The organism is Halovivax asiaticus JCM 14624, from assembly GCF_000337515.1.
Taxonomy (GTDB): domain Archaea; phylum Halobacteriota; class Halobacteria; order Halobacteriales; family Natrialbaceae; genus Halovivax; species Halovivax asiaticus.
Genome location: NZ_AOIQ01000021.1, coordinates 1 through 57,008 on the forward strand (window position 1 = coordinate 1; position 57,008 = coordinate 57,008).

The window sequence follows — 57,008 nt, forward strand, 5'->3', positions numbered from 1 at the left end:
AGCCCGCTCAGAGATGTGTATAAGAGACAGGGCCGGCAGTGCTGCGTCGACGGCGACCGTGATGGCACCCACGGCCAGGATCGAGAACACGAACGGACTACCGAGCGAGCGCGGCGTGGCATTCTGCGTGAACTGGGATCCGAACCCGTCGTGGCTCGCCGTCCCGAGGCCGGCGACGGTGGCCATGCCGAGTTTGGCACCGATCTCGGCCGTGATCGCGACCGTGACAGCGAGCCCGATCGGGAGGGCCGTCAGTGCGAGGCCAGCGAGGGCGAGTCCGGCGACGACGAGACAGACGGCGAGGATGGCCCCGACGCCGGTCGTCGTATCTTTCAGGACCTCGCGGCGACGCCCTCGATCGCCGTGGACGACCGCGGCGTCACCGAGGTCGGCGACGCCGTCCAGGTGATTGATTCCCGTCACCAGGTAGATTGCGAGGAGGTAACCCAGCACGACGGTCGGCGCCGGGGCGCGGTCGATAGCGAGCAGCGGGAGCGCGGCGAGCACGCCGATACAGACGCCGACGACCGGAAACGCGGCGGGCGTTCGCGCGAACGTATCCCAGTCCGAAGCCGTGCTTCCGCCGGTCGGAATTCGCGTCAGGAAGGCGACCCCGGCCCGCAGCGCACGAACCCACGTCCAGTTCACGGTGGTCCCTCCGGGGTGAGCGAATGCTGCTGGTCCGTGATCGCCGCGACGTCTGCGACACCCGGGACGCCCGTAGCACCAACGACGCCCGCGTCGAGCGCGATCGTCGCGACGACGAGTACCAAGAGCGCGACGATCGCTCCGACGCCGACCAGCCTGACAGCTCGGTCGCCGTCGGTGCCTGTCGGTTCCCGTCCGGCCGGATTCAGCGCGTACACGTCCGGCTTTTCGAGGCGAACGGACAGGACGACGGCTGCCACGGCCATCGGCCAGCCCGAGTTCGGCGACGGCGGCGTTCGAACCCACTGACGGGCAGTGGCGAGCGCTCGCGGTCGTCCGGCGGCGAGTGCGAGGGAGCCGGCGGTCAGGCGCGCAGGGAGCCACATAACGACGTCGTCGAGTCTGGCGCTCGCGGTGCCGATGGGCTTGTCGGGATAGCCGAGCATCGAGTCGAGCGTGTTCACGGCCTTGACCCAGGTCGCGGCGGCGGCCGCGGCTGGGAGCGAGACCGGGGCCAGGAGGACGAACGGGGCGAGCGTCGCGACGAACCCGTCAGCCAGGTTCTCAGCGGCGCTCTCGATCGCGGCGCTGCGAAGCTGTGCCGGCGAGAGCGAACTCGCGTCGCGGCCGGCGAGCCCGCGGACGGTCTGCCGGGCCGTTTCCGGGTCCGATTTGCTCTCCTCGACGACGGCTTCGGTCAGTTCCAGCAGGGACCGAAGACTCGTCGTCAGGAAGAGGACGACGCCGGCGAGCAGCGCCGCGACGGTGGGGTGAACGAAGCCGGCGAGGCCGACCAGTCCACCGACGAGCCCCGCTGCGGCCGCCGGGAACACGAGAGCGACCACCAGTCCGAGCCAGCGCTCGTTACCCGTGTCGAGATCCCAGTCTCGATCGACGAGGCCGACGATCGTGCCGAACCAGGCAACCGGGTGCCAGCGCGTGCGTGGCTCGCCGACGAGCAGATCGAAGCTGACGGCGAACGCGACGAGGGCGACGGTGGTCGTGGTCACGGACACCACCGGTGTAGCGGCTGCAGGCGAGTACTCACGCGTCCACCTCGTCGAGTCGATCCGGAACGGCCGAGAGCGGCGTCTCCCCCAACAGGATGGCCGTGCCACCGACGTCGGTGACGCCACCGTCGGTCGCCGGATCGTCGCCGACGTGAACCAGTGTGGCCGCGTCGACGGCCAGCGCGTCGGCCGTCGCCGTGAATATCTCCGGTGCCGGCTTGCGAAAGCCACAGCCGGTGCTGGTCACGATCGCGTCGAAGACCGATCGATCGATCTCGGAGCGCAGCAGCGTCTTCGAGACGAGTTCCGGGACGGCGCAGTTCGAGCAGATCGCGACCGGGCCGCGCTCGGCGGCAGCGTCGACCGCTTCGACGGCACCGCGTCTCGTCTCGACGGTGGGGTCGAACGCGGCGACGACGGCCCGCCTGACGGCGTTTCCGTCCCACTCGACGTCGCGACTCGCCAGTGCGGCCCCGACGTGGGCCGGGAGGGGGACTTCTGCGTGTTCGGGTGCCGGAACGTGGTGCTCGCGGTAGGCCTCCGCCCAGTCGGTCGGAACGGCCACTCCTCTCGCCGCGAGCTCGGTCGCGACGGCTGCGGCCGGGTCGGTCGGCCGGTCGGCGGTCACGAGTGTGCCGAAGCAGTCGAAGGAGACTGCCATGTCAGTGTGGGTAATCCAAATTCACTTGAATCGATCGGTCCGGTTGCCGGGAAGTGCTGCCGGGATCGCCTGGTGTTCACCGTCAGCGAGTCGCCGGTCGGTGACCAGAAGTCGGGCCCTGTCACCTCACGCGATCGGAATGACGTTCCCCTCGAGGTCGCGGGGGAAGTAGGTGAGCCACTCGATGCCGTCTTCGGTGATGGCGATGGTGTCCGAGTGGCGGTAGCCGTACTCGTCGGTGTAGAGACCGGGTTCGATCGTCCAGACGTGGCCAGGTTGCATGATGGCGTCTTCGTCGTCGTAACTCGTGGCGTCGGTCTCGCAGTGATCGCCCCACCCCTGATCGACGTACGGCGGCTCGTGGCCGCCCATGCCGATGTTGTGGCCGACGTGGTGCTGGTACAGGTCGGCGACGCCCTGTTCGTCGACGTAGTCGCGGACCGCCTCGTCGACGTCGGCGATGGGGACGCCCGGACCGAGCGCGTCGATCGCGACGTCCTGCATCTCGACCATGAGTTCGAAGTAGTGGCGCTGCTCGTCGGTGGGTTCACCGAGGAACATCGTTCGCTCGAGTTCGGAGTGGTAACCGTCGACGTTCGCCGCCGCGCCGGTGACGAGCACGTCGCCCGCCTGCAGTCGACGGTTGGCAGTGTGGCCGTGGGGCAATCGGGTCTGCGGGCCGGTGATGTAGCCCGCGAAGGCCGGACCGGAGCCGCGCGTCCGGGCGACGTACTCGTCGCCGAGGGTGTCGAGCATCGCTCGCGAGGCCTCCATCGAGGCGCGCTGGCTCACGGTGACCGGGTGGACGCCGACCTCCGTGTAGTCGGCGAGGTAGCGGTGGGCCAGGTTCCCCCAGCGAGCCGACTCGCGGATCAGGTCGAGTTCGGCGTCGGACTTCTCCCAGCGCATGCGGGACACCCACGCCTGGTCGTCGACCTCGACGAACGCTGAGAGGGCGGGCCCCTCATAGCCCATCGTCCCGGGTGCGCCGTCGCTATCTGCCACGACGGTCTCGACCCCGAGTCCGGCGAGCATCTCCGCCGCGATGGCGATCGGGCGACCGCCCGGGTAGTCGTGGTAGTGGTGGACGGCGTCGATCCGGGGGTTGGGTTCGACGCGTTCGACCTCCAGCCGCGGGACGGTGATCTCGGCGGTCTCGGGCGTGACGGCGAGACAGACGGGACGTTCGGTCTGGATGTGGTCGAAGCCGGTTAGGTACTCGATGCTCGTCGCGCCGAACCAGACGCCGGCATCGGTGTGTGACGCCGCAATCCGGTCGCGAACCCGTGCGAGCCGGTCGTCGTACTCGACCTCCGGGAGACGTGTTGCCATGTGTGGGCAGATAGCGTAGACGGGCAAAAGGGTTCAGGAGGCGGCGATCCACGAATCCGACGACTGGACCCGGCCGACCGTTCAGCGCTCGTCGATCGGCGTCCACGTTCGGTCGTACTCGCCGATGTAGGCGGAGCGGGGGCGGACGATACGGTTGTCGGCCAGCTGTTCGAGTGCGTGGGCGGTCCAGCCGCCGACACGGGCGACGGCGAACGTCGCGCTAAAGAGCGGCTGCGGGATGCCGACGCCGCGCAGGATGATCGCGGTGTAGAACTCGACGTTCGTCTCCAGATCGAGGTCGGGCCGGCGGTCGGCGAGCAGGTCGCGCGCGACGCTTTCGGTCTCGACGGCCGACTCGTAGAACGCCTCGTCGCCGCCATCCTCGGCCCGGTAGAACGCTTCGGCGCCCTCCGAGAGCACCGCCGCACGCGGATCGCGGACGTTGTACACCCGGTGACCGAAGCCCATCAGCCGCTCGCCGTCGTCGAGTTTAGTTGCCAATACGGAGCGGACGTCGTCGGCCGCGTGGGTCTCCTCCAGCATGTCGAGGACGGGTCCGGGCGCGCCGCCGTGGAGCGGCCCCTTCAGCGCGCCGACGGCACCGGTAACCGCCGAGATTACGTCCGATTCGGTGGACGCGATCGTGCGTCCCGTGAACGTCGAGGCGTTGAACCCGTGGTCGACGACCGCGTTGAGGTAGGTCTCCAGTCCCCGGACCTCGCTGTCGGTCGGTTCCTCGCCGGTGAGCATGTAGAGGTAGTTGCCCGCGTGCGAGAGGTCGTCGCTGGGATCGATGAGCTCCTCGTCCTCACGTGCGCGCCAGTAGGTAGCGACGATCGTCGGCAACTGTGCAACGGCGATCAGCGCGTCTCGATCCGAGTCTTCCGCCGCCGTTTCGCCGTTCACGTCGTCTGCCGCCGACGCTGGCCGGGCGAGCGACGCGCTCGCGAGTCCCATCCGGGCAGCGTCCATGGCGGACTGGCCGCGCTCGGCCGCCGCCTCGACGACCGATCTCGTCGCCGGGGCGAGCGCCCGATACTCGGCGAGTTCGGCGCTGAAATTCTCGAGTTCGTCAGCCGTCGGAAGTCGATCCTCGTACAGCACAAAGAGGGTCTCCTCGAACGTGGCGTTGCCCGCTAGTTCGTCGAGGGCGAAGCCGCCGATCGTCAGCTGACCGGCGTCACCGTCGATCGCGCTCAGTCGCGTCTCGTCTGCGACCACGCCGTCGAGGCCCGTGCGCACTGTCTCGTCCATGAGCTAGCCAACGCGGGAGGTGCCCTTGATAGTGCTGATTCAGGAAACCCGGACGGTCGGAACTGGTTGTCGTTCGTCGAAAAGTCTACGCCCGTTTCCCGGGGGAACTGGACGCGCGTTCAGGCCTTCCGGGAGAAGGCGAGGTTGCCCGAGATGTTCTCGATGTAGATCTCGACGACGTCGCCCTCGTCGGCGCCGGGGACGAAGATCGTGTAGTTGCCCTTCTCGGCCACACCGTCGCCCTTTCGGCCGGTGCCGGTGATCTCGACGGTGTAGGTCTGGCCCTCTTCGACCTCGTCGCGATCTTGCTGCTGGGACTGGCTCTGGGAGCGTTTGGTGACCGGTCGGAAGGCCCCACAGGCGTCACAGCGAAGCATGGGTGTGCGATCCTCGCGAACCAGGCGGGTGTCGGGCAGGCCACACTCCGAACAGAGGACGTACTCGTCGACGTAGGCGTCGACGACCGCGTCCAGGTCCGTCTGCGAGAAGTTACCGTTGTACCGGCCGCGGCCGTCTTCAAACTTGCCGCTGGTTCCGAGTTCGCGCTGGATGAACCGGTGGAGGTGCTCCGGTTCCCGGCTGAGCACGTCGGCGATCTCGCTCATGTTCGTAAACCGCGTGAATGCACCGTCCTTCTGGGGCTCGGCGTCCGGAATGTCGAGACGTTCGTCGTCGCCGCCGATGTCGGGAACGTTCTCCATCGCACGGTCGAGACTCGATTCGTAATCCATGGGCGAAACGAGTAGACCGCGACGTAAAGCCGTTCTGCTATCACTCCTGCCGGTTCCGGCGCCTCGGCCGTCCACGCCGATAGCCTCCTCGTCGGCCGGCCGGACACCCACGACTGTGCCGGCCGTCGCCGTCCGATCCCCGGCACCGACGCTGACACTTAAGGGGTCTCCGTTCGAGTGTGAGGTGTGAGCGAAAACACCACACGACGGGCGCTGCTCGCGACCGTGCTCGGGGCCGGCACGGTGGGCCTGGCAGCCTCGGACGTGGGGTCACTACTCGAGAAGTTTGCCCCACTGTCGGGCGACACCTGGGACGCCGTCGATCGCGACGTCTCGGGCGAGGCCACGAACCCGTACGGATCGGCGACGATCAAACGAGACGACGTTGGGATTCCCCACGTCGAGGCCGAAGACGAACGGGCGGCCTACTTCGCGGTCGGCTACGTCCAGGGGTTCGACCGGCTCTTCCAGCTCGACATCCAGCGACGCCAGCTGCGCGGCCAGCTCTCCGAAATCGCCGGCGAGGCGACCGTCGAGAGCGACGAGTTCCACGTCAAGATGGACTTCGTCGGTGCGGCCGAGGCGACCTGGGACCGCATGGCGGAGACGAGCCACGCACCACTCGTCCGGGCGTTCGCCGACGGGGTGAACGCCGCAATCGAGAACGAGGAACTCCTGATCGAGTTCCAGGTGCTCGGTCACGAGCCGGCCCCCTGGACGCCGGTGGACACGATCCTCCTGGAGAAGCAGATCGCCTGGACCCTGACGGGGAACTTCGACGCGCTCCGGCGCGAGCGCCTCACCGACGCCCTCGGCGCGGAGATCGTGAGCGACCTCTTCCCGACCACGTACGACCACGACGTCCCCGTGCTCCGTCCCGGAGACGACGCCCTCGGTGACGTCGGTGGGGTTGGTGGCACCACTGCGAGACAGTCCGAACCGGCCTCGCGTCGACTCCGGACGGGCTCTGCAGCCCAGCCGAACGCCGATCAGACGAGCGGGACGGGCCCGTCGGATGGCGACAGTTCGACGGGCGAGACGGGCCAGTCTGATCGTCCCGGTTCGACGAGCGAGACGAGTTCCTCGGCCAGCGACGATTCGACGAACGGGTCGGACGAACTCGTCGACTGGCTCGCACAGTTCGAATCGCCGCCCGGCGTGGGATCGAACAGCTGGGTCGTCTCCGGTGAGTACACCGACTCCGGGACGCCCATCGTCGCCAACGATCCGCACCTCTCGCTGATGACGCCGCCGATCTGGTACGAACAGCACGTCGTCACGTCGGAGACGAACGTCCGCGGCGTGACGTTCCCGGGCGTCCCGTTCGTGATCATCGGCGCGAACGAGGACGGTGCCTGGGGGTTCACCAACGTCGGCGCGGACGTCCTCGACTGCTACCGGTACGAACTCGACGAGGACGGCAGTCGCTACCGCTATCAGGGCGAGTGGCGCGAGTTCGATACCGAAGAACACGAGATCGCCGTCGCGGACGGCGAGAATCGCACCGTCACCGTCCGCAAGACCGTCCACGGTCCCTTCCTCGAACGCGAGGGCGAACACGTCGGCGTCGCCTGGACCGGCCTCACCGCCACCCGAACCTCCCAGTCGATCTACGAAATCGGCCGGAGCGAGGGTCTCGACGACGTCCTCGACTCACTCGAGACGTTCGACGAGCCGACGCAGAACGTCGTCTACGCGGACGCCGACGGGCGGACCTGCTACTACACGACCGGGCAACTGCCCCAGCGAACGATCGACGGCGAACCCGTCCGCGGCGACCGAATCTTCGACGGCTCGGCGGGCGAAGCGGAGTGGGCGGGCTACGAACCCTACGGCGAGGCGACCTGGGAGGGGTTCGTCCCGTTCGACGAGAAGCCACACGCGATCGATCCCGACCGTCTCGCCACGGCGAACCAGCGCGTCGCCGACGATCCGACCCACTACGTCGGCACGGCCTACGCCGCACCCTACCGCGGCGGCCGTATCTACGACCGCCTCGACGAGCTGACGGCGGAGGGTGCGACGACGCTCGACGATCACGCGGCCGTCCAGACCGATCGCGTCGATCCCCGCGCCGCCCAGCTGGTTCCAGCACTCGTTGCCGCCGTCGATCGAGTCGCGGAGGAGGGCGATCGACGTATCGTCGAGGCGAGCGACCTGCTCGACGACTGGGACTACGAGATGGCTCCGGACTCGGAGGCGGCACTCGTCTTCGCCCGATGGGTCGACAACCTCGTCGAGACCGTCTGCGAACCGCGCTTCGAAGACGCCGGACTCGACGACTCCGACTACCCGTCGGACTGGGCCGTCGCCACGCTGCCGGCCGACAGCCAGTTGTTCGAGTCGATGTCACGGACAGCCACACTGATCGGAGCGCTGGAGGCGACGCTCTCGGAACTCGACGGGGCCGAGTGGGAGACCTACGGCGACTACAACACCACGGCCCCGATCGAACACCCGTTCGGCGGCCAGGCGGCGTTTCTGAACTACGACGTGCACCCGATCGGCGGCTCGCGCGCGACGATTAACAACTATCGAGTGGACTCTGCCGTCGGATCGAGTACACGTCTCCTGGCACACCCCGGCGGCGAGGCCCGGACGATCTTGCCGGGGGGCAATTCGGGCGATTACTCCTCCGACCACTACGACGACCAGTTTGAGGAGTGGATCGCTGGCGAGTACCGGCTGCTCACGCTCGACATCGTGGGTGAGACGATCGTGTCCTTCGAGGGTGAGTCCTCATGACGAGCGAGGAACTCGGCCCCACCAATTCGTCGGAGAACGACGGTGATCGGCGCCCGGACGACGAATTCGAGTCCCGGGCGGGTGGCGAATCGCCCGCTGACCGGCGTGACGCTGTCGACCAGGTTCGTGGTGCTGTCTCTCGCATCCGGACCCAGCCCGGCCCACATCGCGTCGCTGTCGTCGTCGCGGTCGTCGTCGGCCTCGGCCTGGCCTGGTTTCACTGGCTCGGATTGCTTCTCGGCGGTATGCTGGTCGGATTCGTCGCTCGAACGCTCCGTCGGGCCCTCCTCGCGGGCCTCGGTTTCGGTGTCGTCCTCCTCGCCGTCTTCGCCGTGACGGTCGCCGGGTCGCTCGGCCAGACACTCGCGATGACGCCGCCGATCTACCTCACGATTGGTGCGGCGCTCGGGCTGCCCACGTTCGGCGCACTCGTCAGGGGCGTGGTCTGACGGAGAGCGCGGGCACCGGGCGAAGTGACAACAGGGTGGTAGCCGTACGTCGTGTATGGTCGTCGCCACGCCGATCGGCAGTGATCTCGCCGTCGTCGCCACGTCGATCGCTTCCGAACCTGTCCTCATCTCCCTGTTCGTCCTGTTCGTGATGCTGGCACATCTGCTTCCCCACCGGTTACCCGCGGCGATCGAGCGACGGCGACACGGCCTCCTCTCGCTGGCTGGTGGCGTCTCGATCGTCTACGCGTTCGTTCACCTCTTTCCCGAGATCGATCACCGACGGGAGACGATCGAGGGACTCGATCTGCTGGGGGTCACGCTCGTCTCGGAGCACATCTACCTGGTCGCGTTCGTCGGCCTCACGCTCTTCTACGGGCTGGAACGACTCGCGTCGACGGCCGGGGCTACCTCGCGTGACCGTGACGATTCACCGTCGGGGACGGCCGTCTTCGCCGCTCACGTCGGCGGCTTCTCGCTCTACAACGCGGTCATCGGCTACGCCATCGTCCGCGGGGAAACCGGTGCGGAGAGCGTGTTCCTCTTTACGATCGCGATGGCGTTGCACCTCTTCGGCAACGACCAGGCCATGCACGAACATCACCCGCACCTGTACGCCCGCTACGGCCGATTCGTCCTGGCGGCCGCCGTCGCGCTGGGCGCGCTGGTCGGGGCAGTGGTCGCCTTCGATCCTGGCGTCTATACGGTCGCGCTCTCGTTGTTGACGGGCGGGATCGTCTTCAACGCGATCAAGAATGAACTGCCGCAGACGCGAGACGGCCGGTTCTGGGCGTTCGCCGTCGGCGCCGGGATATACGGCACTCTCCTCGTGAGTCTCTGATCGGCCGCGACTCAGCGCTGATCAGTCCCCTCGGTGACCGACCCGCCTGCCTGTTCGTCGAGTCGCTCGAGATCACGCCCGGCGTTCGCCTCGTCGCGATTTCCCGCGTCGCCCGTTATCTCCCCGTAGATCGCTTCACGAGCTTCGCCGGCGGACGAGAACTCCTCGTTCACCAGCCTGTCGAGCGCGCTCCCGAGCGACTCGGTCTCGTTCGGTAGATCCATCTCGCCCAGCGCGTACTCCTGTGAGAGTTCTTCACCCGTGACCGGGTACTCGACCTCTCCTAGCCGTCGTTCGACGTCCGCGAGGATCGATTCCGTCGTCTCGGCCCGCTCCGCTTTCCGTTCGCTGATCCGGTCCTGTGCTCGGTCGACGTCGGGCTCTTCCGGCGCCATGGTCCGACTCCGTCGGTCCGACGGGAAGGACGTGGGCTTGCACCGGCCGGGATCGTCGCTGCCCGTCGGGTGGGTGCCGGTACCACACCACTCGCTAACGATCGGATCGGAACTACGAAACCCTCGGAGACGAAACGGCTACTCAATGTCCGCAAATGTTGCCGAGGAGGCGGGCGACGCTTCCGACAAAGACGAGCCGGAATCGGCTCTCGAGAACGCGAAACACCAGCTCGCTCGCGCGACGAAACACGTCGACATCGACCCGAACGTCGTCGAGCGCCTCAAGCGGCCGCGCAAGATCCACGAGGTCTCGCTCCCGCTGCGGCGCGACGACGGCAGCGTCGAGGTTCTGACCGGCTTCCGCGCCCAGCACGACAGCGTCCGCGGGCCGTACAAGGGCGGCCTGCGCTACCACCCGGAGGTCAGCCGCGACGAGTGTGCCGGCCTCGCGATGTGGATGACCTGGAAGTGCGCCGTCATGGACCTGCCCTTCGGCGGCGCCAAAGGCGGCGTCGTCGTCGATCCCAAGGACCTGAGTAGCAAGGAGAAGGAACGTCTGACCCGCCGGTTCACCCAGGAAATCCGCTCGGCGATCGGCCCGACGAAGGACATCCCGGCGCCCGACATGGGCACCGACCCGCAGACGATGGCCTGGCTGATGGACGCCTACAGCATGCAGGAAGACGAGACGATCCCGGGTGTCGTCACCGGCAAGCCGCCCGCGATCGGCGGCAGCGAGGGCCGCGAGGAGGCACCCGGCCGCAGCGTCGCCATCATCACCCGCGAGGCCTGCGAGTACTACGACTACGATCTCTCCGAGACGACCGTCGCTGTGCAAGGGTTCGGCAGCGTCGGCGCGAACGCCGCCCGCCTACTCTACGAGTGGGACGCCAACATCGTCGCCGTCAGCGACGTCAACGGCGCCCGCTACGACGCCGACGGTATCGACGTCGACAAGATCCCCTCTCACGACGAAGAGCCAGAGGCCGTCACCGCCGCGACCGGCGTCGGCGAGAAGATCCCGAACGAGGAACTGCTCGAACTCGACGTCGACGTTCTCATCCCCGCCGCCATCGGCAACGTCCTCACCGAGGAGAACGCGGACGACGTCAGCGCGGACATGATCGTCGAAGGCGCGAACGGTCCGACCACATTCGCGGCCGGCGCCATCTTCGACGACCGCGACATCCCCGTCATCCCCGACATCCTCGCAAACGCCGGCGGCGTCACCGTCAGCTACTTCGAGTGGCTCCAGGACATCAACCGCCGCGCCTGGTCGCTCGAACGCGTCAACGAAGAACTCGAAACCGAGATGCTCTCGGCCTGGGCCGACGTCAAAGACGAGGTCGAGGACAAGGACCTCACCTGGCGCGACGCCGCCTACGTCGTCGCGCTCAAGCGCATCGCCGCTGCCCACGAGTTCCGCGGCGTGTGGCCCTAAAACCGAACTTTTTCTTCGTCGGGGTCGCCGAAGGCGACCCGCTCCTCGAAAAACTTCGATGAAAAAGGCCGGCGGCTCCGCCGCCGGTTAACCGCGCTCACTACGTTCGCTCGGATGCTGTTCGTCCGTGACCGCCTTCGCAGTTACCGCAGGTTGGTGGCTCCTTTACCGACGTCGAAAAATATAGAATCTCTGTCCGCTGGGCCCGATATTCCGTCTACTGCTCCAGATACGCCATCGCCTCCTCGTCGCTCACCTGGCCGAACTGCCGGTAGAACTGGCCGACGGCGCGGAACGTGGCGGGCGTCTGCAGGGCGATCACCTCGCCGGCCTCGGCGCGAAGGTCGGCGGCGGAATCCGGTGAGGAGACGGGGACGGCGAGGGTGAGGGAGGCGGGATCGTTTTCGCGGACCTGTCTGAGGCAGGCGCGGGCGGTCGCACCCGTCGCGACGCCGTCGTCGACGACCACGACGCGTTTACCCTCGATTTCGGGGAGCTCGCTCGTGCCGCGGTAGCGTTCGAGTTTGGTGCGGGCAGCTTCGATCTCGCGGTCGCGTTCGCGCTCGATGTGGTCCTGTGGGACGCCGATCCGGTCGATGAGCCCTTCGTTGCGCCAGACGGCGCCGTCGCTCGCCGCGGCGCCGATGGCCAGTTCCGGATTTCCGGGTGCCCCGATCTTCGAGGCGACGACGACGTCCAGGTCCGCGTCGAGTGCGTCGGCGACCGGGCGGGCGACGGGAAGCGCTCCACGGGGGATGCCGAGGACGAGGTCGGCCTCGACGTCGCGGCGGTCGAGTTCGGCCGCGAGGAGCTCACCCGCATCCCTGCGATCGTCGAACATGGCTAGGCGACTTTTCGTCATCGTTCACCTTGGCCCTTGGCCCGTCGCTCGACGAACCCCGCCACCGGGGACCACCCCAACACACTCGGGGCGGGACCGCGTAACGACACGGGATGGCCAGCGACCGCACCGAGACGGACGAACTGGATCACCCGCTTTTCTCGCGGCTCTACCGGGTGTTCGATCCGATCGACCGACGGACGCTCGGCGCCCAGCGCCGAGAGCTCGCCCGGGAACTCATGGGCCGGGTCGTCGACGTCGGGGCGGGTGACGGCGCGATGTTTCCCTTCGTGGTCGAGGCGGTCGGTGCGGGGCAGGCGGGACCCGCACGGGAATCCGTCACCGGGGCGGACGCTCCCGCCGCCCCGGTCGAGTATCACGCGGTCGAACCCGATCGGACGATGCGCCGTCGCGCTCGCTCGCGCGCTACGGAGCTGGGGCTTCCCGTCGAGTTCCACGACGCCAGGGCCGAGACGCTTCCCTTCGCGGACGATAGCGTGGACGTCGTCATCTCGTCGCTCGTGTTCTGTTCGATCGCCGAGCCGGGTGTGGCGCTCGACGAGGTCGCCCGCGTCCTCCGGCCGGACGGCGAGTTCCGGTTTCTGGAACACGTCGGCGGGACGGGGTACTATCGGCGTCTTCAGGAGGTCCTGACGCCGGTGTGGAAACGCGTCGCCGGCGGTTGTCACCTCGATCGTGACACGGTCGATCGGTTCGACGCCGACGATCGCTTCGAACTGACCGAGTTCGTCCGGACGGACGCTCGGCTCTATCCGGCCGCGCCGATCGTTCGAGGGACGTTGCGCCGCGTCGACGGCGGGTGACCGGGAAGCGACGCGACCGCTTCCGCATCCCGAACCCTTTTCTCCCGACGTTGCGCCGTGATGATCATGGTCCGCGACGTGGCGGTGGTGAAATACTACTTCTACAAAGCGACCGAGGCGGTCGAGTTCTATCGGCCGATCATGTACCTGTACTTCCTCTCGCTGGGGCTCTCGTTCACTCACATCGTGATCTTCGAGGCGTTGTACAACGTGGCGACGGTGGTCGGGGAAATTCCGACGGGGTACGTCGGCGATCGGATCGGCCGGCGAAACAGTTTGCTGGTCGGGAGCGCAACGATCACCGCGACGCTGGTCGCCATCGCGCTCGCGAGTTCGGCTATCGCCTTCGCCGTCCTCTTTATCGTCTGGTCGACGGGCTACAACTTCCGGTCGGGGACGGAGGACGCGTGGGTCTACGAAACGCTGGCCGATAGCGACGACACCGACGCGTTCACGCGCGTCCGCGGCCGCGGTCAGTCGATCGCGCTGGCCGCGGGCGTCGGTGCGTCGCTGGTCGGCGGCTATCTCGGCGGGATCGACCTCGCGTACCCGTTCCTCGCTGCAGCCCTGTTCACCGGCATCGGCACGCTCGTCATCCTTACGTTAGACGAACCGGAGACCTACGAGGAGAGCGGGTCGAGCGAGCTCGGGTTTCGAGAGGCCTGGGACGTCGTCCGCGAGGCGCTCGGGCAACGCCGACTGCGGTCGTTCATCGTCTACTACTACGTGCTCTTCTCGGCTGTCACGTACCTCGTGTTCATCTTCCTCCAGCCGGCGTTCGAATCGACCATGGCCGATCTCGGAATCGACGTCGTCCTGTCGGTCCCAATCCCCGGATCCGGAGCGTACGAGCTCGCCGTCGCGCCCGACAACGTCGAGACGCTGCTCGGCGGGTTCTACGCCGCGATGAACCTCGCCTCGGCGGCCGTGAGCTACCGGATCGGATTTCTCCGGGAACGCATCGGCCTGCACCGCTGGTTCGTCGGGGCCCCGCTGGTGGTGGGGACGCTCCTCGTTGCGATGGCGTTCGTCCCGGCGCTCGCGTTCGTCGCCCTGTTCGTCGGCTGGGGAATCGTCGAACCGACGCGCGTCCTCGCCGGGCAGTACGTCAACGACCGAGTCGAGACGCTCGGTCGAGCGACCGTCCTGAGCGCGATGGCGATGGTCAGCGCGCTCACGGTGATTCCGTTCCAGCTCGGCAGCGGCGTCCTCTCTGACAGCGTTTCGCCCGTCTACGCCCTCTCGCTCGCCGGGGGTGTGCTCGTCGTCGGCTCGCTGGCGATCTTGCTCTGGGAGTCGCCTGTCGAGAACGCGATGGTCGGCGCGGGTGCCGAGTGAGCCGGCTGGCCGCGGTGAGAATAGCGGTCCGCGGTGACGGTTACTCGCGCTCGGTCGGATCGTCGATCCAGTTGTAACAGCGGTAGGTCCGCGGCCCCCGGTCCTCGACCAGCATGTCGAGCGGGATGAAACCCTCGCCGCCACGCGATCCAGCGACGCGGACGTCGGAATCGTCCGAACACGTCATCAGCTTCGCGTCGATGGAGAAGGTAAACTCGAGGCGGCCGCGGTGGGACTCGTCCGGGTCGAACGAGACGGAGACGTCGCCGCCGCCGACGCCGAAGATCGCCCGCCCCTCCGAAGCCGAGACGCCGATGTCGTGGCTGGCGAGTCCACCTCGGAGCTCCGCGAGCCACTCGCGCATCTCTTCGCGGTCGAGCGCGGTTTCCAGGTCGAAGTGGCCGTCAGCATCGACGGCTCCGTCCTCGAACGTGAAGTCGGGATAGGCGAGCTTCTCGTCGGGGAGGACGTGCGACGTCTCGGCCGGGTCCGGCGGCTCGTCTGGAACGTCGAGTTCGTCGCTGACGGCGGACCGATCTGGCGTCGACTGGTCGGGATCTGACGGTTCGTCGGCGGTCATCGGTTCTCCTCGTCACCGCTCGGTCGGAGAGGCCTTTCGGATTCGATCGGCGAGTCACTGCCACGCATCGGTGACCTCCTCGTCGTCCGCGACCGATTCGGCGAAGTGACACCGCGACCACCCGTCCCCGACCTCGATCTGGTCGGGGACGGTCGTGCGACACGTTTCTTCCGCCATCGGACAGCGGGTGTGGAAGACACAGCCCGACGGCGGGTCGACCGGGCTCGGGACCTCGCCCTCGAGGACGAACGTCTCCTCGATGGTCGAGGACGGATCCACGTTCGGAATCGCCGCGAGCAAGGCCTCCGTGTAGGGGTGAGCGGGTCGGTCGAACAGCTCCTCGGCCGGCCCGACCTCCATCAACTCGCCGACGTACATGACGGCGATGCGGTCGGCGACGTGCTTGACGGCGCTCAGGTCGTGACTGATGAGGAGGTAGGTGAGGTCGAGTTCGTCCTGGATCCGCATGAGGAGGTTGAGGATGCTCCCCTTGACGGAGACGTCCAGCGCGGAGACCGGCTCGTCGAGGACGAGGACGCTCGGCTCGGTGGCGATCGCCCGTGCGATGGAGACGCGCTGGGCCTGGCCACCCGAGAGCTCGTGCGTGTATCGATCGAGATGGTGCTCGGAGAGTTCGACGAGCTCTAGCAGTTCGGCGATTCGCTCCTCGCAGTCGTCGGCCGACCACCCCTGCGTGATGAGCGGTTCGGCGATGGCGTCGCCGACCGTCATTCGGGGATTGATGCTCGAACTCGCGTTCTGGAAGACGACGCCCACGTCAGCGAGCAGGTCTGCTGGGCGGTCGGTCGCCCCGCCGACGGGGGTCCCGTCGAGCGAGATGACGCCCTCGGTCGGCGTGTACAGTCCGGTGACGAGGTTCGCGAGCGTCGACTTGCCGCTGCCGCTCTCGCCGACGACGCCCAGCGTCTCGCCGCGATGAACCGAGAGCGAGACGTTCGAGACGGCGTCGAGGCTGGTCGTGTTGCCGAGCAGTCGGTCGAGCAGCGAGTCGTTCATCGCGAACGATTTCGAGACGTTATCGAGTTCGATGACGGCTTCCCGGGTGGCCGAACCGGCATCGTTCAGTTGTGCGTCGGTCGCGTCTCCAGCTTCGGCGCCACCGCCACTAGCCGTTGCGTTTTCGGAGCGATCGACGCTCATCGCGATCCCTCCACGCCGACCGCTTCCCGGGTCGGGTCCGGAACGCGGTCGAGTGCGCAGCACGCCGCCTCTTGCCCGTCGCCGCAGTCACAGACCGGCATCGAGGCCGACGTGCACGCGGCGTCGGCGTACGCACAGCGCGAGGCGAAAGGACAGCCCTCGATATCGCCGAGCTGATTCGGCACCTGTCCCTCGATCGTCGCCAACTGCTCCTTGCGTTCCGTTTGTTGGGGCATACAATCGAGCAGCGCCTGCGTGTACGGATGGCGGGGCTGGGTCAGGATCTGCTCGGTCGTCCCGGTCTCCATCACCTGGCCGCCGTACATCACGATGACGCGGTCGCAGACTTCGGAGACGACGCCGATGTCGTGCGTGATCAACATCACGGACATGTCACGGCTGGCGCGGAGGTCGGACAGGATCTGCAGGATCTGGGCCTGAATCGTGACGTCGAGGGCGGTCGTCGGTTCGTCGGCGATCAGGAGGTCCGGCTCGCTTGCCAGTGCGATGGCGAGCATGGCTCGCTGTCGCATGCCGCCGGAGAACTCGTGTGGGTACGCGTCGAGTCGTTCTTCGGGATTCGGGATGCCCACCTCTGACATGAGTTCGACGACTCGGTCGCGTTTTTCCGCCCAGTCGGTGCGATCGTGGAGAAACGGGATTCGTAGGTACTCGCGCAACGGCTGATGATCGGGATTGTCGTGGACCTTCAGCGACTCGACGATCTGTTCGCTGACGGTGAAGACCGGGTTGAGCGTCGTCATCGGGTCCTGAAAGACCATGGACATATCCTGGCCTCGCAGGCGACGGATCGTCTCGTCTGTCGCTTCGGTCAACGCTTCGCCACGATACCGGATCGAGCCGTCCACGATCTTCCCTGGCTCTTCGAGTCGCATGATCGAACGGGCAGTGACGGACTTGCCACTCCCGCTCTCGCCGACGATGCCGACGACTTCCCCCGGCTCGATGTCGAACGAGACGCCGTTGACGGCGTGGACGGTTCGGTCGTGGGTCTCGAAGTGCGTGTGTAAGTTCTCGACGGAGAGTAGTGGTTCGGTCATGGTTAGAGTCCCTTGTTCTGGACGGATTCTTCCTCGCGCGGGTCGAGCACGTCTCGCAGGCCGTCACCGAGCAGGTTGAACCCGAGGACGGCGAACATGATGGCGAGCCCGGGGAAGTTGACGACCCACCAGGCAGACCGGAGGTAGTAGCGTCCCTCGGAGATCATCGTCCCCCACTCGGGGGTCGGCGGTTGTGCGCCGAGTCCCAGGAACGAGAGGCCGGCAGTCGAGAGGATGACTGTGGCCATATCCAGCGTCGCGAGGACGACGACCGGTCCCATCACGTTCGGGAGGACGTGACGACCCACGATCCGGAGTCGGCCCGTCCCCATGAGCTGGCTCGCTTTCACGTACTCCTCTTCTTTGACGGACAACACGCTGCCGCGGACGACGCGCGCGTAACTCGTCCAGCCGACGATCGCCAGCGCGATCATGATGTTCGTCAGACTCGGCCCCAGTATCCCCGCGATGACGAGCGCGAGGAGGAGGCCGGGAAACGCCAGTAAGACGTCGACCAGGCGCATGAGCCCTTCGTCGACGTACCCGCCGGCGTACCCCGCAGTCACCCCGACAGCCGTCCCGATGGCGAGCGAGATCCCGACGACGGCCACGCCGATCTTCAGGGAGACGCGTGCGCCGAAGATGAGTCGCGAGAGGACGTCCTGGCCGAGCTGGTCGGTGCCGAGCGGATGCTCTGCGGACGGCCCTTCCAGTCGATCCCGGAGGTGTTGTTCCTCGGGATCGTGTGGAGCGAGCATCGGCGCGAAGATCGCGGTCAGGATCAGCGTCAGTACGATCACCAGGCCGATCACGTTGAGCGTGTTCGACCGGAACTGTCGGACTGGACGCGAGTGGTAGGCGGCGACGAGTCGTGACCGGGCCTCTCCAAGTTTCGATCTGGCCTGAACGCCGACGGATCGGAGCCGGTCGCCGATCGATTTGAGCCGATCGCTGACGGTGGGTTCGTCGGTCATTCACCGCCACCTCCGAGCGAGATGCGCGGATCGACGTATCGGTAGGTGATGTCGACGAGCAGGTTCGTCACGACGAAGACGACGGCGACGATCAGGACGAGACCCTGGACGACGGGGTAGTTCCTGGCGAAGATGGCGTCGATCAGGAGACTCCCCAGCCCCGGTCGCTGAAAGACCATCTCGATGATCACGGCGCCGTTCAGCAGGTAGCCGAATTGGAGCCCGACGATCGTGATGACCGGGATCAGCGCGTTTCTGAGCGTGTGCTTGTAGACGACGATGCGCTCTTTGAGCCCCTTCGACCGCGCGGTCTGGATGTACTCCTCGTCTAACACCTCCAGCATCGACGAGCGAAGCAGTCTGGTGATGACGGCGGCCATCCCCGTTCCGAGGGTGACGGCCGGCAGGACCAGGTGACCGAACGTTCCGAACCCGTGGGTCGGCAGGACGCCCAGCTGAACCGCGAAGACGAGCATGAGCAGGTAGCCCAACCAGAAGTTCGGCATCGAGAGGCCGAGGAGGGCGAGCACCTGACTCCCGTAGTCGAGGCGACCGCCCTTGTGAACGGCGCTGATGACGCCGGTCGGGATCGCCACGACGAGCGCGACGGCTAATCCCGCGACGGCGAGTTCGACCGTCGGCATGAGGTTTTGCCCGATCAACGTCGTCACGGCCGTCTCCGAGTGGTACGACGCGCCGAGATCCCCCTGCATCACGTCGGTAACCCAGTTTACGTACTGTACGGGGATCGAGTCGTTCAGTCCGTTCGCTTCTCTGAACCGCTCGATCGCCGCCTGCGATGGCGATCGGCCGCCCATCTGTTTGCGCAGGATCGTCCGCGCCGGATCGCCCGGCGTGAAGAAGGTTAGCGAAAACGTCAGGACCGAGACGCCGAGCAGGACGGCCAGTCCCGAAATAATCCGTCGAACGATGTATTTCCACATAGATTGTGTGCGGTGTCGAATCGGTCGTGGTCACTTTTCCAGCGACGTCCAGCTCGTAAACTCCGGAATCGGGGAGAACGAGACGCCTTCGAGCCCTGACTGGTACGCCGCGACGAACTCGTCGTAGTAGACCGGTAGGGTCACGGCCTGTGCTTTCATCCGTTCTTGGGCCTGGACGTACTTCTCTTCCTTTACCGCGCTTTCCGTGGCTTGCAGGCCGTCTTCGATCAGCGTGTCCACCTCGCCGCCGAGGTTCTGGACGCCGGTCTCCTCGTTCCGGTACCGGCGCTGGTTGACGTCGCCGTCGGAGTGGAACGAGTCGTAGATGACGTAGTCGGCAGCCCCGGAGTTCGACCCGCTGGTATCGAGGAACAGGTGGCCGTTGCCGTTTCGCACCAGGTCGGAGTACTGGGCCCGTTCGGCCATCTGAATCTCCGCTTCGACGCCGACGCTCGTGAAGTCGTCCAGCAAGACCTGGGCGATGTCACGACCGTTGACGAGGTCGTTGGGGACGACGATGGTGATCATTTCGCCGCCGTAGGCCGATTCTTCGACGAGCGAACTCGCCGTGTCCTCGTCGTACTCGTAGGGATCGACCTGGTCGTGAGCCGACCAGTAGATGGTTGGCGAGATCGGGACGCGAGCGGGAGACCCGACGTTTTCCAGGATCGTGTCGACGATCAGCTGCTGGTCGACGGCGTGGTTCAACGCCCGACGGAGCACCGGATCGTCGGTCGGGGCGTCGTAGAGATTGAACCCGCCGTAACAGGACCCGGCCGTCTCCTGTCGAGCGACCTCGACGCCGTCGTTACTCTCGAGCGAGTCGATCTGGCTTCGCGGCGGCGACATGCCGATGTCGATCTCGTCGTTCTCGAGCGAGAGCGATCGCGTGTTGGGGTCTTCGATGACCTCGAAGACCAGTTCGTCGACCTGCCCGGCGTCGTTCCAGTAGTCGTCGAACGACGACGTGACGACTTCCTGTTGTACGACGACTTCGTCGACCTGATACGGTCCAGTACCGATAACCCGGTTTTCGTCGGGATTTCGATCCGGATGCTGGATGCACACCATGTTGTGGGCGATGTTTCCGGGGAACACCGAGAACGGCTCGGTGGTGGTGAACTCGACCGTGTACTCGTCGAGAGCGACGATGCTCTCTGGCCCTTCTAGACGGAGCCAGCCGGGTGCGTAGGCGAGCTCCGACAGTAACGTCTCGAACGAGTACACGACGTGGTCGGCGGTCAACTTGTCGCCATTGTGGAACGAGACGCCTTCGCGGATGGCAAACTCCCACGTCGTTTCGCTCGTCTGTTCCCAGTCCGTCGCGAGCCACGGCTCGGTGTCCATCTCCTGGTTCACCCAGACCAGCGGCTCCATGACGTTCGTCCAGTAGGGCGTGATACCGCCGTGGGTGTTCCAGACTTCGGCGGTCGGATCGGTGTTGAGAGCGATCCTCACGCCCGAACTGTTCCCGCTCGTGTTTTCGGCACAGCCGGCGATCGACAGTGCGCCGACGGCTGCGGCCGACTTCAACACAGTGCGACGGTTTAGTTTGTTACCTGCCATCAGGGATCACTTTGGTGATGAAGGTCCGTATCGAGCAACCCTTCATAAACGTTACCCTGTTTTTATAATGTGCGGTTAAGATTCCCAAGTCACCGTTCGGCACGTACACGGCGAGTACCGACCGAGACGTTCTCGGATCCCGCCTGGTGTGTGGTAATCTGGCATGTTCCTCCACAGTGTCGAAACGAGACGGGTACGAATGCATTCGATAACAAGGGCTGTGTTCCCGACGTCGATTAATACGGGAATGAATTGTCGGAAACAGGCGCCTAGCGCCCGTGTGACTGAGTAACTTATCACTGATCCCGTTCGCATCGATGAATCGATGATAGATTCTGATTTTCGAGTATAAATTTTATAAATATCCAAAAACCGTTCAATACAATAGGCGATTGATGCCACGGCGTCAGTGCTGGGGCGCTCGCCGGCTCGTCGAATCAGTCCCCCATTCGAACGGAAACGAGGATCCATCGAACCGTCACCCCGTCCGAACGGGAAACACGTATACTCCGTCAGTTACTCTGTGGCGGTATGTTCGAGAAGTCGTCGTGGATCCGCCTGCCGCGTAACGTCGTGGTGGGCCACGGAGTGCTCGACGAGGTCGTCCCCGTCGTCGCTGATCTCCACCTCGACGGGACGCCGTTGCTGATTACGAGTCCGACGCCGCGCGAAGTCGCGGCCGATCCGATCGTCGCCGACTTCCGGGATTCTGGCGTCGAGCCCGCGATGGTGACCGTCGACACGGCTTCGTTCGACGCGGTCGAGCGGGTGATCGACGCCGTCGAAGCCGAGGAAGCGGACTACCTGATCGGCGTCGGCGGCGGGAAGGCCATCGACATCGCGAAGATGGCGAGTCACCACTGCCAGATCGGGTTTGTATCGGTGCCGACCGCGGCGAGTCACGACGGGATCGTCTCCAATCGTGGTTCGGTTCCCGACGGTGACACCCGCCACAGCGTCGCCGCGGAGCCGCCGCTGGCCGTCGTCGCCGACACGGCGATCTTGGCGGAGGCGCCGTGGCGACTCACGACCGCCGGCTGTGCCGACATCATCTCGAACTACACCGCGGTGATGGACTGGCGCCTGGCCCACCGATTGAAGAACGTCGAGTACTCGGGCTTCGCCGGCGCACTCTCGGAGATGACCGCCGAAATTCTCGTCGAGAACGCCGACTCCGTTCGACCCGGTCTCGAGGAGGCGTCCTGGATCGTCACGAAAGCGCTCGTCTCCTCCGGCGTCGCGATGTCCATCGCCGACTCCTCGCGTCCCGCGAGCGGTGCCGAGCACCTCTTCTCCCATCAGCTCGACCGCCTGGCGCCCGGCGCGGCGCTGCACGGGCACCAGGTCGGCGTCGGTTCGATCATGACCGCCTACCTTCACGGCGGCGAGAAGGGCTTCTGGCTCGACATCCGGAACGCTCTAGAGAGCATCGACGCGCCCACCACCGCCGACGAACTGGGCGTCGACGACGAGACGGTCATCGAGTCGCTCACGACGTGCCACGAGATTCGCGATCGCTACACCATCCTCGGCGACGGGATGGACGAGGGTGCCGCCCGAGAGGTCGCCAAAGAGACCGGCGTCATCGGGTAGCGTTTCGAATCGAGAACCGGCCAGTTTGGTTACCCCAGATCTGCCCGTTCGAAGCGCCAGACGCCCAGCGCCAGCGGGACGACCGTCCAGGCGAGCAGGATGACGAGGGCGGCTTCGGGTTCGACGTACCACGCGGTAGCCGTCGTCTGACCGCCGAGCATGGCTTCCTCGAAGCCGTCGGGGAAGGCGAGTAGGGTCGTGTTGAGGTACGTGTGGGTCGGGCTGACGAGCATGCCGACCAGCTGGATCGGATCGTCGCCCACGCCGAGTCCGAGGAGTTCGTTCAACACGTACTCAAGGGCGCCGAGGATCGAGAGCTGACCGAACAGTATCAACAGGTTCGTCACGAAGTAAAAGCCGAGTACGCCGCCCATCGCCCGCGAGCGGGTCGCCGTCGCCGCAGATATGGTGATCGCGACTGCGACGTAGGCGAGCGCGAAGGCGATCGTGAGCAGTGCGAGACCGACAAAGACGCCGGCCGGGAACTCGCTGAACCAGACCAGCGAGAGGATGGCGGCGACGACGAACGCGACGACGAGCGAAGCGGCGACGACTGTGGCGCGCGAGACATATTTCCCGAGGACGACATCGCGCCGCTGGATCGGCGTCGAGAGGAGATACTTGATACTGCCCGACTCGCGCTCGCCCGCGATGGCGAGGTAGGCGCCGACGAGAGCGATGGCGGGAACGAACATCGCCCCGACGAACACGAAGTTCCACAGCGCCATGTAGACGCCCGACCAGCCCTCGGGCGGCCGGGCTTGCGTCCCCCAGTAGACGAAGACCGCGGTAACGAGCGTGTAGAGGCCGGCGACGGCCCAGATGATCTTCGCCCGGCGGACGTCGAGGATGTCCTTGGACACGACGTCGGCGACGCTCATCGGCCCACCTCCGCCGCCGTCTCGGCAGTCTCGTCGCCAGCGAATCCGGCCGCCGACGGCTCCGGTTCCCCCTCACCGTTGCCGGTGTAGGTGTTGAACAGCTGTTCGAGTGAGGTGTCCGTCGAGCGGACGTCGAGGACGGTGGCACGCTCGTCGACGCGGCGAATCGCGTCGATCTTTCGCGTCGGATTGGCGACCGAGATCGTGAGCGTCGTCCCGTCGGTTTCGACTGCGTGGACACCCTCGTTCGATTCGATGTCGGCCGCGAGGCCGTCCGGGACCGCATCGACCTCGATCGAGACCGAGGCGTCGAGGTCGAGTTCGTCGCGCAGGGCGTCGATCGTCCCCGTCGTCACGAGACGGCCCTCGTTCATGATCCCGAGCCGGTCGCAGACGGACTCGACCTCGCCGAGGATGTGACTCGAGAAGAAGACGGTCGCACCGCGGTCGGCTTCCTCGCGGATGATCGTCCGCATCTCCTGCATGCCGGTCGGATCGAGCCCGGAGGATGGTTCGTCGAGGAGCAGCAGGTCCGGCTCGCCGAGGATCGCCATCCCGAACGCGAGTCGCTGGGCCATTCCCTTCGAGTAGCCGCCGACCGGACGGGCGGCTTCTTCGGCGGTGAGCCCGACCCGGTCGAGCGTCGCCTCGTAGTCGACCGACTCCTGGAGGTCGTTCGTTCGGGCGATCCACTCCAGGTGCTCTCGGCCGGTCAGCCGATCGTACAACTCGCCACCTTCGGGGAGGACGCCGATCCGCTCGCGAATCGCGGCGGCGTCAGCCTGCGCGTCCAGTCCGAGGACCCGAGCGCTACCCGCCGTCGGGCGCACGAAGTCCAGCAGGACGTTGATGGTCGTCGACTTCCCGGCCCCGTTCGGTCCCAGAAAGCCGAAGACTTCGCCCTCTTCGACGGTGAGGTCGAGGTCGTCGACGGCGAGGACGTCCGCACCGAATCGCTTGGTGAGTCCGTCCGTTTCGATCGCTGGCATGCTCGTGACTACGACGAGCCCAATCATTAAAACCCAAACATTTAGTCGCGGTCCGAACCGACTGTCGTCCGAATCCAGCTGTTTGCGCTCGCTACACGTGCTCGTCGAGGAACGCGGCGATCTCGGCGTAGGCTTCGATGCGGTTTTCGAGTTTGCTGAAGCCGTGGCCCTCGTCGGGGAAGATCAGTTTGCGCGTGGGCACGCCGTGGTCGCGGGCCTCGTCGACGATCTGTTCGGCCTCGCCGACGGGGACGCGCGGGTCGTTCTCGCCGTGGAGGACGAACAGCGGCGCCTCGATCTCGTCGACGTGATTGAGCGGGGAGATCGATTCGAGGAACTCGCGATCGTCTTCGAGCGAGCCGTACTCAGCCTCGCGGAGCGACCGTCGCCAGTCGCCGGTGTTCTCGAGGAAGGTGACGAAGCTGGCGATGCCGACGATGTCCACGCCGGCAGCCCACAGGTCGGGATACTCGGTGAGCGACGCGAGGACCATGAACCCGCCGTAGGAGCCGCCCATGCACGCGATTCGATCCTCGTCGATCGCAGGGTGGTCGGCGAGCCAGTCGACGCACACCGCAACGTCGTCGACCGAGTCCATGCGCTTCTCGACGTCGTCCAGACTGGCGTATTCGGTGCCGTAGCCCGACGACCCGCGGACGTTCGGCTCGAAGTAGGCGTAGCCGCGATCCAGGAAGTACTGCTTGGTCCCGGAGAACGAGGGTCGACGCTGTCCCTCGGGCCCACCGTGGATGTCGACGATGACCGGCGCGCCGTTCGCCGTCTCGGTGCCGCTCGATTCGCGGGTCCCGGTTCCGGTTTCGCTGTCAGCCGCCCCGGAATCCGGAAGCGTGAGGAAGCCAGGAACATCGAGCCCGTCGAAGCTCTCGACATGGACCAGGGCCGACTCGTCGAACGTCTCGCGGGGAATCCCGGCAGTCGGGGCGTCGGTCCAGCGCTCCGCCTCGCCGCTCTCGACGTCGACGACCCAGACGTTCGCGTTGGTGGTGTCGCCGGTCGCCGTGATGGCGAAGCGCTCGGCGTCGGGGTCGAAGGAGACGCCGCCGGAAATGCCGCCCGGCAGGTCGGGATCTGGGAACGTCTCGAACGCGGTCGGGTCCGTCTCGTCGACCGCGCCGACGGTGAGTTCCGTGTAGCCGTCGACGTTGCGGGAGGTGACGAACCGGCCGGACTCGTCGTCGAGTGCGATCCCGTCGACGTTCCAGCCGTCGCCGTCGTCGACGACGGTGAGCGGCGTCGTCCGCTCACCTCTCTCGCCGTCGTCCGCGGCGGCCTCGATCGCCGCTTCGAGATCCAGATACGCGAGCGAGAGCGTGTCGGTCTCCTGGTCGGTTACGAGGTAGATCCCCTCGCCGTTGGGGGCCCAGCTGGGCGACTGGTAGCGGACGTCGCCCTCGTGGGGCGTGAAGTGGTAGAAATCGCCCGTTTCGAGGTCGAGCACGGACAGATCCTGGTCGTAGCTAGATTGGGCTTCCGAGACGAGTAGCCGCGAGTCGTCTGGGCTCCAGCCGGCAAGCGAGAGCCACCCGTCGCCTTCGTAGACCATCGTCGCTTCGTCGCCCGTCTCCGCGCGCCCCTGCACGTAGAGGTCGAAGACGGCCTCGTCGCGGCGGTTGGAAGCGAAGGCGAATCGTTCGCCATCGTGGCTCCAGCCGCCCCAGCGGTGTTTGGCGTCCGGACGGGCCGTCAGGTTCTCGATCCGGCCACTCTCCGCGTCGAGGCGGTAGAGCTGTGCGCGTTCGTTGCCGCCCTCGTCCATGCCGAAAATGAGCTCGGGGCGCTCCGGCGACCACGAGGCGAACGTGACCCGCTCGTCGTAGAACGTCCGTTGCTCGGGCCAGCGACCCGGCCCGTCGAGCGTCCAGACCTGGCTCGTCCCCGTCGTGTCCATCAAGAAGGAGAGTCGGTCGCCGTCGGGGCCGAACGACGCCCCGCCGGCCGACCGGATGTTGAGGTAGCGTTCGATGTCGTAGCTCATGGCCGTGGGTTGCGGCGACGAGCCGTATGCCTTCGGGTTGCGGCGGTCGCGAACATCGTCGCGAACGGTGGCGCGCACTCGCGACGGTCCCCGAGTCGGGTGGATGCCGTGTCATTTATACCCCATCTCTACGTGGCCGGGCATAATGCGCGTCGGCGTCGTCTCGTTTCGGACCGTCCACCATCGCCGTAGCGAGACGACCGAACGGATCCAGACGCTGGTCGAACTCCTGCGAGACGACGGCCACGACGTCCACGTCTTCTGTGCACGCTGGTGGCCCGACGACCGCGATATCGTCGCCGAGGAGGGAATCACCTACCACGGCGTCGCCCCCGACCGCGACTCCGGGCGAGCCTTCCTCGTCCGACTGCCGGTCGCGATCCGGAAACTCGGCGCCGACGTGATCCACGTCGGGGCGAACCCGCCGAAGCAGGTCGGCGCGGCGAGTCTCGGGACGAAACTCTCACGCACGCCGGTGGTCCTGGAGTGGGACGGCTCCATCGGCGACGGCGCCGAGAAGGACTACAAACGCGCCCTCGGGGCCGCAGACGCCGTCGTCACTCCTTCACAACTGGTTCGCACCTGGGCGCGCGAACGCGGGGCCGACGGCGACGACGTCACCGTGGTTCCAAACCCCATCGATATTGATCGAATTCGTGAGGTCGACCCCGGCGAGCCCGCGGAGGTCGTCTACGCTCGCCGACTCGACGAGGGGGCCAATCTGGAGAGCGTCATGCTCGCGCTCGCGGAACTGCGCGACCGTGACTGGACGGCGACGGTGATCGGCGACGGCCCGTGGCGCGAGGAGTACGAGTCGATGGCTGGCGACCTCCGGATCGCGGATCGGATCCGCTTCGTCGGCGAGGCCGACCGCGACGAGCGCATCGCCATCTACCGCGCGGCGCACGTCTTCGCCCAGACCGCCGAGTACTGTCGCTTCCCCACCGAACTGGCCTGGGCGCTTGCCTGTGGCTGCGTCGGCGTCGTCGAGTACCACGTCGACTCGGCCGGCCACGAACTCGTCGAGGGCCGCGAACGCGGCTTTCGCACCACGAGCGAGTCGGAACTCGCCGACGCAATCGTCGACGCCGGCGAGCTGGAATCGCTCGACTTCGACGACTCGTTCGCCGAGTTCGACCGTGAGAACGTTCTCCGGCAGTACATAGAGTGCTACGAACGAGTGCAGGACCAGCGTGGGTTGTTCGGGTAACGGTGCGGTTTTCCTCGCGTTTTTGAACGGTGACACTCTATCGGGGGATTCGTCGGCTCGCTCGATCCGACGCGACACGAGCCGTCGACGGACCGGACGCTGGTGTCGGCCACCACTGAACGAATCCCCCGAGCGGACCGTCGGGTGTTCTGACGTCTCCTAACGGCTACGGTTCTGGCGATCCTGAAGGCACCCCATGAGCGTCTTTCTCGAGTTCACCATCGCCAAAACGGCGTTCACGCTCGGCAGCGTCCTGGCTGGATCACCACCGATGTCCGTCGAACTGGAACGGATCGTCCCGACGGGGGACTCGGCGATGCCCTTCCTGTGGGTGACCGGCGACGACTTCGACGCGTTCGAGCGAAAAGTGCGCGGCCACGAGTACGTCGACGACGTCATCGCGCTCGATCGGGTCGGCGACAGCACGCTCTACCGCGTGATCTGGTACGAGACCCACAACGACCTCATCCGCGGTATCACGGAAGCCGACGGCACTATCCTCGAGGGTCGCGCGCAGGGGCGCTGGCACTTTCGCGTTCGGTTCCCGGACCACGACTCGCTCTCGCAATTTAGCGACTTTTGCACGGATCGCGACTTACCCATCGAGATCGTTCGCACCTACACGGAGCTCGAAGACGCCGAGGGCCTCGTCCAGTACGGACTCTCGGATGAACAGCGAGACGCGCTCCTCCTCGGGCTGCGCCGGGGCTACTTCGACACCCCCAGTCGGACGAGCCTGGACGACCTCGCCGACGAACTGGAGATCTCCCAGCAGGCCACCTCGGATCGAATCCGTCGGGGAACGGAACAGGTTCTGACCGAAGCGCTTCTGCTAACCGAGGAACACGAGGAGTGACGATCGATGTCACGCCGGCCGACGGGGTGTCTTAAACGAATAGTAGCTACTACGGACACCCTCTCGGTCGACGACCCGGTGTGTTCGAACACGATCATGCCCACAGTCACCTGCGACGCACGATCCGGCGACCAGTACCGCACGTCGGGTGAGACACGATGACCGCTTCGGGCGAGCGATCGTCGGCCAGCTACGACGCGATCATCGAGGTGTGTTCCCACCCTGTCCGTCGCGTCGCGCTCGCGACACTGCTGGAGCAACGCGGGTCGATCACGCTCACCGAGTTGGCGGCGTCGATCGAGGCGAACGCCGCGAGTGTCACTGGCGACCAGCCGAACGGGCTATCGGACGCCGACGATCGCACTTCGTCGACGCTTCATCTCACGCTTCATCACACTCACCTCCCGAAACTGGCGGAGGCGTGCCTCGTCGAGTACGATGCAGAGCGACGTGTGGTCGAACCGACGGCCGAATTCGACCGCGTCCGGCCCCTGATGTCGACGATCGTCGCCGCGGATCCCGCCCTCGAAACGCCGACCGTCGGCTAATCGCGGCCATCTCCGGTCGCCCGTTTTTGCGCTGCGGGACGGCTCACGCCCGCCGCGCGAGCAGGTAGCGCCACTCCCCGCCGCCGAGTTCGTCGCCGATCGTCCGCGCGTCGGCGACGGTGAATCCGACCTCGTCGAGCGTCTCGCGGGTCCACTCGTCGCCGTGGAAGCTCCAGCGCATCGCGGCGCCACCGTCGAGCCAGTCGGGGTTCTCACCTTCCCAGGCGCCAGCGCCGACGGTGAGAAGTAGCCACCCGCCGGCGGCCGTCACCCGCGCGAACTCTTCGAGAACGCTCTCGTGTTCGGTCTTCGGGACGTGGATGATCGAGTGCAGTGCACAGATCCCGCCGAATGCGTCGTCTTCGAACGGCAGGCTCGTCAGGTCGCCCTGGACGAGCGGGATGTCGTTCCCCTCGACGGTCCGTCCGACCGTCTCGCTCGCGAGCTCGAGTTGCGATCGGGAGACGTCGAGCCCGACGACAGCCGCTCCCAGCTCGGACAGCGGTTGCGACGCCGCTCGCCCATCGCCGCAGCCGGCGTCGAGAACTCGTGGACTGGCGTCGTCGATGCGTGCGTACAGCTCCTCGATCAGAGCCAGTTCCTCGGAATCTTGCTCGCGCTCGGCCGCGTACGTCCGGGCGAGTTCGTCGTATCCCTCGCGAACCTGGTTGCGGTGAGCTGCTGGGTCGTCCGGATCGTCCTCTTCTGTCACTCCGAACCCACCTCTCCCGTCACTTCGCATCGCCTCGATCTCGTCGCCGATGCGCGTATCCGGTCGAATCCCGCGTCGCGAGCGCCGTCTCCACGGCGGCGACGTTCTCGGGGACGTCGTGGACGCGGACGATGTCGGCACCGCGGTCGACGGCCAGCGCCGTGGCGGCGACGGTCGACTCAAGCCGATCGCCGGCGTCCTGGCCCACCCAGTCGTACATCGACTTCTGGGAGTGCCCGATCAGAATCGGACAGCCGAGTGCGCGGAACTCGTCGGTGCGATCAAGTAACTCGAACTCCTCTCGCTTCGACTTGCCGAACCCGAGGCCGGGGTCGACGATGATCTGCTCCCGATCGAGTCCCGCCCGTTCGGCGAGCAGAACGGTCTCTGCGAGCTCCGCGAGGACGTCACCGACGACGTCGTCGTAGGTCACCTCGCGGTCGGGGTCAACCGGCGCGTCGAGGCTGTGCATGACGATCAGCGAGGCGTCGTGCTCGGCGGCGACGAAGCGCATCTCGGGATCGGCGAGGCCGGAGACGTCGTTGACGATGTCCGCGCCGGCGTCGAGGGCGGCCTCGGCGACGGCGGCCTTGCGCGTGTCGATCGAGACGGCCGCATCGAGGTCGCGGATGCGCTCGATGACGGGAACGACGCGGTCGATCTCCTCGTCGACGGGGACCGGCTCCGCGCCGGGGCGGGTGGATTCCCCGCCGACGTCGAGTATCGTCGCGCCGGCGTCGACCATCGACTCGGCCCGTGCGACTGCGGACTCGACGTCGTCGTACTCGCCGCCGTCGTGGAAACTGTCCGGCGTGACGTTCAGGATTCCCATCACGGCCGGCGCCTCGCCCCAGGGGTACTCGGTCCCCGTGACGTCGGGGCCGTGCGGACTGGGGCTGCCGGCACCGGTGTCGCCCGATTTGCCGATCCCGAGCGTCTCCCGGAGTTCTGCCCCGATCGCGGCGAGGCCGTAGGGCTGGGCGTCGAGCTTCTCGACGAGCCGTTTGAACTGCGACAGTGTGCCCATACAGACCGCCTCGACGAGTTGCTCCTCCCGTTGGAGGCCAGACAGGGCGCACTCGCCGCCAAGGCTCAGCAGCTCCTGTTTGAGATAGGTTGCCTGCCGTTCCTGCAGTCTAAGGTGGACCGTCCGATGGACAGCCTTCCCGCGCATCCGCCAGAGGCCCTTCTCGGTCACGTTCGCCCGTTCCAGGGTCCGCCGGGCGTCATTGAGGTCCCGTACGTCGGTCTCGACACCCGTGAGGGTGTAGTGCGTCCGGGCCTCGGCGATGGCGTACAGCGAGCCGGCGACGACGACCGCGTCACCCGGCTCGGCCTGGGCGAGCGCGTGTTCGAACCCATCCCGGACCGCGGAGATCGTCCGCACGTCTTCGACGCCCTCGCGCTCGAAGAGCCGGGCGAGGACGGCTGGATCGACGGATCGATCGGTCGTGGGCCGACAGGCGACCACGGAGTCCGGGGTCGGCAGCGCCGCGACCATTTCGCCGTAGTCCTTGTCGTGCATGACGCCGACGACGAGGTGGAGGTCGTCGTACTCGAACGTCGAGAGCGTGTCGGTGAATCGCTCGCAGCCGGCGGGGTTGTGCGCACCGTCAAGGACGACGAGCGGCGCGTCGTCCATCACCTCGAACCGACCCGGCCAGTGGGCGCGGCGCAGGCCCGTTTGGAGCTCGTCGACCGAGACGTCGACCAGCTGTCGAGCCAGCGCGACGGCCACGCCGGCGTTCTCTGCCTGGTGGGCGCCGATCGCGGCCATCCGGCTACAGACGGCGTCCGCGCGCGGTCGCGTCGGGTGCCCAGACAGGTCGATCGTCACCGCCGCTTCGGCGTGGGAGACGCGCCCCTCGTAGGTGACGTGGACGTCCGGGCGGTCGCTAGCCGCGGTGGATGGATCGACGCCGTCGCCGACCGTCACTACCTCGGGCGCCACCTCGCGGATCGCGGACAGTGCCTCGCTGTCCGCGGCCGTCACGAGCGGGGTCGGGCCATCCTCGGTCGGTCCGCCGCCGGTCGTCCCGTTCCCCGCCGACCCGTCGCCGGCCATCGACTCGCCGCCCCCCTGGGACGCCCCGCCACCCGACGCCGATCCGTTCACTGCGGGGGCGACGTGGGCCATGTCGCGGGCGATCTCCGCCAGCATGTCGCCGAGGACGGTGGTGTGTTCGAGCGCGACGCTCGTCACCGCGCTCGCGACGGGCTCGACGACGCTCGTCGCGTCTTCCTTCCCCCCGATGCCGACCTCCATCACGGCGTAATCGACGTCTTCGCGGGCGAAGTGCCACAGGGCCATCGCGGTCGTCGTCTCGAAGAAGGTGGGCGAAGCGCCGTCGGCTCCCCGTTCGGTGAGGTACTCGTCGCAGGCCGCGACGAACTCGCTCACCGCCGCTTTCGGAATCGGCCGCCCGTCGACCCGGATCCGCTCGCGCATGTCCTCCAGATGCGGCGACGTGTACAGTCCGACCGTGTGGCCCGCCGCTCGCAGAATCGATTCCAGCATCCGGGCCGTCGACCCCTTCCCGTTCGAGCCCGCGAGCTGGATCGCGTCGACCGACTCGTGGGGATCGTCGAGGTGGGCGAGTACGTCCGCCGTCGACGCCGTCCCCGGGCGAATGCCGAACCGGCCGAGATCGTAGAGCCGATCGGCCGCCTCGTGATACTCCATACGTGATTCTCAGCGTACGGTCGCTTTAGGGTGTTGGAGTCCGATCGAGGGAACCACCAACGTGACGCAGTGATTCGGTACTCACGCCCCCTGCAATCCGTTCGGCGGGCGCAGGAACAGGCCGTCGACGAGGGCGAGCGCGCCGACGACGCCCGCGAGGGCCAGTCCCGCTTCGAGCGGCAGTCCCAGCGCGCGCATCGCCGTCGCCGCGCCGGCGAACGCCATCGGGATGATCGCGAGCAACAGGTCCCATCTGGTGACCGTCGAGACGAGTCGTCGGAGTCGCGCGAAGCCAGGAAGGGCACGGATGATTCTCTGCATGTCGATACGCACCTCCACGTGGGCGTACGGGAGCGACGATTAAAAAAACAGTGGAAACGGCCCGAGTGGGTCCGAGAGGGTGTATTGGTCCTTTAGGGCCGGTCGTTCTCTCTCACTCGGTCTTCGGCTGGCCCCAGTACTCGTCGCGCTGCGGGCGGTCGCCGATGGCCTCGACGTCGATCGGTTCGTCTCGCAGCTCGCGTGCCTCAAGTGCGGCCGACGCCGCTTCTTCCGTCGAGAAGTACGGAATCTCCTCCTCGACGGCGACGGTGAGCAGGTCACGCTTGCCGGAGACGATCATGTCGATCTCGCCGCGTCTGGTCGCCTCGACCAGATCGACGGCGTCGGAGAGGTCGTAGTACTCGGTGAAGCCGTCGACGAGCGCCTCGCCGGCCTCGCTGTCGGGGTCGGGGAAGGCGTCGTCGGCCAGGTCGAGGACGATCGTGCCCGACTCGGGGATCTCGTTTCCGGCCGCCGATTGAGCCTTCTCGTAGGCCTTGCCGACGGTGTCGGCGGTGCCCATGACTTCGCCCGTCGACTTCATCTCGGGGCCCAGGCGCGGGTCGGAGTCGGGCAGGCGGTCGAACGGTAGGACGACCTCCTTGATCGAGGTCTGCTCGGGTACCTGCTCGGTGACGTCGAGTTCGTCGAGCGAGTTACCGGCCATGACCTGCGCGGCGATCTTCGCGATCGGAACGCCCGTGGCTTTCGAGATGAACGGCACCGTGCGCGAGGAGCGCGGATTGGCTTCCAGAACGTACACGTCCTCGTCCTTGACCGCCAGCTGGACGTTGAGCAGGCCCACGGTGTCCAGGCCGCGGGCGATCTCCTCGGCGACCTCGCGCACCCGGCGGTTGACGTCGCGTCCCAGCGAGCGCGGCGGGATCATACACGCCGAGTCGCCGGAGTGGACCCCTGCGCTCTCGACGTGTTCCATGATGCCGCCGATGAGGACGTCCTCGCCGTCTGCCACGGCGTCGACGTCCAGCTCGACGGCGTCTTCTAAGAACTCGTCGACGAGGATCGGCTTGTCCGGGCTCACGCGGACGGCCTCTTCGATGTACTCTTCCAGTTCGGCGTCGTCGTAGACGATCTCCATCGCGCGCCCGCCGAGGACGTAGGATGGACGCACCAGGACGGGGTAGCCGATCTCGTGGGCGAGTTCCAGCGCCTCCTCGCGGGAGGTCGCGGAGCCGCCTTCGGGCTGGGCGATACCCAGCTCGTCCATCAGGGCGTTGAAGCGGTCGCGGTCCTCCGCCAGGTCCATCGCCCCGACGCCGGTCCCCATAATCTCGCAGTCGAGACCCCGACGTGCGAGTTCGTCTTCGAGCGGTTCGCCGATGTTCACCGAGGTCTGGCCGCCGAACTGGACCATCACGCCGTCGGCGCCGGTCGTCTCGGCCACGTCGGCGACCTCCTCGGCCGTGATCGGCTCGAAGAACAGCCCGTCGGAGGTGTCGTAGTCTGTCGAGACCGTCTCGGGATTGTTGTTCACGACGTGGGCGTCGATGCCGAGTTCGCGAAGTGCCTGGACGGCGTGGACCGCACAGTAGTCGAACTCCACGCCCTGTCCGATCCGGATTGGGCCGCCGCCGACGACGACCACGCTCTCGACGTCCGGATCGATTTCGAGTTCGCTCGCCATCCGGGAGACGCGCTCGGCGTCATCCGGGGACTCGGTCCCAGCGCTTCCTGCACGTCCGGCCCCCGGCACGGCCGCCTCCGCGAACGCCGACTGGCGTGCGGAGTAGTAGTACGGCGTCTCGGCCTCGAATTCGCCCGCACAGGTGTCGACCTGTTTGTACGAGCGACCTGGAACCGCGGACTCGACCGATCCGACGTCGACGTCGGCGAGCGCGGCGATCTCGTCGTTCGTCCGGCCGGCGACGGCGGCGTCGGTGAACTCCCCGTCGCGGGCGAGGGCGTCTGCCTCGGCGATCCGGGCGAAGCGCTCGACGTACCACTCGTAGATACCGGTCAGCTCGCAGACTTCCTCGACCGAGAAGCCACGATCGAACGCCTCCAGCATCGCGTAGGGACGGTCGGGGGATGGTCGTTCGAGATACTCGGTCGAGAGCGTCGCGTCGTCGACCTCGTCCCAGTCGACGCTGGGGTCGTACTCCGACGAACGGAGGGCTTTCAGCAGGCTCTCCTCGAAGGTCCGGCCGATGGCCATCGCTTCACCGGTGGACTTCATCGCGGTCGTCAGCTCGAAGTCGACGTCGTCGAACTTGTCGATGGGCCAGCGCGGCACCTTCGTGACGACGTAGTCGATGGCGGGCTCGAACGCGGCGGTCGTCTCGCCGGTGATCTCGTTATCGATCTCGTGGAGACGCTTGCCCAGTGCGACCTTCGCGGTGACGCGGGCAATCGGGTAGCCGGTCGCCTTCGAGGCCAGTGCGGAGGAGCGCGAGACGCGGGGGTTGACCTCGACGACGCGGTACTCGCCGCCCGGCGTGCCGTCGTCGTGCCAGGCGAACTGGATGTTACAGCCGCCCTGGATGCCGAGATCGCGGATGACGTCGAGCGCCGCGGTGCGCATCTCCTGGTGGCCGTCGTCGGGGATGACCTGCGAGGGGGTGACGACTGTCGACTCGCCCGTGTGGATTCCCATCGGGTCGAGGTTTTCCATGTTGCAGATGATGATACAGGAGTCGTCGGCGTCGCGCATCACCTCGTACTCGAGTTCGACCCAGCCGGCGATCGATTCGGTGATGAGGACCTCGCTGTTTCGCGAGAGGCGCAGGCCCGTGCGGACGCGCTCGATCAACTCGTCCATCTCGGCGACGACGCCGGAGCCCGAGCCGCCGAGCGTGTAGGTCGTCCGCGCGATGACGGGGAGGCCGCCGACCTCGTCGACGGCGTCTTCGACGCGTTCTTCGAGGTCGGCTTCGGTGAGTTCGGCGACGGACTCGTCCTCGTCTAACGTGATCGTCGTCGAGGCGGGCACTGGCTGTCCGATCGACTCCATCCGTTGGCGGAAGAGGTCGCGGTCCTCGGTCGCGTAGATGGTGTCGAGCGGCGTGCCCATGATTTCGACGTCGTACTCCTCAAGGACGCCTTCCTCGGCCAGCTCGGCGGTGACGTTGAGGCCGGTCTGGCCGCCGAGGCCGGCGATGACGCCGTCTGGCTCTTCCTCACGGATGATCTCGGCGATCGCCTCGGTCGTGATCGGTTCGATGTAGACCCGGTCTGCCATCTCCGGGTCGGTCATGATCGTCGCTGGGTTCGAGTTCACGAGGACGACGCGTGCACCCTCTTCCTGCAGGGCCCGGCAGGCCTGTGCGCCGGAGTAGTCGAACTCCGCCGCCTGGCCGATCTGGATCGGTCCGCTGCCGATGAGCAAGATGGTGCGCTCGTCCGGCTCGTCCCCGGCTCGATGATGCGCGGAAGCCATTGGTCGTCCGATTCGAGTTCGCACATCGTAATAAGCCCCACGATACGCTACGAAACCCGTAACGGATTTTCGAAATTCGAACGTTCGATCGTCGTCCCGTCTTCCCCGTCGTCCGGTCGGCGTTACTCGGCCGGCTGCGTGTGGCTGGGCGGTGTGGGCTGGGTGTCGAGGTGGTAACTTGTCGATTACGGGTGGATGTCTGTGGACCGAAAACCGCCACACCATCCGATATGGTCGCTGATATCGGCGAATTTGGCCAATTTCCTTAAGAGCGTTGGACCGGTTTCTCATTGTATTGATGACAACGGAGGACCCCCACAGCCCACCTACGTCACGGGTGGTCGTCTACCTCCATCCCGACCCCGACGTCGGTGACGCCGTCGCCGCCGCGCTTGAGAGCGGTTTCTTCGACGTCCTTCCGGTCTCCCGTCCGGAGCGAGCGCGACAACTCGTCGAAGAGCGGGCCATCGACTGTCTGGTGACAGTCTTCGATCTCCCATCGACCGACGGGCTCTCGTTCGTCCGATCGCTCCGCTCGGCCGGGATCGTGACGCCCACGGTCATTCACGCCGTGAGCGGGAACGAATCCGTCGCTGCAGCGGCGATCGACACCGACGTCGCCGGGTACGTTCCCGTCCCGGAGACGCCGGTCGAATCGGTTTCGGCGCTAGCGGACACGGTCGATCGAGCGATCGAGGACTCGACGTCCTCGACGGCGGCGTTACGACGGCGCTGGCAGACCGTCGAATCGCTCCACGATGTTGCCCTCCAGTTCGAAACCTGCGCGACGCCCGAGGAGACGTATCAATTTGCGGTCGAAGCACTCGCACAGGTATTGGACGTGTATACGTGCGTACTCTACGTTGCCGAAGACGGCTCGCTCGTCCCGAAGGCGACCGTCGGCTCGTTACCTGGGGGGTGGCAACCGTACGGACTCGAGGAAGGCGTCGCCGGTCGGACGTTTCAGACTGGCGAATCGAGTCGGTCCGATCACATCCAGTCACACTCGGGTGCCTCACCGGCCGAAGATGTGTTACAGTCGGGAATCAGCGTTTCAGTCGGCGATTTCGGGGTGATGCAGGCGGTGTCGGAGCGGCCGGGCGCGTACACGGAGCACGACCGGAAACTGGCGGAACTACTTGCTGCACACGTCTCCGCGGCAGTGTCACGAATCCGCTCGAATCGAGAGCTCCGCGCCGAACGGGACCGGTTCGCCATGCTCTTCGAGAACGTCCCGGACGCGATTGCAATCACGTACGGGCCGGACCGTTGCGTCGCCGACGTCAATCCGGCGTTCGAACGGGCGTTCGGATTCGAGCGCGACGAGCTCGTCGACGAGCCAATCGACGACTATCTGCTCCCCGACGCCAGCGACGCGATACACGTCGTCGAGGAAGTCGGAACCGACGAAGTCTTGAGAGACGAGATCACGCGACAGGGGACCGACGAGCGGCGTGAATACAGTTTCAAGGGGTTCGCGATCGAGGGCGAAGAGACGTTCCAGGAGTACGGTATCTATACGGATATTACGGCACAAAAGCGCCGCGAGCGCGAACTCAGGCAGTACAAAACGCTCGTCGAGGCCGTCGGCGATCCGATGTACGTACTCGATGTGGATGGCCGCGTCGAGATGGTCAACGAAGCGATGGCATCCGTCCTCGGGAAACCTGCGTCGACGGTGGTCGGGAGCGATCCGAAGACGTTCATGCCGGCCGAACACGTCGATCGTGGCACCGAACTCCTCGTGAGCTTGCTTACGGACCCCGAGCGGCAGTGGGACACGTTCGAGATGGACGTCGAATCGGCCGATGGCGGACCCTTCATCGCAGAGACGAAGATCTCTCCGCTCCTCGACGATGACGGCGAGTTTGCCGGTAGCGTCGGGGTGATCCGCGACATTACCAGGCGCAAAGAACGGGAACGGCAGATTCGGGACTTACACGAGGGAACGCGCGATCTCATGGCGGCAGCCGGCACCCAGGCAGTAGCCGAGATGGCGACCGAAGTCGCGGCGGATGCCCTCGATTTCCCGATCAACGGGGTGTACCTGTACGACGAATCGCTCGCCGCACTCGTCCCCGTGGCCAACTCAGAACGCGCACAGGAACTGCTCGGTTCGCCGCCCGTCGTCGAAGCGGGCGACGGACTCATGTGGGACGCGTTCGAGACGGGTGAGCCGGTCAGTTATCAGGACGTTCGGGCTGATCCCGAGGTGATGAATCCGGACACCTTCGTCCGAAGTGAAGCCTTCGTCCCACTCGGCGAACACGGGTTACTCCTCTTTTCGTCTCCGAACGTCGACGACTTCGACGACGAAGCGCTTGCGCTGGCGAAAATTCTGGGGTCGAACATCGAAGCAGCGCTCGATCGGGCCGAGCGGGAGACGGAACTGGCCGCCCGAACCGACGAACTCGAACGACAGAACGAGCGGCTAGACGAGTTTGCGGGGATGGTCAGCCACGACCTGCGAAATCCCCTGACGCTAGCGAACGGCCGCCTCGAACTTGCACGCGACCGCCTGCACGAAGCGTCCGGACCGCACACCGACGATATCGAAGCACACCTCTCGGAGATCGAGTGGGCCGTCGACCGGATGGAGACGCTCATCGAAGACATGCTCGAACTGGCGCGAACCGGCCAGCCGATCGACGGGACGACGGCGGTCGACCTTCCGTCGGTCGCGGCGGCGGCACAGCGAACCGTCGATGCCGACCTCGCGGTCACCGTCGACGACTCGCTCGGCGAGGTCGAAGCGAGCGAGCAACGCGTCCGTGCGATCTTCGAGAACAGCTTTCGGAATGCGATCGATCACGTCGGTCCGAACGTCACGGTGACCGTCCGTCGGACGCCCGACGGCTTCGCCATCGACGACGACGGACCAGGTATCCCGCCCAAACACCGCGATTCCGTTCTCGAGACCGGCTACACCACCGCGAGCGATGGGACCGGGTTCGGCCTCGCGATCGTCGCCGACGTGGCCGAGGCCCACGGCTGGGAGCTCTCGGTCGAGGAGAGTCCGGATGGTGGTGCCAGAATTCGCGTCGTGACTGACTCATCGTAGTCACCGTCGAGGTCCTTCCGTCGTCGCAGTCGGGGTAGAATCGGCTCCTCTCCGGCCGTCGTAACGCTGCAGACAGACAGTTCGCGTCAGTGGGGTGAGTCGACGTTGCGCTCGGCGCGATAGGCGTCGACGAAGGTCTCCACGTCGAACTCGGCGAGCTGGGACTCGAACTCGGCGATGACCGTGTCGTCGTCGGCGTGGCTGACGGCGTGGTCCATGAGTTCGACGACGAGTTCGACGATGATCTCGTGCAACCGGCGGGCGTCGAACGTGCTCACCCACAGCAGGGAGTAGCCCACTGCGCCGTCCTCCTCGGCGTCGTGGACGACGATCGACTCCGGAAACTCTTCCATCGTGATGCCAAGCAGGTGCGGCGTCCCGAACGCCTCGAAGTCGTCGTCCGTCCCGATCGTCTCGCGCAGGACGTCGACGAAGGGCTCGGGGAAGAAGCGAGACGGCGGGTGGACGTCGAGGACGACTGCGTGGCGCTCGCCACAGGGGCACGTGTGCTCGCGTAGCCCGAGATCGACCGCCCGGTGATCGAGCGTCTCGCCACAGGGAAGCTCGAGCGATTCTCGCCCGTCGTCACCGGGAACGCGGGGTGTCGTCATTACTCGCCGTTCGGTCGGCGAGCCAATAAGGGCGGCGCATCAGTTGCCCACCGTCCCCGTCGCCGGCTGATCAGGGCCAGTCGTCGCGCTTCTCGCCGGCTTCGGTCTCGTCGACCTCGTCGTCTTCGACGTCGGCGGCGATGGTCCACTCGGCCGCCTCAGCGGCGTCCTCGACCGAGAGGTACTCCCAGTCCAGTTCGTCGGCCATGGCCTCGTCCTCGTCGGTCGTGCCGATGAAGACTTGCCGTTCGGTGTCGAACTGGTCTTTGACACTTTCTAGGCTCTCTGCTTTCCCGCGCGGTCCGGAGAAGAAGTCCTGCCGAATGCGGTTCTTTCGGGTGAAGTTCGTCACCACGTAGGTGGGTTTCTCGGAGACGACGCCCACGTACGTGCTCCAGGAGCGGGCGTCCTCGAAGACGCGCTCCGGGTACGCCAGTTCCTCGAGTGCGGCCAGCTCGATCGCGAGGGTCATGTCGGTGCCGCCGTTCATACTCGGACCTGGCCCGGACGACGCAAAACCGTGTCGATACGCGAAACGCCACCCACCTGGAGACGTCCCGGTCCTGGCTCAGTCCTGTGCGGGCGCCAGCTCGTCCAGGTCGATCTGCTCGTCGAGCAGCCGGTCCGTCTGACCGCGCAGATCGCGCTGGTCGCGCATGAGCTGTTTCAGCGGGCGCTGCTGGGAGAGGTCGCCGATGAGGACGCCACCGACGACGCGACCGTCCTGCAGCGCGACGCGGCGCCACTCGGTGTCGCTGTAGCGCTGCTCGACGTACTCGTCGCCGATCGTCGGGTGGCCGAACGAGAGGAACGGGAAGTCGAAGTGCGTGATCGAGTACGACGAGACCCACTCGAAGCCCTCGGCCTCGTCGTCGGCGGCCATGTTGACCGCGGCGACGCGTCCCTGCTCTTTCGCCGAGCCCCAGGAGCCGTTCTGGGCCTCCTGGCCGATGAGCGTGTCGTAAAAGCGCGTGATGTCGCCCGCCGCGTAGACGTCGTCGACGCCGGTCTGCATGTACTCGTCGACGGCGATGCCGCCGTCGCGCTCGATACCAGTTCCGCGGAGGAACTCGGTGTTGAACGTGAGGCCGATGGCGACGCCGGCGAAGTCGCAGGGGTAGCGATCGCCGTTCGGATCCACGGCGGCCGTGACGTGGCCGTCGTCGTCCACCTCGAAGTGGTCGACGCCGCTGTCGAAGACGGGTTCGACCCCCATCTCGCGCAGGCCGTCGTGGATGATCTCGGCGCCGTCGGCCGAGAGCGCGTAGCGCCACCAGCGGTCGCCGCGCATGAGGTACTTGCCTTCGACGTCCTGGGCACCCATGACTGCCGCGAAGTCGATACCGAGCAGCCCGGCTCCGACGGCGACGCCCGCCTCGGCCGCTTCGGCGGCCTCCTTGATCCCGCGGGCGTCCTGGAACGTCCAGAAGTGATAGACGCCGTCGGCGTCGCTTTGCTCGACCGGCAACTGTGTCGGGGTTCCGCCGGTCGCGACGAGCAGCTTGTCGTAGGAGATGTCCTCGCCCTCGTGCGTGTGGATCGTCTTTCCGTCGACGTCGATCGAGGTGACGTGCGTGTCGAGCGAGAGGGTAACGCCGCGCTCGTCGTACCAGGACTCGTCGTGGATCGAGATCGGCGCTTCCGGGAGTTTCCCCTTGGCGTGTTCCTTGATCAGGATCCGGTTGTACAGGGGCTCCCCTTCGTCCGTGATCACCGTGATGGAGGCGTCGGGCTCCTCCTCACGAAGGGTTTCGGCGGCGGAACTGCCCGCGATCCCGTCGCCGATGATAACGTACTCACTCATGTCAGGGGCTTCGGAAGCGGGGTTAAAGTGGGTTGCTATCTCGCTATCACCGCCCACTGCACATGTACAGGTGACCGTCCTGCTAGCCGATTTTCGATCCGGCTGTCACTGCCCCGCGACCGCGTCGAATCCCTGATGTGGCTCGCGACCGAACTGTCGCGTATGAAACTCCGGCAGAACGCGCGCCACTTCGCCTCGCGCAAGGCCCTCGAGACGCCAGTCGTCCGCGAGGTCGCCAGACGAGGCCTGATTCGCCTCCACACACGGGTGTTCCTCGGGAAGGCCGACCCCGATCACGCCGAAGCCCGACGCGATCGGCTGGATGCGCTGTTCGACGCGACGGTCGACACGTATCTCGCGGCGCTCCAGAACGGATTCAGTGAGGCCGAAGCCCGCGAAATCACTCACTTGCAGGCGAACTTCGACTTCTACAACCACGGCTGGACGGAGATGATGGAGATCCCCGTCGACGAACTCGACGTCCACTACGACCGGTACGCGGACGCATTCGAGTCCTGGGGAATCTCGATCGACGATCCGCTCGGCGAGTTCGCTACGAAGCCGCTGCCCGACGCACCCTCGACGCCGGAGCGCCTCGACGATCCGGAGCATCCGCACGCGGCGGACGGATTCGCGGACGACGTCTACGTCGAGGGTGACGACGGCGAACTGACCGTCGGTGGCCGAACGCCGTCGGAACCGGTCTCGGTCACGGACGCCGTCGGCGTCGACGAGCGCGCGACGTCGACCGATGGAACCGTCGACCAGGTGCCGTCAGGGGACGAGCCTTCAACTAATTGAGTTCGTCGCACGCGACAGAACTGACACGTCGATTGAACTGGATCTTCGACGGAGCTAAACCGGTACACGGGCACCTGCACACGCATCCCGCTGCTGGTCGGCGACGGGATTCGATGCCTGCCTTACTCGAGATCGACCTTCCAAGTCGTACTGGAGGAGTAACCCCACTTCTCGATGTCGACGTCGTAATCACCGTCCTGCAGACTCGTGATGTTCGAACCCACTTCTTTCGCCGTCATTCCGAGCTCTTGCCCGATGAGGCGCGATTTGAAGTAGGTCTTCGTCCCTGCGTGCTCGCGGAGGTAGGTGAGGATCCGGTGTTGCTTCGTCGAGAGGTCGGGGGCCATCGTGGCACTCATACACTCACCTCCGACGAGGACGCCCTTGAGGGGTTTGGTACGTGTGGTTAATCCGGTGCCGTCTTGCGATTTTCACTCTCCAGTAGCGAGTTATTACCGGCCGATTGCGGTCGGTTGGTACAGGGAGGCAACCGTGGCTGGAGCGCGGTTGCAAGCTGGCGGGTGAGCAACAGCCGACCCGACTGCCAGCCGGTCGTCTGGGAGACCGGAACTGGACAGGCGTCGGCCGATGATACCCCTTAGGACGATACGTCTCTCGCAAACGGGGTGTGCGCGATATGGTCCACAACGGAATTCCGGGGCGGAAGAACGGTTCCGTGACTCAAGACGAAGCGACGGGGTGAGCGTGTGAGGCGGCTGTCGAGGGTGGGCGGGCTTGATCCGGTACGGATACCGGGATCGGTGGTGGTAAAACCGGGTTGGCGCGCCGAATCAGTGTATATCCTAAAAAAGAAATCCCGGTTCGTTCGTGGTCCGGGCGAATCTCTTCGAATTCGGGCCGTTTTGTGTTCGATACCGAAATACTTAACCGCCGCGTATCTGAACAAGGGTAGCAACGACTCTGGCCGCGCGCACCACTGTTCACCCGGTCAGCGCACACATCTCGCATGACGAACGCCTCCCAGACCACACGAGTACGACGTAGCGAACAGGAAACGACCGAACAAGAGGACGAGTCGACTCACGACCGCGTCAGCTGCCCCGAGTGCAGCGGACAGCTTGTCGCCGACGACGAACACGGTGAGACCGTCTGTGCCGACTGTGGCCTCGTCGTCGCCGAGGACTCCGTCGACCGCGGACCGGAGTGGCGCGCCTTCGACGCCAGCGAGAAGAACGAGAAATCTCGCGTCGGCGCCCCGACGACGAACACGATGCACGACAAGGGCCTGTCGACCAACATCGACTGGCGCAACAAGGACGCCTACGGCAACTCGCTGGGGTCGCGCCAGCGAGAGAAGATGCAGCGCCTGCGCAAGTGGAACGAGCGCTTCCGCACCCGTGACTCCAAAGAGCGCAACTTAAAGCAGGCCCTCGGCGAGATCGACCGCATGGCGAGTGCGGTCGGCCTCCCGACGAACGTCCGCGAGACCGCGTCGGTCATCTACCGCCGCGCCCTGGAGGAGGACCTGCTCCCCGGCCGATCCATCGAAGGTGTCTCGACGGCCTGCGTCTACGCCGCCGCGCGCCAGGCCGGCGTCCCCCGCAGCCTGGACGAGATCGCCGATGTGTCCCGCGTCGAGAAGAACGAGATCGCCCGGACCTACCGCTACGTGGTTCGCGAACTCGGCCTCGAGGTCCAGCCGGCAGACCCCGAGAGCTACGTCCCGCGCTTCGCCTCGGGCCTCGACCTCTCCGACGAGTCCGAACACCGCGCTCGCTCGCTGCTGAAGAACGCGAAGGAGAAGGGCGTCCACTCAGGCAAGTCGCCGGTCGGGCTCGCCGCGGCCGCGGTCTACGCCGCCGCCCTGCTCACAAACGAGAAGACCACCCAGGCCGCTGTGAGCGAGGTCGCCGACATCTCCGAAGTGACGATCCGCAACCGCTACCACGAACTGCTCGAAGCCGAGGACTCGATCGGGCTGGCCTGATCGCTCCGACGAGTCAGATTGGGACCCGCACGACCGATCTTTTCCACGAACCAATGAACTTCGAGTCGTTCGTCCTCGCCGCGTCGACGGCCACGCTCGCCGACGAGCCGCGAGCCCGCGCCCACGCCGACGCGATCGAGTTCCGACTCGATCTGGCCGACGAGCCGCTCGCCCAGCTCGCACGCTACGACGGCGAGTTGCCGATTCTCGCGACGAACCGCCCCACGTGGGAGGGTGGCGCGCGGTCAGGGGACGAACGATCGCGACTCGACACCCTCGCCGAGGCGACGACGGTCGACGCCGTCGCAGCGATCGACGTCGAACTCGCCGCGATCAGGGCGGGAACGGCCGGCCGACTCCTCGACGCGGCTCGTGAGAACGACGTGGCGGTCGTCGTCTCCGTCCACGACTTCGACGGGACGTCGTCGCTCTCGACGCTGCTCGCATTATTGGAGGCCGCCGGGGCCCACGGGGCAGTGGCCAAGCTCGCCGTGACGGCCGAGTCACCGGCTGATACACTCACGCTGTTACGTGCGACCCACGAGGCGACGGCGGCCGGACAGCCGGTGGCGACGATGGCCATGGGCGAACTCGGGTCGCACACGCGTGCGGTGGCGCCGGTCTACGGCTCGCGAATCGGCTACGCACCGCTCGATCCGGCTGCGACGACGGCGCCCGGACAGCTCGACCTGGCCACGCTCGCGACGACGATCGAGTCAGTGGTCGCGCCCCATCGATCAAAACGAGAGAATTAACCGCGCGCAGACGCAATCGGTGGACACTCTCGATGTCGTGGATTCGAGCGATCGTCGCGGTGGGGCTGTCGCTGCTCGTCCCGGGTGCCGGTCACGTCGTGATCCGGGACTGGGGCCGAGCCGTGCTATTCGGCGCGCTCTTTGTCATCTCAGTCGTCCTGTTGCTCCCCGTCGAGCAGTTGTGGGCCATCGCCGGCGACGGGTCGATGACGAGTGCCGGCTCGATGGGGGAGACGATGACGGAACTGTCGGAAACCGTCGACAGTGAAACGGACACGATCGATCGATTTACCCTGCTCTTCCTCTCGCTGTTTGCAGCGATTCACGCCGGTACCCAGGCGTTCGGGCTGACCGACACGCCCGGCGCCGACGAGGACGTCGCGGCCTGTCCCACTTGTGGGAAGCCGCTCGACGAGGAACTGTCGTTCTGTCACTGGTGTACGACGAGACTCGACGACGGCGACCAGGTCTCTTCCTGAAAATAGCGGCCGACCCGCTTCCGAGTGCGACGGACACCCAACTGTCCGAATCGCTCAGGTTCCCGCTCGTCGACTTACTTCTCGATAACCTGTTCGTCGACGGCCTCGCCGAAGTGTCGCGCCGTATCCTCGTAGTAGAGGCCGACCTCGTCGCCCGCCTCGAGTTCGGTGACCGCCGTCTTCCCATCGGGCGTCGCGACGGACACCGTCTCCGCGTTCTGCAGGAGCGTCTCGACGGTGTCGCCGTCAGCCGTCTCCAGTGCCAGGCGGAACATCGGTCGCTGTTCGATCTTCACGCGGCCGACGACGGCCTCGCGCGTGTGGCCGTCGCGGTCGACCACCTGGACCTCGTCCCCGCTCTGGAGCTCGGAGAGGTACTTCGTTCCGCCGCCGGGCGTTCTGACGTAGGCGTGGACGGCGCCGGCGTTGACCCGGAAGGGGCGGGCCGCGACGTACGGCGAGTCGGCCGTCTCGGCGTGGACGAAGACGAGGCCGCGGGCCAGCGAGCCGACGAGCATGCCCTCGTCGTCGTCCAGGAGTCGGCCGGTGTCCACGCAGACGCGATCGGCCGAGCCGATCGGCTCGATAGAGGTGACCGTCCCCCACGTGAGGTCGAGGCGTTCTCGATCGCCCGCGTCGCGAATGCCGACCGTCTTGCTGATCTCGCCCGGATCGTCGGTATCGAGCAACACGGCATCGGCACCGATCTCGAGCGTTTCGAAGGCCGTCCGTGCCTCTTCGGCGCTCGCCACGCCGGCGATCAGTGTCGTCTCTTCACCGATGCGAGCGATGAGGTTCTCGAGCGGGATGATCGTCCAGTCCTCGCCGACGACAATCGTGTAGGCCGACTCGGTGGCCGCCTCCTCGGCGAACGTCTCGTACTCCTCGTCGAGGATGCGGACGTAGGACCCGCCGGGAACCTCCCCGTCGCGTCGGAGCGTCGAAAGGTCGGCGGAGCCGGAGTAGTCCGTCGGGAGGGAGACGGTGCCGTCCCCCTCTCCGTCCTTGCCCACGATTCGGGCGTCCGGCAGGGATTCGTCGTCGTCGGATTCAGCATCGTCGATCAGGGAGACGTCGCCGTCAGTTCGGAACGCGGCGACGTTGATGTCGCCGAGTTCGCGCACTCGTTCGACGTCGGCTTCGTCGACCAGGACCCAGTCCGCGCCGGCTTCGAGCGCGGCCGTGATCCGATCGCGGCGGGCCTCCCAGTCGCCGACGCTGTCGTCGGCTTTCACCCAGACTGCGTTCGTCATGATTCGACGGTCGGGCGGAACCGGCTTGAACGTGGCGGAAGGGAGGACGTTCGCCTCGCGTGATGCGGTGGTCGACGATCCTCCTCGCCTGCTGTTCACACTATCGCCGTTATTCCCCGTCACACAGTCTCACGCAACGGTTAGGAGGCGGGCGTGCGAACTCCACATCGATGTCTGCGTACGAAGCGGTCTGTTTCGATCTCGATCGAACCCTGTGCGTCTCGACGCAGGATTCGGCGGCCGTCCTCGAACGAGCGTTCGACCAAGTTGGCTGTGAACCCTTCTGTACGCACACGGAGCTCGAGGCACTGGTCCCGCGCGTTCCGTCGGCGTATACGGATCAGACGTTCCACGAGAACCTCTTCGGACTCGCCGCCGCCGAGGCGGGCCGGGACGAGTCGGTCGCGACCGACCTGACCGAGGCGTACCTGGACGCGTACGACCCGACCGCGGTCCGCTTTCGGGACGGTGCGAAGCGTATCATCGCCCACGCGCGTGAGGCGACCGACGCAGTCGGGCTGATCACGAACGGCAGTCCGTCGACGCAGCGCCCGAAGCTCGAAACGCTCGGCATCGCCGACGCGTTCGACGTCTCCGTGTTCGTCGATCCCGACGCTGGGGTTCCGCCGAAACCGGATCCCACGCCGTTCGAGCGGGCGCTCGACGGACTCGGAACGCAACCCGAGCGGACTGTCCACGTCGGCGACGCCGCCTACGCCGACGTCGCGGGTGCGAACGCCGTCGGGATGGACTCGGCCTGGCTCCCCGGTGATGCCACCGATCGCGGATCGCGAGACCCGACGCACGAACCCACCTACGAACTCTCGTCGCTCGCCTCGCTCGCGGACGTGCTCTGAGCTGCCTCGTCGCTCTCCGCGTCCGCGGCCGTGGCCTGTGCTTCATCGTCGCTCGGCGGGTTCTCGGACGCGCGCTGGGCCGCCTCGACGGTCGGCACTCGGTCGCGGTGGACGACGATCCTGTTTTCCGGCCGATCGGTCGCCTCCTTGATTCGGACGAGCAACGATGCCGCCCGATCGAACGTATTGGGGAGCGTGAACGAATCGTCGTCGTTGTCGTCGCGCTCGCGACAGGTGGCGACGAACGCGGCGAGTTCGCCGATCATCCCGACCGGCAGGTAGGCGACGTCGGGGTCGTCCGCGAGTAGTTCGTCCCAGGACGTTGTGACGGCGTCCGCGACGCGGCGCGGCCTGCGGATCCGGTCGACGATGACGTCGGTGTCGGCGTCTTCGCCGTCGAGTGCGGCCGAGAGGGCCGTCGACAGCGTTTCTTCGTGGTCCGGTGCCTCGTCGTCGGCCCGGACGAGATCGGCGAGCGCCTCGTGTTCCGCCCTCGAGACGGCGATCGCGTACGCGACCGTGTGGCTCCGCGGCGAGACCGTGTAGGTGACGTCCTCCTCGATGCGGTCGAACTTGGCCGTGTCCGGGTCGCTGCGCAACCTGTCGAGTAGTCCCATACCACGACGTTCTTCCGGCACCGAATAAAGGCTCCCGCCTCGGCGTCGTCCCGTTTTCGACTGTGACGAACGGCTCCTCCGTGCTACCAGTCGTCGCCGAGGGCTGTTCTGGCACCACCGTAGCCGCTCGCCGACTCCCAGGTGCGCCCGCTTTCGACGTGTTCGACGCGGAGCGAGGCGCCGCAGTCGCCGCAGTGATAGCGCCCGGGGGCTTTGACCGGTTTCGACGCCCGGTGCCGGTCCAGCGTCCAGTCGCAGTCACTTCGCGTACACTGGAGTCGATACCGCGGTTCAGTGAATGACTCGCAGTGGACGGGCACGTCGAACTCTCGGGCGCGTTCACGAAAGCGCGCTCCGTGATCGGAGTCGCCGAATCGCTGGTACTCCCAGGCGTGGATGAGTTCGTGGCGGACGATCGACTCGAAAGCCGCACGGTCGAAGGCGTCGTAGGCGCGTCGCGAGAGGACGATCGTCGCCTCCTCGCTCGTCGCGTCCCAGCGACACGCGCCGGCGCGTCGTTTCGCCCGCGCGGAGATCGCCCAGGAGAGCGCGTCGAGATCGACGCCGATATCGTCGGCGACCGATCGGGCGTGGACGCGAGCGTGGGCGAGGATCTCCTCGTCGGTTGGCGCGGTCCGCGACACGGATTGGTCCACGAAACCGCCCCTCGTGATGGTTTCGATCCGGGTCGCCCGCTCGCCTGCGCGGTGGCGGTCTCCGTCCGTATGCGACCGATCGGCACGCTTTCGGGGCCTGGCGGCGTCGTCGCAGTCAGCAATGGGTCCTGAGTTCCCGACACCGCAGCCGTTAGACGGCGCCGAGCCGATCGCACCGGCCGTGGTCGTCCTCCCCGCCGTCGCGTTCGAGCCGCCGTTCGACGAACGCGAGCTGTGGCTCGAGCGCCTCCCGATCGAGGCGGCCTACGAGATTCCCAGGGCCGACGGCCCGCTGTACGTGACCGCCGACGGCCGCGTCGCCGTCACCACGACCGGCCTGGGCAAGGCGCCCGCGGCGACCGTCGTCGCCGCGGTCTGGGGTGCAGCCGGACTCGATCTCTCGGAGACGTACTGGCTCTCGGCCGGGATCGCCGGCGCCGCCCCGGCCAGGGCTGCGCTTGGCTCGGTGGTCGTCGCCGACGCCATCCTCGACTGGGATCGTAAGCATCGCTGGGATCCGACGGAGCTAGGCCCGCCGACCCAGGAGGACGATGCGGGTGACCCCTCACCCGATCGCGACGCCGATCGGTCCGCCGTCGAGCAACTCGCGTACCTGCCCGAGGGCGCGCTGTTCGACGTCGATTCGGCGCTCGTCGAACTGGCTCGCGACGCCGCGCCCGACGTCGAGCTCACGACCGACCGCGCCGTCCGCGACTATCAGGAGACGTACTCCGACGCCCCGTCCAGCGGTCCGGCGGCCGATGTCGGACCGACCGTGACGAGGACGAGTTCTGGCACGGCACCGGCGTGGCTCGCGAGGTCGACTCGCTCGCGGCGGCCTACGGAATCGAGCCCTACGTCACGACGCAGATGGAAGACGCGGCCACGGCGACCGCGCTCGGCCGCTTCGACGCCGCCGATCGCTATCTGAGTCTGCGTGCTGTCGCGAACTACGATCGGCCGGCTCCGGGTGAGACGGTTCACGACAGTTTCGAGGGAACGACCGACTCGGTCGCACTCGCGAGGGAGAACATGCAGGTTCCATTTCCGCATATTGAGATCCTTTTATCGACGATTTTGTATAACAAGTTTATAGTCATTTGTCAATGTCTGGACTAAGTATGTACTGACATTGGATATATTGATAATTTAAATACTATCTACATTGATGGTCTATGTAGGAATTTTCATATGAAGAAGACGCTAATTTTCATATGATTAGAAGGTACGGTAGTTTTAAATAAAACCCTTCCTAATTATCGATTGCATGCCTGATAACAATAACAGGGGAGAAAAGAGGGGAAGTAATGATGGTTCGAATTGCCCTACGAGATCAACTGGCACTAATAACAGGCGTCATTTCCTTAAATCTAGTATTGCAGCATCTATTAGTGCTATTGGTGTTATGGGGATAACTAGTGCGGAGTCACGGGACAAAGAACCCAATGCAATTCCCTTAGGTGATGAGGATACCGCAACTTCGGCCAACGTTTCATGTCATGGCCTTTTACTAGAGGGCTTAGAAGATGATAGTGACTTTTATATTTCATTTAATCAGGAAATGGACAAATACGATAGTTTAGAAATAGGGAGGTATATGTCTTCTTCTATAGATAATAATATTGATGAAGATAATCGGCTGATATCGGGGACTGCTGACGAAGGTGAAGTACACGGGTTTCATGCAACCTCCAGTTGGGTTCTAGATTCCATTTCTATAGAAGGGGATGTTGCACTTGAAATAGTGTACAATCCAACCGATGAATCCCATTGTGAAGATCTAATTGCACCAGTTCCAGAAAGCATAAACAACCTTGATATTATAGCCCAAGGTACCGGTGAGTATACTTTCGGATTTTGGGGACTAGATGATACTATTGAAGAGATTAGTGTCCCATCGGATGGCCAATTCGAAACGTGTATTCCTGCGGGCAGTAATATTATTTGCTACTGGACAGACCATGGGGTACACACTAAAGAATTAGATCTTGGTCATCCTGATGGACCTATGGACTATGAGTATGCAGCAGCTTCTCCAGAATCATATGACAATTGGCATGAATATACGGTTAATGGGTCCGAACTTGATATACTTGCTCAACCCTATAGCTATCATTTGAAAAATTGCCAGGTGACCCTGAACTGGGACTGGTAATAATATCACTAACTCTGTAGGTCTCAATATTTAAACCATCATCAAACACATTCATAATGGATATGTTGAACTATGAGCGAATATTGTATTACGAATTCTTAATTCAGGCCGTATAAAAGCGGGTATAATTTATAGTTTGTGACCATTCGGGGAAAATTATTTTATTCGTAACTACCCTGGCTGTTTTTAGCTTTGTTTTATATGGGGTCAGTGATTATCCGCGAGTTCCTGTCTCAATATCCAAGATCATGTGCCTGAGGAGGCGGTGGAAAACTCGCTAATGATGTCTAATAGTAGTATTGTTCTGAATATGATGTGTCGATTGGGCTTCTTAGTTTATGGATCTCCAACACAGAATACGGTGCGTAGATGGTCTCTCATCTAACACCGTCCGAGAAACCACCAAAAATAAATCTATAGTTTTATCGTCTGTATGTTATATTCTCTAAACAATCCTAATGATGTCTTAAGAAATACTTCAAACAGTGATTTCTAATGCCTCTCTAATATCTAATTTGTCGTGGACGACGGCGGCAACGGCCCGCGTGATCGCTTCCGGCTCCTCGTGCTGGAAGATCGATCGCCCCATCGAGACGCCGGCGGCCCCCGCGTCCATTGCGCCACGAACCTGCTCGAGCGTCTTCCGGTCGCTGCCGGGCGTCCCACCGGCGATGAGCACCGGCAGCCGGGTCGATTCGACGACGTGTTCGAAGCTGTCGGCGTCGCCGCTGTAGCCCGTCTTGACGAGGTCGGCGCCGACCTCCTCGGCGAGGCGAACCGCGTGGCCGAGCGCGTCGGGTTCGTCGCCGTCGAGGCCGGGCCCACGGGCGTAGGCCATCGCGAGGACCGGAATCCCCAGTCGTTCCGCGTCGGCGGTAACCTCGGCGAGCTGGGCGAGCTGGTCGGGTTCGTGGTCAGAGCCGACGTTGATGTGGAAGGAGACGGCGTCGGCGCCCGCGCGGACGGCTTCCTCGACCGTGCCGGTGAGTCGCTTGTCGTTCTCGTCCGGGCCGAGCGTCGTCGAGGCGTTCAGGTGGACGACGTAGCCGGCGTCGTTCTTATTTGGGTGGACGCGGGGGGCGATCCCCTTCTGCGTGAGGACGGCGTCGGCACCGCCTCGGGTCACCGCGTCGATCGTCGATTCGATCTCTTTCAGTCCGCGGACGGCACCGAGTGTGATGCCGTGGTCCATCGGGACCATCAGGTATCGGTCCCCCGTTCGAATTCGGTCCAATCGGGCGTCGAGTCCTGCAGTCATGTGAGTTAGTAGCAATCTCGCGATTATGACCGTTCTGGTTCGGGCGAGGCTGGCAGCTCTCGATCGGCGAGTCCGTCCGCCGCGCCCCGTTTCAGTTCACGTGCTTTCGCTTCCAGATCGCGTTCCGGGTCGTCGCTCGTCGCAGCCAGGTCGACGAGCGCGCTGCCGACGATCACGCCGTCGGCGCCGCCCGCGACGATCTCCGCCGCGTGCTCGGGTTCGCTGACGCCGAAGCCGACCGCGGTCGGCACGTCGTACCCATCGAGCCTGGCGAGGCTCTCGTGGGTCGCCCCGGAGACGTTCGTCCGCGCGCCGGTCGTCCCTAGCCGGGCCTGCACGTAGGCGAAGCCGCTCGTCGTCGACATGAGCGTTTCGAGGCGCTCGTCCGCGGTCGTCGGAGCGACGATCGAGATCAGGTCCAGTCCGACCGAGTCGCAGGCCTCCCGGAGCGGGCGGGCCTCGGCCGCCGGCAGATCCGGCACGATGAGCCCGTCGAGTCCCGCCTCGGCCGCCCGCTCGACGAACGGCTCGACATCGGTTCCCGAGTCGGCGGGGCCGTACTGCATGAGCAGGTTGGTGTAGGTCATACAGACGAGCGGTGCCTCCGTGTCGAGCGCGTCGACCAGGTCGAAGAATCCCTCGGGCGTCGTGCCGGCCTCGAGGGCGCGCGTGATCGCCGCCTGGATCGTCGGCCCCTCGGCGACGGGTTCGGAAAACGGCAGGCCAAGTTCGATCACGTCGGCGCCGCCGCGATCCAGCGCCTCGACGTATCGTCTCGTCTCGTCAAGCCCGGGATCTCCGGCGGTGAGGTACGTGATCAGCGCGGGATGATTGTCCCGGATCGCTGTCTCGATCCGACTGTCGCTCGGTTCGTCGTCCCCCGACCCGCCGGTCGCCGAATCGTCGGTCGATGACCCGTCGGTGGTCGTCATCCGTCGAACACCTCCACGTCCGGGGCCGCTTCGAGGTCTCGCCGCTCGGTCTCCTCCAGAACGGTCTCCAGGTCCTTGTCGCCCCGCCCGGAGACGGTCACGATGATGACCTCACCGAGGTCGTCATCGGCGCCAGCGCTCGATGTCCCGCTGTTAGCGCCGAGACACTCTTCTATGTAGCCCAGTGCGTGACTGGATTCGAGCGCCGGGATGATCCCTTCGAGTCGGGAGAGGCGGTGAAAGGCTTCCAGTGCGGCCCTGTCGTCGACGGTCGCCGGCGTCACGCGCCCCCGCTCGACCAGGTTCGCCAGTTCGGGGCCGACCCCGGCGTAGTCGAGCCCGGCGCTGACGCTGTGGGACTCGACGACTTGGCCGTTCGCCGTCTGGAGGAGCTTCGTCAGGGCGCCGTGGAGGACACCGTCGGTGCCCGTCGAGAGTGACGCCGAATTGGGTGCGACGCCGGTCTCCTCGTCGACCCCGAGTCGCGACCCGCCGGCCTCGACGGCGTGGAGTGCGACGCCCTCGGTGCCTTCCTGCGGGCTTCGTCCGCGTGAATCGTCCGCGGCCCGTCGTTCCGCGAGATCGACGAAGGCGTCGAAGGTTCCCATCGTGTTCGAGCCACCGCCCGCGCAGGCGACGACGCTGTCGGGCAGGCGACCGATCTCGTCGCGGATCTGGGCCCGGAGCTCCTCGCCGATGACGGCCTGGAAGTCACGGACCATCGCCGGGAACGGGTGCGGGCCGACGACGGACCCCACGGCGTAGTGGGTCGTCTCCACGCTGCCAGCCCAGTCGCGCATCGTCTCGTTGATGGCCTCCTTGAGCGTCGCACTGCCGGCGTCGACCGGTGTCACCTCGGCGCCGCTCATCCGCATGCGGTAGACGTTGGGCCGCTGGCGGTTGACATCGGTTCGACCCATGTAGATCTCGCAGGGGACGTCGAGGTGGGCGGCGGCCATCGCCGTCGCGGTGCCGTGCTGGCCGGCACCGGTCTCGGCGATGACGCGCTCTTTGCCCATGTATTTCGCGAGCAGTACCTGCCCGAGCGCGTTGTTCAGTTTGTGCGCGCCGCCGTGGACGAGGTCTTCGCGCTTGAGGTAGATCTCCCGGTTGTAGCGCTCGCTGAGGCGGTCCGCCCGTTGCAGCGGTGTCGGCCGGCCGGCGAACGTCCGCAGGTGCTCGCGCAACTCGTCGCGGAAGCCGTCCTCGTTGTCGATGACGTAGCGCTGGTAAGCGTCGGCGAGTTCCGAAAGCGCCGGAACGAGCGCTTCCGGCACGTACTGGCCGCCGTACCCGCCGAACCGACCGTCACTCGTCGTCACTTCGTCGTCCGCTCCCGATGTGCCTGAGTGGACACTGTCGGTCACGATGCGTCCACCTCCGACGCGGTGTCGGCGTCGTCCGTTTCTACAGCGCGCTCCGCGTGCACGAGCGCTCGGGTGTTCGCCGCCACGTCGCCGTCCATGATGGCACTCCCGACGAGTAGGGCGTCGGCTCCGGCCTCGCGCATCCGGCGAACGTCTGCCGGCGTCGAGACGCCGCTCTCGGCGACTAGGGTCACGTCGTCGAGCGCCTGGCGGAGTGACGGATCCTCGACGGCCGCGACGCGTTCGACGGTCGTCAGATCGACCTGGAGCGACGCGAGGTCGCGATTGTTGATGCCGACGACGGCCGTCTCCGTTGCCAGTGCGCGGCGTAGTTCCGCTCGATCGTGGACTTCGACGATCGGCTGGAGGCCGCGATCGAGTGCGGCCGAAACGAGTTCGTCGAGTTCGTCGACGAACCGTGCGATGAGCAAGACGAGGTCTGCCTCGACGGCGTCGAGCTGTTCCTCGCGGACGACGAAGTCCTTCCGGAGGACGGGGACCGAGACGGCCTCGCGAACGCGCGCGAGCGCTTCGGTCGACCCGTCGAAGTGATCGGGTTCGGTCAACACCGAGATGGCGGTCGCGCCGCCGTCGACCATCTGCTGTGCGAGATCGACAGGGTCGTCCGTCCGAACCCCGTCGGTCGTCGGGCTCGTCGGTTTCACCTCCGCGACGATCGGAACCCGCCCGTCCGACTCGGCCCGCTCGATCGCCGCCTCCAGTGACCGAGCGTGTATCGACAGTCGCTCGTCGCCCCGCCCCGATCGATCCCGTGCCGCTTCGAGGATCGACCGAACGGTCGGATCGAGTCCTTTATCGTTCATTATAGTACACCAATGCACTGGTATATACATAACACTTGTGCGTCTCGATCCATCGCGTTATCGAACCGATCGCTGTCGGGCGGTACGATCGCTGTGACGGCACCTGGCGGTGACGGTGAGATACCACACCGCTGGGCGTGCATCGAACCGAGCCTTCGAACTGTGTGCACGCCTGTCGGTATCGACGACTGGACATCGAACGAGCCGGTGACGCGGCGAAGTGAGGCGACGACTCTCACGGCGAGCCGAATCTTCAAGGGACTCGCTCCCCTCCGATCCGACATGGAAGTTGCTGGCATCTACGCACGGGAGGCCGCGTATTTAGAGCGGGCCGTTCAGATCGGCGTCGCGAGCGGTCGCGTCATCTCCGTCTCGTTCCCCACCCAGCCCGACGACGATGCCACTGCGGACCACCCGCTTCTCGATCGAGTCTTCGAGTATCTCGACGGGGTTTCTGACATCGCGTTCGACGACGTCGCCGTCGCGTTGACGGTGCCGACCGATCAGCGAGCCGTCCTCGAACAGGTTCGGACGATTCCCTACGGCGAGAGCATCGACGTCGCCGGACTCGCCGCGATGACGCCCGACGTCGATCCCGAGGATGACGACGACCTCATCCTCGTCCGGACCGCCCTGGAGGCCAATCCGGCACCGCTGCTTATCCCCGACCATCGGGTTCGCGACGGGCCGAGTGCGGCCCCGCCAGCCGTCGAACAGCGACTCCGGTCCCTCGAAGGGCTCTAGGACGCCGACCAGATCGCGTAACCGTACCCCAGAATCCCGAGGAAGATGAGTAGCGATGTGACCTGACTCGCGACGGGAATCGCGTTGCCGACCAGGACGCTGGCGATCCAGCCGAGTTCGAGGCCGCCACCGAGGACCAGTACGACGCCCGAGAGCCCGAGTACGCTTCCCGTCGTCCTCGCGTTCGTCGCCAACACGACGCCGATACCGATGGCGATGAGTCCGAAAAGCGCGTTGCTCGTGAGCGCCAGTATCGGCGAGGAGAGCACTATCGACCCGAGCCACAGCACGAAGTAGGCGACGATCGCACCGACCAAGAGCCGCTGTACACGTGCCGGTGCAGCCTTGAGGTGGCGCATCGACGAGTCGCGTTGCATAGTCGAGTCTCGCTCGCTCACACTAAAGGTTCGCCGGATCCGAACGCCGGACGCCTACGTACGTGTCGAACCGAGCTCGAAGTACTCGTAGATGGCGAATTCACAGCCGTTCAGTACGTAGTGGGCGACGACGACCGCGAGGAGGTTCCCCGTGACGACGAACGTCGCCGCGAGAACGAAGCCGATCACGCCCGTGACGACCACGCCGGCTCGCCCCTGGATCCCGTGACCGACCGCGAACAGAATCGAGGAAGCGACGGCCAGGAGCCACGGCGACAGCCCGAACCCGACACTCAGCGCGCCGACGAGGACGGCTCGGAAAAGCAACTCCTCGAAGACGGCGATCACTGGTAGGACGACGGCGAACAGGACGATCCAGCCGCGTCGTCGCGACGGCGCCAGGCTCTCGCGGAGCCACTCGTCGTGCGTCATGCCGAATCGTCGCCCGACTGCACCCGCGAGTTCGCTCGCCGCGTATAGTCCGAAACCGGCACCGAGACCGACCCCGAGTCCCGTTACCAGCGCCT

At 65.7% G+C, this 57,008-nt stretch carries 52 protein-coding genes and 1 pseudogene (1 of these 53 running past the window's edge); 19 read left to right on the top strand and 34 right to left on the bottom strand.

The window, feature by feature from the left end:
• The 6 genes from C479_RS12540 to C479_RS12565 all read right to left on the bottom strand — a co-directional run.
• On the bottom strand, positions 1-648 hold a 648-nt coding region (locus tag C479_RS12540), incomplete at its 3' end, for an adenosylcobinamide-GDP ribazoletransferase (RefSeq protein WP_007703192.1).
• Positions 645-1,658 (bottom strand): adenosylcobinamide-phosphate synthase CbiB, encoded by a 1,014-nt coding sequence (gene cbiB / locus C479_RS12545; RefSeq protein ID WP_007703195.1) that lies wholly within the window; start codon positions 1,656-1,658, stop codon positions 645-647. The genes C479_RS12540 and cbiB, both read right to left, overlap by 4 nt.
• Before the next feature lie 34 nt (positions 1,659-1,692).
• Positions 1,693-2,319, bottom strand: a complete 627-nt coding sequence (locus C479_RS12550) for an HAD family hydrolase (RefSeq protein WP_007703198.1) — start codon at positions 2,317-2,319, stop codon at positions 1,693-1,695.
• A gap of 126 nt (positions 2,320-2,445) precedes the next feature.
• The gene (locus C479_RS12555; RefSeq protein ID WP_007703201.1) at positions 2,446-3,651 is read right to left on the bottom strand and encodes a M24 family metallopeptidase; all 1,206 of its coding nucleotides are present in this window, start codon (positions 3,649-3,651) and stop codon (positions 2,446-2,448) included.
• Between the two features lie 81 nt (positions 3,652-3,732).
• Positions 3,733-4,905 carry a citrate/2-methylcitrate synthase gene (locus tag C479_RS12560; protein ID WP_007703205.1) on the bottom strand — a complete coding sequence of 391 codons (1,173 nt, stop codon included), beginning with the start codon at positions 4,903-4,905 and terminating at the stop codon, positions 3,733-3,735.
• A 119-nt stretch (positions 4,906-5,024) separates the two neighbouring features.
• A complete protein-coding gene (locus C479_RS12565; RefSeq protein ID WP_007703208.1) occupies positions 5,025-5,636 on the bottom strand; it encodes a translation initiation factor IF-2 subunit beta in 612 nt (203 codons plus the stop codon).
• Between the two features lie 186 nt (positions 5,637-5,822).
• Here C479_RS12565 and C479_RS12570 point away from each other — a divergent pair, with 186 nt between their 5' ends.
• The 3 genes from C479_RS12570 to C479_RS12580 are packed head-to-tail and all read left to right on the top strand — an operon-like array spanning position 5,823 to position 9,671.
• Complete coding sequence (locus tag C479_RS12570; RefSeq protein WP_007703210.1) at positions 5,823-8,381, top strand: penicillin acylase family protein; 2,559 nt, start codon at positions 5,823-5,825, stop codon at positions 8,379-8,381.
• On the top strand, positions 8,378-8,830 hold the full coding sequence (locus C479_RS12575; protein ID WP_007703213.1) for a hypothetical protein: 453 nt from the start codon (positions 8,378-8,380) through the stop codon (positions 8,828-8,830). The genes C479_RS12570 and C479_RS12575 overlap by 4 nt, the downstream gene beginning before the upstream one ends.
• A 55-nt stretch (positions 8,831-8,885) precedes the next feature.
• Entirely contained in the window at positions 8,886-9,671 is a 786-nt protein-coding gene (locus C479_RS12580) for a hypothetical protein (RefSeq protein WP_007703217.1), read from the top strand.
• 11 nt (positions 9,672-9,682) lie between these two features.
• Here the strand turns inward: C479_RS12580 and C479_RS12585 are convergent, their stop codons facing one another.
• Positions 9,683-10,066: a DUF5789 family protein gene (locus C479_RS12585; RefSeq protein ID WP_007703219.1), complete on the bottom strand. Its 384-nt coding sequence runs from the start codon at positions 10,064-10,066 to the stop codon at positions 9,683-9,685.
• 145 nt (positions 10,067-10,211) lie between these two features.
• Here C479_RS12585 and gdhB point away from each other — a divergent pair, with 145 nt between their 5' ends.
• The gene (gene gdhB, locus C479_RS12590) at positions 10,212-11,507 is read left to right on the top strand and encodes a glutamate dehydrogenase GdhB (protein WP_049907296.1); all 1,296 of its coding nucleotides are present in this window, start codon (positions 10,212-10,214) and stop codon (positions 11,505-11,507) included.
• A 217-nt stretch (positions 11,508-11,724) separates the two neighbouring features.
• Here gdhB and C479_RS12595 read toward each other — a convergent pair whose 3' ends face one another.
• Positions 11,725-12,348: a phosphoribosyltransferase gene (locus C479_RS12595; RefSeq protein WP_007703226.1), complete on the bottom strand. Its 624-nt coding sequence runs from the start codon at positions 12,346-12,348 to the stop codon at positions 11,725-11,727.
• A 113-nt stretch (positions 12,349-12,461) separates the two neighbouring features.
• On the opposite strand from C479_RS12595, the gene C479_RS12600 reads away from it, so the two are divergent.
• A complete protein-coding gene (locus tag C479_RS12600; RefSeq protein WP_007703229.1) occupies positions 12,462-13,172 on the top strand; it encodes a class I SAM-dependent methyltransferase in 711 nt (236 codons plus the stop codon).
• 60 nt (positions 13,173-13,232) lie between these two features.
• Positions 13,233-14,510 carry an MFS transporter gene (locus C479_RS12605; RefSeq protein WP_007703232.1) on the top strand — a complete coding sequence of 426 codons (1,278 nt, stop codon included), beginning with the start codon at positions 13,233-13,235 and terminating at the stop codon, positions 14,508-14,510.
• 40 nt (positions 14,511-14,550) lie between these two features.
• On the opposite strand, the gene C479_RS12610 is transcribed toward C479_RS12605, so the two are convergent.
• The 6 genes from C479_RS12610 to C479_RS12635 are packed head-to-tail and all read right to left on the bottom strand — an operon-like array spanning position 14,551 to position 20,796.
• The gene (locus C479_RS12610) at positions 14,551-15,090 is read right to left on the bottom strand and encodes a hypothetical protein (RefSeq protein ID WP_007703234.1); all 540 of its coding nucleotides are present in this window, start codon (positions 15,088-15,090) and stop codon (positions 14,551-14,553) included.
• 54 nt (positions 15,091-15,144) lie between these two features.
• Complete coding sequence (locus tag C479_RS12615) at positions 15,145-16,251, bottom strand: ABC transporter ATP-binding protein (protein ID WP_007703237.1); 1,107 nt, start codon at positions 16,249-16,251, stop codon at positions 15,145-15,147.
• On the bottom strand, positions 16,248-17,312 hold the full coding sequence (locus C479_RS12620) for an ABC transporter ATP-binding protein (RefSeq protein WP_007703238.1): 1,065 nt from the start codon (positions 17,310-17,312) through the stop codon (positions 16,248-16,250). Before C479_RS12620 ends, C479_RS12615 begins: the two co-directional genes overlap by 4 nt.
• Positions 17,313-17,314: 2 nt before the next feature.
• Positions 17,315-18,286, bottom strand: coding sequence for a nickel transporter permease (gene nikC, locus C479_RS12625; protein ID WP_007703241.1), 972 nt, complete (start codon positions 18,284-18,286; stop codon positions 17,315-17,317).
• Positions 18,283-19,230: a nickel ABC transporter permease gene (gene nikB, locus C479_RS12630; RefSeq protein WP_007703243.1), complete on the bottom strand. Its 948-nt coding sequence runs from the start codon at positions 19,228-19,230 to the stop codon at positions 18,283-18,285. The genes nikC and nikB overlap by 4 nt, the downstream gene beginning before the upstream one ends.
• 30 nt (positions 19,231-19,260) lie before the next feature.
• Entirely contained in the window at positions 19,261-20,796 is a 1,536-nt protein-coding gene (locus tag C479_RS12635) for an ABC transporter substrate-binding protein (protein WP_049907297.1), read from the bottom strand.
• 531 nt (positions 20,797-21,327) lie between these two features.
• On the opposite strand from C479_RS12635, the gene C479_RS12640 reads away from it, so the two are divergent.
• Positions 21,328-22,389 carry an NAD(P)-dependent glycerol-1-phosphate dehydrogenase gene (locus tag C479_RS12640; RefSeq protein WP_007703246.1) on the top strand — a complete coding sequence of 354 codons (1,062 nt, stop codon included), beginning with the start codon at positions 21,328-21,330 and terminating at the stop codon, positions 22,387-22,389.
• 29 nt (positions 22,390-22,418) lie between these two features.
• On the opposite strand, the gene C479_RS12645 is transcribed toward C479_RS12640, so the two are convergent.
• The 3 genes from C479_RS12645 to C479_RS12655 form a co-directional block, all read right to left on the bottom strand.
• Positions 22,419-23,270 (bottom strand): ABC transporter permease, encoded by an 852-nt coding sequence (locus C479_RS12645; RefSeq protein ID WP_007703248.1) that lies wholly within the window; start codon positions 23,268-23,270, stop codon positions 22,419-22,421.
• Entirely contained in the window at positions 23,267-24,259 is a 993-nt protein-coding gene (locus tag C479_RS12650; RefSeq protein ID WP_007703250.1) for an ABC transporter ATP-binding protein, read from the bottom strand. Before C479_RS12650 ends, C479_RS12645 begins: the two co-directional genes overlap by 4 nt.
• 91 nt (positions 24,260-24,350) lie before the next feature.
• Positions 24,351-26,255 carry a S9 family peptidase gene (locus C479_RS12655; RefSeq protein ID WP_049907379.1) on the bottom strand — a complete coding sequence of 635 codons (1,905 nt, stop codon included), beginning with the start codon at positions 26,253-26,255 and terminating at the stop codon, positions 24,351-24,353.
• Positions 26,256-26,400: 145 nt separating this feature from the next.
• On the opposite strand from C479_RS12655, the gene C479_RS12660 reads away from it, so the two are divergent.
• From C479_RS12660 to C479_RS12670, 3 genes are all read left to right on the top strand, one after another.
• Positions 26,401-27,465 (top strand): glycosyltransferase, encoded by a 1,065-nt coding sequence (locus C479_RS12660; protein WP_007703256.1) that lies wholly within the window; start codon positions 26,401-26,403, stop codon positions 27,463-27,465.
• A 196-nt stretch (positions 27,466-27,661) separates the two neighbouring features.
• The gene (locus C479_RS12665) at positions 27,662-28,321 is read left to right on the top strand and encodes a helix-turn-helix domain-containing protein (protein ID WP_007703258.1); all 660 of its coding nucleotides are present in this window, start codon (positions 27,662-27,664) and stop codon (positions 28,319-28,321) included.
• A gap of 158 nt (positions 28,322-28,479) precedes the next feature.
• Positions 28,480-28,869, top strand: a complete 390-nt coding sequence (locus C479_RS12670; RefSeq protein WP_007703261.1) for a DUF7344 domain-containing protein — start codon at positions 28,480-28,482, stop codon at positions 28,867-28,869.
• Positions 28,870-28,912: 43 nt separating this feature from the next.
• On the opposite strand, the gene C479_RS12675 is transcribed toward C479_RS12670, so the two are convergent.
• The 4 genes from C479_RS12675 to carB form a co-directional block, all read right to left on the bottom strand.
• A complete protein-coding gene (locus C479_RS12675) occupies positions 28,913-29,581 on the bottom strand; it encodes a class I SAM-dependent methyltransferase (protein ID WP_152415898.1) in 669 nt (222 codons plus the stop codon).
• Positions 29,582-29,600: 19 nt separating this feature from the next.
• Entirely contained in the window at positions 29,601-32,264 is a 2,664-nt protein-coding gene (gene folP, locus C479_RS12680; RefSeq protein ID WP_007703273.1) for a dihydropteroate synthase, read from the bottom strand.
• 81 nt (positions 32,265-32,345) lie between these two features.
• Entirely contained in the window at positions 32,346-32,603 is a 258-nt protein-coding gene (locus C479_RS12685; RefSeq protein WP_007703275.1) for a hypothetical protein, read from the bottom strand.
• A 94-nt stretch (positions 32,604-32,697) separates the two neighbouring features.
• On the bottom strand, positions 32,698-35,982 hold the full coding sequence (gene carB, locus C479_RS12690) for a carbamoyl-phosphate synthase large subunit (RefSeq protein WP_007703277.1): 3,285 nt from the start codon (positions 35,980-35,982) through the stop codon (positions 32,698-32,700).
• A gap of 298 nt (positions 35,983-36,280) precedes the next feature.
• Between carB and C479_RS12695 the strand changes: the two genes are divergently transcribed.
• The gene (locus C479_RS12695; protein ID WP_049907299.1) at positions 36,281-39,043 is read left to right on the top strand and encodes a sensor histidine kinase; all 2,763 of its coding nucleotides are present in this window, start codon (positions 36,281-36,283) and stop codon (positions 39,041-39,043) included.
• An 86-nt stretch (positions 39,044-39,129) separates the two neighbouring features.
• Here the strand turns inward: C479_RS12695 and C479_RS12700 are convergent, their stop codons facing one another.
• The 3 genes from C479_RS12700 to C479_RS12710 all read right to left on the bottom strand — a co-directional run bounded on the left by C479_RS12700 (position 39,130) and on the right by C479_RS12710 (position 41,458).
• The gene (locus C479_RS12700; protein WP_007703282.1) at positions 39,130-39,654 is read right to left on the bottom strand and encodes a DUF5815 family protein; all 525 of its coding nucleotides are present in this window, start codon (positions 39,652-39,654) and stop codon (positions 39,130-39,132) included.
• Positions 39,655-39,724: 70 nt separating this feature from the next.
• On the bottom strand, positions 39,725-40,144 hold the full coding sequence (locus C479_RS12705) for a DUF7124 domain-containing protein (protein WP_007703285.1): 420 nt from the start codon (positions 40,142-40,144) through the stop codon (positions 39,725-39,727).
• A 78-nt stretch (positions 40,145-40,222) separates the two neighbouring features.
• Positions 40,223-41,458, bottom strand: coding sequence for an NAD(P)/FAD-dependent oxidoreductase (locus tag C479_RS12710; protein ID WP_007703287.1), 1,236 nt, complete (start codon positions 41,456-41,458; stop codon positions 40,223-40,225).
• A 162-nt stretch (positions 41,459-41,620) separates the two neighbouring features.
• Here C479_RS12710 and C479_RS12715 point away from each other — a divergent pair, with 162 nt between their 5' ends.
• Positions 41,621-42,259 carry a DUF6149 family protein gene (locus C479_RS12715; RefSeq protein ID WP_049907381.1) on the top strand — a complete coding sequence of 213 codons (639 nt, stop codon included), beginning with the start codon at positions 41,621-41,623 and terminating at the stop codon, positions 42,257-42,259.
• 122 nt (positions 42,260-42,381) lie between these two features.
• Here C479_RS12715 and C479_RS12720 read toward each other — a convergent pair whose 3' ends face one another.
• Complete coding sequence (locus C479_RS12720; protein WP_007703293.1) at positions 42,382-42,618, bottom strand: DUF7123 family protein; 237 nt, start codon at positions 42,616-42,618, stop codon at positions 42,382-42,384.
• A 608-nt stretch (positions 42,619-43,226) separates the two neighbouring features.
• On the opposite strand from C479_RS12720, the gene C479_RS12725 reads away from it, so the two are divergent.
• Genes C479_RS12725 through C479_RS12735 form a run of 3 tightly spaced genes read left to right on the top strand, consistent with a single transcriptional unit; the run spans position 43,227 to position 45,441 of the window.
• Positions 43,227-44,207 (top strand): transcription initiation factor IIB, encoded by a 981-nt coding sequence (locus tag C479_RS12725; RefSeq protein ID WP_007703296.1) that lies wholly within the window; start codon positions 43,227-43,229, stop codon positions 44,205-44,207.
• 53 nt (positions 44,208-44,260) lie between these two features.
• Positions 44,261-44,962 carry a type I 3-dehydroquinate dehydratase gene (locus C479_RS12730; RefSeq protein ID WP_007703299.1) on the top strand — a complete coding sequence of 234 codons (702 nt, stop codon included), beginning with the start codon at positions 44,261-44,263 and terminating at the stop codon, positions 44,960-44,962.
• A 32-nt stretch (positions 44,963-44,994) separates the two neighbouring features.
• Entirely contained in the window at positions 44,995-45,441 is a 447-nt protein-coding gene (locus C479_RS12735) for a DUF7575 domain-containing protein (protein WP_007703302.1), read from the top strand.
• Positions 45,442-45,515: 74 nt separating this feature from the next.
• On the opposite strand, the gene C479_RS12740 is transcribed toward C479_RS12735, so the two are convergent.
• Positions 45,516-46,694 (bottom strand): 3-dehydroquinate synthase II, encoded by a 1,179-nt coding sequence (locus C479_RS12740; protein ID WP_007703303.1) that lies wholly within the window; start codon positions 46,692-46,694, stop codon positions 45,516-45,518.
• A 170-nt stretch (positions 46,695-46,864) separates the two neighbouring features.
• Between C479_RS12740 and C479_RS12745 the strand changes: the two genes are divergently transcribed.
• The gene (locus C479_RS12745; RefSeq protein WP_007703307.1) at positions 46,865-47,551 is read left to right on the top strand and encodes an HAD family hydrolase; all 687 of its coding nucleotides are present in this window, start codon (positions 46,865-46,867) and stop codon (positions 47,549-47,551) included.
• On the opposite strand, the gene C479_RS12750 is transcribed toward C479_RS12745, so the two are convergent.
• Both C479_RS12750 and C479_RS12755 read right to left on the bottom strand, forming a co-directional pair.
• The gene (locus C479_RS12750; protein WP_007703309.1) at positions 47,509-48,168 is read right to left on the bottom strand and encodes a hypothetical protein; all 660 of its coding nucleotides are present in this window, start codon (positions 48,166-48,168) and stop codon (positions 47,509-47,511) included. The two genes, C479_RS12745 and C479_RS12750, sit on opposite strands and share 43 nt — an antisense overlap.
• A gap of 83 nt (positions 48,169-48,251) precedes the next feature.
• Positions 48,252-48,824, bottom strand: coding sequence for a SprT family zinc-dependent metalloprotease (locus tag C479_RS12755; protein WP_007703311.1), 573 nt, complete (start codon positions 48,822-48,824; stop codon positions 48,252-48,254).
• Between the two features lie 121 nt (positions 48,825-48,945).
• Here C479_RS12755 and C479_RS12760 point away from each other — a divergent pair.
• Together C479_RS12760 and C479_RS16125 are read left to right on the top strand one after the other, a co-directional pair.
• Positions 48,946-49,943, top strand: a pseudogene (locus C479_RS12760) (phosphorylase family protein).
• Positions 49,944-50,091: 148 nt separating this feature from the next.
• A complete protein-coding gene (locus C479_RS16125; protein ID WP_152415899.1) occupies positions 50,092-50,979 on the top strand; it encodes a hypothetical protein in 888 nt (295 codons plus the stop codon).
• A 478-nt stretch (positions 50,980-51,457) separates the two neighbouring features.
• Here C479_RS16125 and C479_RS12765 read toward each other — a convergent pair whose 3' ends face one another.
• From C479_RS12765 to trpC, 4 genes are read right to left on the bottom strand one after another with little or no spacing between them, the layout of a single operon-like run.
• Entirely contained in the window at positions 51,458-52,237 is a 780-nt protein-coding gene (locus C479_RS12765; RefSeq protein WP_049907302.1) for a 2-amino-3,7-dideoxy-D-threo-hept-6-ulosonate synthase, read from the bottom strand.
• 23 nt (positions 52,238-52,260) lie between these two features.
• Entirely contained in the window at positions 52,261-53,169 is a 909-nt protein-coding gene (trpA, locus tag C479_RS12770) for a tryptophan synthase subunit alpha (RefSeq protein ID WP_007703314.1), read from the bottom strand.
• On the bottom strand, positions 53,166-54,536 hold the full coding sequence (gene trpB, locus C479_RS12775; protein WP_007703316.1) for a tryptophan synthase subunit beta: 1,371 nt from the start codon (positions 54,534-54,536) through the stop codon (positions 53,166-53,168). The genes trpA and trpB overlap by 4 nt, the downstream gene beginning before the upstream one ends.
• Positions 54,533-55,360, bottom strand: coding sequence for an indole-3-glycerol phosphate synthase (gene trpC / locus C479_RS12780; protein WP_007703318.1), 828 nt, complete (start codon positions 55,358-55,360; stop codon positions 54,533-54,535). Before trpC ends, trpB begins: the two co-directional genes overlap by 4 nt.
• Positions 55,361-55,642: 282 nt before the next feature.
• Here trpC and C479_RS12785 point away from each other — a divergent pair, with 282 nt between their 5' ends.
• Positions 55,643-56,104, top strand: a complete 462-nt coding sequence (locus C479_RS12785) for an MGMT family protein (protein WP_049907385.1) — start codon at positions 55,643-55,645, stop codon at positions 56,102-56,104.
• Here the strand turns inward: C479_RS12785 and C479_RS12790 are convergent.
• The gene (locus tag C479_RS12790; RefSeq protein ID WP_007703320.1) at positions 56,101-56,481 is read right to left on the bottom strand and encodes a hypothetical protein; all 381 of its coding nucleotides are present in this window, start codon (positions 56,479-56,481) and stop codon (positions 56,101-56,103) included. The two genes, C479_RS12785 and C479_RS12790, sit on opposite strands and share 4 nt — an antisense overlap.
• A gap of 54 nt (positions 56,482-56,535) precedes the next feature.
• Positions 56,536-57,008 carry the 3' end of a CPBP family intramembrane glutamic endopeptidase gene (locus C479_RS12795; RefSeq protein WP_007703321.1) on the bottom strand. 550 nt of this gene lie beyond the right edge of the window, so the window shows 473 of its 1,023 coding nt (coding positions 551-1,023); its start codon lies beyond the right edge, outside the window — the gene reads right to left on this strand; the stop codon is at positions 56,536-56,538.

Coding starts and splice junctions, on each gene's coding strand:
- C479_RS12550 (WP_007703198.1), bottom strand. CDS start 2,319: ATGGCAGTCTCCTTCGACTGCTTCGGCACACTCGTGACCGCCGACCGG.
- C479_RS12555 (WP_007703201.1), bottom strand. CDS start 3,651: ATGGCAACACGTCTCCCGGAGGTCGAGTACGACGACCGGCTCGCACGG.
- C479_RS12560 (WP_007703205.1), bottom strand. CDS start 4,905: ATGGACGAGACAGTGCGCACGGGCCTCGACGGCGTGGTCGCAGACGAG.
- C479_RS12565 (WP_007703208.1), bottom strand. CDS start 5,636: ATGGATTACGAATCGAGTCTCGACCGTGCGATGGAGAACGTTCCCGAC.
- C479_RS12575 (WP_007703213.1), top strand. CDS start 8,378: ATGACGAGCGAGGAACTCGGCCCCACCAATTCGTCGGAGAACGACGGT.
- C479_RS12580 (WP_007703217.1), top strand. CDS start 8,886: ATGGTCGTCGCCACGCCGATCGGCAGTGATCTCGCCGTCGTCGCCACG.
- C479_RS12585 (WP_007703219.1), bottom strand. CDS start 10,066: ATGGCGCCGGAAGAGCCCGACGTCGACCGAGCACAGGACCGGATCAGC.
- gdhB (WP_049907296.1), top strand. CDS start 10,212: ATGTCCGCAAATGTTGCCGAGGAGGCGGGCGACGCTTCCGACAAAGAC.
- C479_RS12595 (WP_007703226.1), bottom strand. CDS start 12,348: ATGTTCGACGATCGCAGGGATGCGGGTGAGCTCCTCGCGGCCGAACTC.
- C479_RS12600 (WP_007703229.1), top strand. CDS start 12,462: ATGGCCAGCGACCGCACCGAGACGGACGAACTGGATCACCCGCTTTTC.
- C479_RS12605 (WP_007703232.1), top strand. CDS start 13,233: ATGATCATGGTCCGCGACGTGGCGGTGGTGAAATACTACTTCTACAAA.
- C479_RS12610 (WP_007703234.1), bottom strand. CDS start 15,090: ATGACCGCCGACGAACCGTCAGATCCCGACCAGTCGACGCCAGATCGG.
- C479_RS12615 (WP_007703237.1), bottom strand. CDS start 16,251: ATGAGCGTCGATCGCTCCGAAAACGCAACGGCTAGTGGCGGTGGCGCC.
- C479_RS12620 (WP_007703238.1), bottom strand. CDS start 17,312: ATGACCGAACCACTACTCTCCGTCGAGAACTTACACACGCACTTCGAG.
- nikC (WP_007703241.1), bottom strand. CDS start 18,286: ATGACCGACGAACCCACCGTCAGCGATCGGCTCAAATCGATCGGCGAC.
- nikB (WP_007703243.1), bottom strand. CDS start 19,230: ATGTGGAAATACATCGTTCGACGGATTATTTCGGGACTGGCCGTCCTG.
- C479_RS12635 (WP_049907297.1), bottom strand. CDS start 20,796: ATGGCAGGTAACAAACTAAACCGTCGCACTGTGTTGAAGTCGGCCGCA.
- C479_RS12640 (WP_007703246.1), top strand. CDS start 21,328: ATGTTCGAGAAGTCGTCGTGGATCCGCCTGCCGCGTAACGTCGTGGTG.
- C479_RS12645 (WP_007703248.1), bottom strand. CDS start 23,270: ATGAGCGTCGCCGACGTCGTGTCCAAGGACATCCTCGACGTCCGCCGG.
- C479_RS12650 (WP_007703250.1), bottom strand. CDS start 24,259: ATGCCAGCGATCGAAACGGACGGACTCACCAAGCGATTCGGTGCGGAC.
- C479_RS12655 (WP_049907379.1), bottom strand. CDS start 26,255: ATGAGCTACGACATCGAACGCTACCTCAACATCCGGTCGGCCGGCGGG.
- C479_RS12660 (WP_007703256.1), top strand. CDS start 26,401: ATGCGCGTCGGCGTCGTCTCGTTTCGGACCGTCCACCATCGCCGTAGC.
- C479_RS12665 (WP_007703258.1), top strand. CDS start 27,662: ATGAGCGTCTTTCTCGAGTTCACCATCGCCAAAACGGCGTTCACGCTC.
- C479_RS12670 (WP_007703261.1), top strand. CDS start 28,480: ATGACCGCTTCGGGCGAGCGATCGTCGGCCAGCTACGACGCGATCATC.
- folP (WP_007703273.1), bottom strand. CDS start 32,264: ATGGAGTATCACGAGGCGGCCGATCGGCTCTACGATCTCGGCCGGTTC.
- carB (WP_007703277.1), bottom strand. CDS start 35,982: ATGGCTTCCGCGCATCATCGAGCCGGGGACGAGCCGGACGAGCGCACC.
- C479_RS12695 (WP_049907299.1), top strand. CDS start 36,281: ATGACAACGGAGGACCCCCACAGCCCACCTACGTCACGGGTGGTCGTC.
- C479_RS12700 (WP_007703282.1), bottom strand. CDS start 39,654: ATGACGACACCCCGCGTTCCCGGTGACGACGGGCGAGAATCGCTCGAG.
- C479_RS12705 (WP_007703285.1), bottom strand. CDS start 40,144: ATGAACGGCGGCACCGACATGACCCTCGCGATCGAGCTGGCCGCACTC.
- C479_RS12710 (WP_007703287.1), bottom strand. CDS start 41,458: ATGAGTGAGTACGTTATCATCGGCGACGGGATCGCGGGCAGTTCCGCC.
- C479_RS12715 (WP_049907381.1), top strand. CDS start 41,621: ATGAAACTCCGGCAGAACGCGCGCCACTTCGCCTCGCGCAAGGCCCTC.
- C479_RS12720 (WP_007703293.1), bottom strand. CDS start 42,618: ATGAGTGCCACGATGGCCCCCGACCTCTCGACGAAGCAACACCGGATC.
- C479_RS12725 (WP_007703296.1), top strand. CDS start 43,227: ATGACGAACGCCTCCCAGACCACACGAGTACGACGTAGCGAACAGGAA.
- C479_RS12730 (WP_007703299.1), top strand. CDS start 44,261: ATGAACTTCGAGTCGTTCGTCCTCGCCGCGTCGACGGCCACGCTCGCC.
- C479_RS12735 (WP_007703302.1), top strand. CDS start 44,995: ATGTCGTGGATTCGAGCGATCGTCGCGGTGGGGCTGTCGCTGCTCGTC.
- C479_RS12740 (WP_007703303.1), bottom strand. CDS start 46,694: ATGACGAACGCAGTCTGGGTGAAAGCCGACGACAGCGTCGGCGACTGG.
- C479_RS12745 (WP_007703307.1), top strand. CDS start 46,865: ATGTCTGCGTACGAAGCGGTCTGTTTCGATCTCGATCGAACCCTGTGC.
- C479_RS12750 (WP_007703309.1), bottom strand. CDS start 48,168: ATGGGACTACTCGACAGGTTGCGCAGCGACCCGGACACGGCCAAGTTC.
- C479_RS16125 (WP_152415899.1), top strand. CDS start 50,092: ATGCCTGATAACAATAACAGGGGAGAAAAGAGGGGAAGTAATGATGGT.
- C479_RS12765 (WP_049907302.1), bottom strand. CDS start 52,237: ATGACTGCAGGACTCGACGCCCGATTGGACCGAATTCGAACGGGGGAC.
- trpA (WP_007703314.1), bottom strand. CDS start 53,169: ATGACGACCACCGACGGGTCATCGACCGACGATTCGGCGACCGGCGGG.
- trpC (WP_007703318.1), bottom strand. CDS start 55,360: ATGAACGATAAAGGACTCGATCCGACCGTTCGGTCGATCCTCGAAGCG.
- C479_RS12785 (WP_049907385.1), top strand. CDS start 55,643: ATGGAAGTTGCTGGCATCTACGCACGGGAGGCCGCGTATTTAGAGCGG.
- C479_RS12790 (WP_007703320.1), bottom strand. CDS start 56,481: ATGCAACGCGACTCGTCGATGCGCCACCTCAAGGCTGCACCGGCACGT.